Genomic DNA, 57,671 nt, shown 5'->3' on the forward strand with positions numbered 1-57,671 from the left:
GATCTTCGAGGTGGGCCTGTACCTTGGATCCAATACGTCCAGTCGCGTCTTCACCGGCGGCTGTTGCGGCGATGGGGCCATCGCCATCATTCAACACCCTTAAAATAAAACACCCGGGCTACGCACCCGGGTTTTTCGTTTCTTGAGTTCCGTCGTGACTACTTCTGCGCGAACGAGCGGGCGATTTCCACGAAGGTGCGCACGATCGCGCCGGTCGCTCCCTTGGAGGGAGCGTAAGCCAGGCGATTTCCGCAGTGCCATGCGGTTCCGGCGATATCGAAGTGCGCCCAGGGGATGCCGTCACCCACGAACTGCTCCAGGAATGCGGCCGCCGTTGCGGAACCCGCGCCCTTCGAGCTCGAGATGTTCGACAGATCCGCGTAGGTGCCTTTGATGTCGTCGACGTGGAAGTCGGTCAGGGGCATATTCCAAACCCACTCGCCCGAAGCTGCTGCCGCTTTTTCAACGCGGTCGCGGACTTTCGAATCGCGAGTGAAGTAACCCGTGTGCGTGTTACCGAGGGCCATGACCATCGCGCCCGTCAGGGTGGCGGCATCGACCATCAGTTCGGGTTGCAATTCCGTTCCGTACGACAACGCATCCGCCAGGATCAGGCGTCCTTCGGCGTCGGTGTTGTTCACTTCGAAGGTTTTGCCGTTGCGGGCGGTGTGGATGTCGCCGGGTTTGGTCGCGCGGCTACCGGGCATGTTTTCGGTCGAAGCGACCAGGCCGACCGCGTTCACTTTCAGTCCCAGCTTCGCGATCGCGATCAACGCGCCAATGACGTTCGCGCCACCGCACATGTCGTATTTCATTTCTTCCATACCGGCCGAGGGCTTGATGCTGATACCGCCGGTGTCGAAGGTCAGGCCTTTACCTACGAAGACGACGGGCTTTTTCGAAGCGGCCGCGCCTTTGTACTCCATGATGATGAAGCGGGGTTCTTGCGCCGAGCCTTGCGCCACGCCGAGCAGTCCGCCCATGCGCTCTTTCTCGATGCGTTTTTTATCCCAGACGGTCACTTTCAATTTCGTGCCCTTCGCCGCCTCGACGGTGGTGTCGGCGAGGATGGTCGGGGTCATCAGGTTGCCGGGCATATCGCCCAGACGGCGCGAGAAGTTGGTCGTCTCGGCCAAGATGACGGCGGCGTCGAAAGCCGCCTTCACGCCCTTGTCCGCGGCTTTCGCGGTGACGAGGCGAATGTTCAAAGCCTCTTCGGTCTTCGCGTCTTTCTTTTTCGATTTCAATTCGTCGAATTTGTACGAAGTCAGGATGAAGCCTTCGGTCAAACCGCGAACGACGTGAGTCAGATCGCGAGCACCCAGGCCATCGATCATGACGGCGGCGGATTTCGCCTTCGCCGCGCCCAGAGCTTTGCAAGCGGAAGCGGCCGCCGTGCGGAGCGCCTCGGCGTCGGTTTTCGCGCCGACACCGATTACGAGGACATTTTGGAAACCTTCGAAGCCGATTTCGCGGAAGAGGACCGCGTCTTTCAGTTTGCCCGAGATCGCGCCCGCGCTCAGTGAATCCGACAAGCGCTTCGCGACACCGGCGTGAAGAATGCTGGCGGTGGCCGCTGTGGATTTTTTGGCGTCTTTTCCGCCCGCTTTCGCGGCGGACTTCGAAGCCGAGAAAACGACCAGTGTGTCGCGTACGGATTGAGTGGCGGAAGTTTTGGTCAAAGTGAGATTGAGCAAGCTCATGCGTGAGTGTCCCTTCATGATACAAGGCGTTCAGACGCCAATTTGGGGCCCAATTTCCGCGCTGAGCGCGCTCTCAGTCAAAGTGCTTTTGCGGGATCGAAGGGATTGCAGGAAATTGATTTCTCGCGTCATGAAGTGAGACACATTGCCTGCGCGGAAATTGCACTCACATTCAGGTGTGATCGTGGCGAGGCGATTCACGGAGTTTCGAGAGTGTCTCAGAATGAGATTTTCGGACGCCGGACACCTCGACCAAAGAAGGATTGTGGCTCGGGCTTAATTGTCCGATAACCAAAAGCACGATCAGCAAGTGCGGAAACAACAGAGTGAAGGAGAGAACCCCGTGGCCCTAATTCCTTACGTTATCGAGCAGTCTTCTCGCGGCGAACGCAGCTATGATATCTATTCCCGCCTCTTGAAAGATCGCATCGTATTTTTGGGCACGGCCGTGACCGACGAGGTCGCGAACGCGATCATCGCGCAGTTTCTTTTCCTCGAAGTCGATAATCCCGAAAAAGACATTCACCTTTACATCAACAGCCCCGGCGGCAGCGTGTCCGCGGGACTCGCGATCTACGACATGATGCAATTCGTGAAGTGCGACATTGCCACTTACTGCATGGGCATGGCGGCGAGCATGGGTTCGCTTCTGCTCACCGCGGGTGCCGAGGGCAAACGTTACGCCCTTCCGAACAGTCGCGTGATGATTCACCAGCCTTGGGTCCAGGGCGGTATCGGTGGTCAAGTCACCGACATCGAAATCCAAGCGAAAGAGCTGGTCCGTACCAAAGAAAAACTGACCCGCATCTACGAAAAGCACACGGGTCACAGCTACGAGTCCCTCGCTAACAATATGGAACGCGATTATTACTTCAGCGCCGCGGAAGCGAAAGAGTTCAAACTCATCGACCATGTCGTGGAAGCCCGCAAACTTAAAGGAAACGTGAAATGACTATGAGCAAAGATTCCGCTTCTCTTCGTTGCAGTTTCTGCGGCAAAGGCCAAAAGGAAGTCAAAAAGCTGATCGCGGGTCCTGGCGTTTACATCTGCGACGAGTGTATCGAGCTTTGTAACGATATCATCGACGAGGAAAAAGAGCGCGAGACGCAAACGCGTGGCTCGTTCAAAGTTCCGAAGCCGATCGAGATCAAAAATCACCTCGATGATTACGTCATCGGGCAAGAGCGCGCGAAGAAGGCTCTGTCGGTCGCGGTTCACAACCACTATAAGCGTATCAACAGCATCCAAGGCGGTCGTAAATCGCAGGATGTTGAACTCCAGAAGTCGAACATCCTCTTGATCGGTCCGACCGGTTCGGGGAAGACGCTGCTCGCGCAAACGATCGCGAAGGTCTTGAACGTTCCGTTCGCGATGGCGGATGCGACGACTTTGACCGAAGCCGGTTACGTCGGTGAAGACGTCGAGAACGTCGTCCTGAATCTGCTTCAAGCGGCGGACTACGACATCGAGCGCGCACAACGTGGCGTGATCTACGTCGATGAGATCGATAAAATTTCGCGTAAGTCGGAAAACCCCTCGATCACCCGTGACGTTTCGGGTGAAGGCGTGCAGCAGGCCCTTCTGAAAATCCTGGAGGGCACTGTGGCGAATCTCCCTCCCAAGGGCGGTCGTAAGCACCCGCAGCAGGAGTTCATCCAAGTCGATACCACGAACATCCTGTTCATTTGCGGTGGCGCATTCGTCGGACTGGAAAAAGTCGTCGAAGGCCGGACCTCGAACCGGACGATGGGGATCGCGGCGGACATCAAGACCGCCAGCGAGCGCGACGTGAATGAAAATTTATTGCATAAATTAGAGCCCGACGACCTGGTCAAATTCGGACTGATTCCGGAGTTTATCGGACGTCTGCCGGTGACTGCGGTCCTGGACCCGCTCGATGAAGCGGCGCTTATCGACATTTTGACCACACCCCGCAACGCATTGACGAAGCAGTACATGAAACTGTTCAGCTTCGAAGGCGTGAACCTGAAGTTCACCGAAGGTGCGGTTAAAGCAATCGCGCAGCAAGCCCTGAAACGCCGGACCGGCGCCCGCGGACTTCGCAGCGTTATTGAAAATGCGATGCTCGAAATCATGTTTGAAATCCCTAGTAAGTCGAACGTGAAAGAAGTTATTATCAGTGAAGACGTGATCAACGAAGGCGCGAAGCCGACGGTGATCATGAAGTCTGAGGACGAGATCCGCGCCGAGGAAGCCTCTGCGGCCGCAGCAAGCAGCAACAAAGGTTCAGCCGAAAGCGCATAATCTTAACCGCGGTCCCTAAAACCGTTGTCCTTAGACACACTCGGGCTCAATGACGAGCCCGAGTTACGGACAAAGGTCGGGGGGACCTCATGGCCACCACAAAAGAACTGCCTTTATTGCCTTTACGGGATCTGATCATCTTCCCTCATATGATGATGCCCCTGTTCGTCGGCCGCGAAAAGAGCATCAACGCCTTGGAAGAGGCGATGAGCAAGCAGACGGACATCATTCTGGCGGCGCAAAAAGACGCCAAAACCAATAACCCTGACGCGAAAGATATTTTCCAGGTGGGAACCCTGGGAACGATCATTCAGCTGCTCCGTTTGCCCGACGGCACGGTGAAGGTTTTGGTCGAAGGCAAAAAACGCGTTCGCATTAAAACATTTACCAACAACGATTCGTTCTTCACGGTCACCGTGGATGAAATCGTCGAAGAGGTGGCGGCGCCCGTCGAGACACAGGCCCTCATCCGTTCGGTTAAAAATACTTTCGAAACTTACGTGAAGCTGAACAAGCGCATCCCCCCGGAAATCCTGATGCGCGTGTCGACGATCGAAAATGCCGGCGAACTGTCGGACATCATCGTCGCGCAGCTGAACCTGAAGCTTGAAGATAAGCAAAAAGTCCTCGAAATCTTCGATCCGGGCAAACGCCTGGAGCATCTGCTGAATTTGATGACCGGCGAAATCGAGATTCTCGAAGTCGAGAAGAAGATCCGCACGCGCGTGAAGAAGCAGATGGAGCGCTCGCAGAAGGAATACTACCTGAACGAGCAGATGCAGGCGATCCAGAAGGAACTCGGCGAAAAGGACGACTACCAAGCCGAGCTGCAAGAGCTGGAAGAAAAAGCCGCGAAGAAAAAGATGAGCCAAGAGGCGAAAGACAAAGTCAAAAAAGAGATCAAGAAGCTCAAGATGATGTCGCCGATGTCCGCGGAAGCGACCGTCGTGCGCAACTACATCGACTGGGTTCTGTCTTTGCCCTGGTACGACTACGCGGAAGAAAAGCACGATATCAAGTTCGCGGAGGAGGTCTTGGACGAAGACCACTGGGGTCTCGAGAAGGTGAAAGAGCGCGTCCTGGAATACCTGGCCGTTCTGTCGCTGGCGAAAGACCTGAAAGGCCCGATCCTTTGCCTGGTCGGCCCTCCCGGGGTCGGTAAGACCTCGCTGGCGCGCTCGGTGGCGAAGGCCTTGAACCGTCCTTTCGCGCGGATCTCTTTGGGGGGCGTGCGTGACGAAGCGGAAATCCGCGGTCACCGTAAAACCTACGTCGGCGCGATGCCCGGTAAAATCCTGCAGGCGCTTCGTAAGGTCGATAAAGGAAATCCGCTGGTCCTCTTGGATGAAATCGACAAGATGGCCTCCGATTTCCGCGGCGATCCCTCGTCGGCGATGCTCGAGGTTCTGGATCCCGAGCAGAACAGCAATTTCCAGGATCACTACCTGGAGTTGGAATACGACTTGTCGCAGGTCATGTTCATCGCGACCGCGAACTCGCTGCACACGATCCCGCGTCCTTTGCTGGATCGTATGGAGCTCATCAACCTCGAGGGTTACACCGAGAGCGAGAAGTTCCATATCGCGCGCAACTATCTGGTGCCGAAACAAATCGAAGCTCACGGTCTGAAAGACCACAAAGTTTCGATGCAAGACGGCGCTTTGAAAAACGTGATTCGTTTCTTCACCCGTGAAGCCGGCGTCCGGAACTTGGAACGTCAGGTGGCGAACGTCTTCCGTAAGGTCGCACGCGACATCGTTCGCGAAGAGGCGGTGACCGAAATGAAGACGGGCACGAAGGCGAAAGCCGCGAAGAAGGGTGAAAAGGCGTCGAAGTCCGCGAAGGCTTCGGCGGCGAAGAATCCCGGCTACGTGGTCACGCCGAAAAAGCTCCTCGAACTGCTCGGACCCGAAAAATACAAATTCGGCCGCATCGAAGAGTCGAACGAGATCGGGCTGACGAACGGGATGGCGTGGACCGAGGTCGGCGGGGATCTGCTGGCGGTGGAAGCCGCGATCGTCCCCGGCCGCGGGAAGTTCACGGTGACCGGTCAGCTGGGCGACGTGATGAAGGAATCCTGTTCGGCGGCAATGAGTTACGTCCGCTCGCGTGGGCCTTTGTTCGGCCTGGACAAAGAGATCTTCCAGAATACCGACGTCCACATCCATTTGCCCGAAGGTGCCACTCCGAAGGACGGCCCGTCGGCAGGGATCGCGCTCACGACCTCCATCGTGTCGGCGATCATGCGGATCCCGGTTAAACGCACCGTGGCAATGACCGGCGAGGTCAGCCTGCGCGGGAAGGTCCTTGCGATCGGCGGTTTGAAAGAGAAGGTCATGGCGGCTCACCGCGGCGGAATCAAAACGATCATCTGCCCGAAAGAGAACGAAAAAGATTTGAAGGATATCCCCAAAGAAATCCTCAAAGATCTGAAAGTGATCTTGGTGGACCACGTTGATCAGGTTTTGGTGAACGCTTTGGATGTCAAAAACCCGAAAGAGATCTTCAAGTTCCAGAAAGATACTCTGGTCGGCTTGAAGGCGAACTATACGGGGCACAGTTTCCAAGCACCGCACTGATCCTTACACCCTGCATTTTGAAACTGAAAGGGCGGCTTCCGAGCCGCCCTTTTGCTTTTGTAGGCGCCGATTTCAGCTTTTGTACGGAAGCTGAAATTCCCCTGATTTCAACGCTTAGACTCGACGCGATTGGGGAAGTGTTAACTTTACTGCGCGAATCATTGGCAGCCTTGCTGGAGATTTATTTGACCCCCGTTTTAGAATTTGTAAGAACATGGGGCAGCTTTCACTCGAAACATCATTTCGCACGCTAGTAAGGAGACAGTTGGGCACCTCAGTGGATTCCAACTTGAAGGCGGATGGTCTGTTTGAGGTCGGTAAACTCTATACCGATCGGGGTGACTATTTGCTTGCGATCCAAAAGCTCAGCCAAGCCGCTGAAGCCTATCTTGAGACGCGTCACTTCGCACAATATCTGAAATCTCAAAATCTGTTGCTTCGCCTCTACGCGGAAACCGATCGCGGCGACAAAATCGTCGAAGTGAAAGAGAAGCTGCAAGACCTCGTGATCAAAGAAGGTCTCGAGTTGAATGCGAAGACCTACTACACGCTTGCGCTGTGCGCTTCCTATAAGGGCCAGAACGAAACTGCCCAGGACTACCTGACCAAGTCCATGGAACTGGGTCTGGGCGCGGATCAGAAGGCGGATGTCTGTTACGCGCTGGCGGGGCATGCGATGGTTCTGATGACCATGGGCCGTCCCGATGAGGCTCTGCGCGAAATTTCCAAGCTGTACGTCTTTTTGGAAGTTCTGGATCTGCCTGAAGTGAAGATCTCGACGCTCATGGTGCACGCGAAAATTCATCGCATGCGCAAAGAGTACGAGCAGTCGCTGCAGTACCTGTGGAAGGCCTACGAGCTTGTGCGCGTGACGAAGACGATGCAGATGCACGTCTACATCCTGTACATGTTGGGCCGCACATATCTTGAGGCCGGCGACGTCGAACTCGCGCGTCTGTATTTGAATCTTGCGTCCAAGACGGTGGATCCCACGAACATGATCCGCCTGGCGGGCGAAATCCAGGAAGACCTGCAAGCGGTCGGCCTGGGCCAAAAAGCGGGCGTCGATTTGGTTTTCGATTTCGAAAACCATTCGGTGACCGAAAAGAAATTGGGACGGGTTGATTTCAAAAATCAATTCATCCTGCTCGATCTGCTTCGCCTGTTCGTTCAGAACCAGGGGCAGGTCTTTTCCAAAGAATATCTTGTCGAGAACGTGTGGAAGCAGTCTTACGACCCCGCCGTTCACGACAATAAGGTCTACGTCACGATCAAGCGTTTGCGTCGGTTGATTGAACCTGATTTCGATCGGCCGAAATACATCTTCCGGGCCAAGAACGGCTACTTCATGAGCCGCACCGCTAAGATCGTCGTAGAGAATCAAGAGGGGGAGCATCCGGTATGAAACTTCTGACCAAGATCATGATTCCGGTCATGATGTTGATCGCGACGAGCGTGTTTGCGACGTCGGCCTTCGCGGCCACGGCGAATTCATGTCGTTACGACAGCACCATTTCCGGTGGAGATGATAATCCGTGGCCCTGGGGCCGAGAGATTCTTTTCCCCTGGCTGTCGATCCAAGGCGTCTGGGCGCCGACCGACGGAACCTGCAACTCGCTCTTCGTGTTCCGTACGAAGAACAGTCAGACTGAAAATCGCGTCGTGCACATCATGCAGTACGATCCCAATACCTGCGAAAAACTCGCATGGGGCGCGGGCGTGGAAACCGATCGCGTGGTCCGTGCGGCGATGGTGACGAAAGAAGGCAAGTCCTTCGACCTCACCGTGCGTGCGTTCGACGAGAACTCGGTCACGAGCGTCGCGACTCATTCGCCGTTTAACCGCAATGTCGTCGTGCTTTCCATGTACCCGAAAGGGAACTGGGAGCGTCGCATGAGCTACCAAATGGCCAAGGTCACCGACGTACCGGTCATGCTTTGCGATTCGAAGATTCCGGTCTTTGGTGGGCGCAGTGAAAGCTCCCGCTAGGGCGCGTGCACTAAAATCTATTCGATCTGAAAAGAGACCTCGGGCTTCCGGGGTCTTTTTTTTCTTTATGAGACTGGACCACAAATCGGTTGGGGGGGCTCCCCTCGTAAGGAGCTTGGTTTTCGTGCGGTCTAGTCTCTTCCTTCGCATTTTCGTTTTGGTTGGTACGTGCGCGGGCGCGCGGTTCGCTTCCGCTCAGTGCACGTCACCGGCTGGACTCGATGGCGCGCGCAACTACAATACCTCCACGAATCGGATGCAGCTTTGCAGCGGGACGAACTGGTTGAACTTTCCCACGAACGGCACGATGGGCAGTACCTTTACACCGGCGGGGACCGCATCACGAAGTGGTCTTTTTCGGCGGCGACTCCTGCCGTACCGGTGAAGGTTGGTCATAGTGCGACCGCTGCGGCAATGGGGATCGCGCAGGAACTGCGCGATCCCCGGAAATCACGTGTTCGCGATCGGTCAAGGGGGGGCGATCACGTCGTGGAATATCAGTGGGACCACGCCGCTGGTGGCGAGCGGGGCGCAAAGTCACCTCGTCATTTTCGATATCTCCAATCCCGCTTCGATTCCGGTGGCGTTGGGTTCGCTCAACATCACGAGCTCTACGGGAAACCTGGTCCAGAACGTGGAAATCTTCGGCACCACGTTGTTCGCGAATTTTCGGCAGGACGTTTCGGACTACGGCGGGATCGTGGCGATCAACGTTTCGAATCCGGCGAGCCCCTCGCTTGTCGCTTCCGACGGTCATTGTTCGACGAAGGCGAATGGCCCCGGTGCCTTCGTGGTCCGGGGAAGGTACGTTTACACCGCGAACTACAGTGATCACACGATCTCGACGTTCACGATGAGCTGCGATCCGCTGGATGGCGGACCCATGGGAAGCTGCTCCACTGCGGGGCAAATAGACTACAATACGTCGACCCGGACGCTCCTGTATTGCGACGGGGCGAACTGGAAAGTGATGGCGAAATAAGCCTCCGCTTTGCGCTTGACCCGTCCGGCGCCGCTCCGTAAAACCATCATCTCTGACGACAGGGAGTTAGCTCAGTTGGTAGAGCGCCACCCTTACAAGGTGGATGTCGCAGGTTCGAATCCTGTACTCCCTACCACGCTTCATCAGGAATAAAAAAAGGTCGCCAAGGGCGGGGCGCAGCCCCGAAGGCCACACCGCTCCTTAGAAAACTTTCTGCACATGCCCATCGCCCTTCTCCTGCTTGCGTACATCGGTTTCGTATCACTCGGTTTACCCGACGCAGTTCATGGCATCGCGTGGCCGCAAGTCCGTGCCACGTTTGGGCTTTCCCAGTCGGGACTGGGATTCATCCTTGCGAGCGGTGGCGCCGGATATCTTTTGTCCGCTTTTTCGACGGGACGTCTGCTCAATCTCTTCCGCGTGGGGACGCTGCTTGGCCTGAGTACGGGGCTGGTGGCGACGGGACTCTTTGGATATTACGCGACGGAGGCGTGGGCTCTTTTCTTGGTGTGCGCTTTCGTGATTGGCGCGGGATCGGGCGCGATCGATGGGGCGTTGAACGCGTTCGCTTCGAAGAATTTGTCCGCACGGCATATGGCCTGGTTACACGGTTGCTACGGCGTCGGCGCATCGCTCGGTCCCTGGTTGATGACCGAGGCGGTTTTGACCCGGACGTGGCGCATGGGGTTTCTACAACTCGCGGTCACGATGGGGCTATTGACCGTGGCTTTCGTTCTGACACGGAAGATGTGGAGCGCGGGGGACAACTTTTCCGCTGCGGCAACGACGTCCCCGGTGACGTTACGAGAAGCGCTTTCTTCGAAGCCGACTTTGCTTTTGGCGACGACGTTCTTTTTTTATACCGGGTTGGAAGTCACGATGGCGCAGTGGAGCTATACCTTCAACACCGAAGTGCGCGGCATGGACACACGTTTGGCGGGAATGTTGAGTGTCGGCTATTGGGTCAGCTTGACGGCGGGGCGTTTTTTGATGGGCTATGTGGTTGAGAAGTTGGGGACGGGTCGAGTCCTCAATCTCTCATTCGCGGGGGCGATCCTTGCGGCGGCGCTGTTCACCGTACCTTCGGAAACGGCAAGTCTCATGGCGCTCTTGCTCGCGGGGATGAGTCTCGCTTCGGTGTATCCGCTCTTGATGTCCGAGACCCCCCGTCGAGTGGGGGCGCGCCTGGCGGATTCGGCGGTGGGATTTCAAGTCAGCGCGGCGGTCGTCGGCGTCATGGTGATTCCGAGTATCGTGGGACTTGTGTCCGAGAATATGGGGTTGTGGACCATCCCATTTTCCGCGTCGGTGTTGGCGCTCATTCTGGGCGTTTTGCACCTTGCGGGTCGTCTACGTTAATTTTGCTATTCAGAATTTTTATTTGAATCCCGGGCCCGATCCTCTTTAGAACTTGAGCGGGGGAGGGGGCATGTCGGTCTTCAAATCCGCGCTGGTCGCGGGAATGCTGTTGGCGTTTTCCGTCGTCGCGCAGGCGCAACAGAACAAATTTCTGGATATGCTCCCGATCTTCAAAAACGGGAAGATCGTCGACCGCGGTGTTTTTCGCGATAAGGTCCCGACGTTCGAGGAGCTGCGTGCGAATGCCGCCCGCATCCCGAGCTACGAAACCTTCATTGACGAGCTGCTGAGGCAGGCGCCCGCTCTGCGGGAAAATCACATCTTGATCCATCACTCGGAAAGCCAGCAGTTGAGTTCGCTCACGCATCCCCGCGTGATTCTGTTCGGCGGGGGGATGGCCTTTGGATTGGCCGACGATCCCCGGCAAGAAGAGCGACGGGTCGAAATCATGCAGGTCGATCCGAAAACCTACACGATTTCGATGCACGAGATTGTGTTTCATGAGTCGGGTCCGGAGTTTGTGGAAAAACCCACGTCCTGCGCGGCTTGCCACGGTCAGAACCCGAAACCTTTGTGGAACCCTTACGATTTTTGGCCCAATACTTTCGGTAGCGCGATCGGCTTCGTGGGTACGAGCGAAGAGACCCGCGCTTATCAAGAAATCTACGCGCGTCGTGCCGAGTTGCCGTCTTTGCGTGGTTTGAAGCTCGGCGCGAAGATCTCGCAGGATACCGAAAACGTCACCGCGTTCACTCAGTACGCGCATCAGATCAACTTGGGACGTTTCAGCGCGCAGAACCTCGGACCCGCTTCGGGGATCGATGACTTCGCGGATCCGCTCATCGCCGTTTTCAGTTACTGCGCGGCGGATCGCTACCAAAAAGCGAATCACGAAAAATTGCGCGAATTCTTCCACCCGGACGATGCGAAATTGCTTCCGGACCTGCGGCCCATCGAAACCGACATGATCGCGTCGCGCGGACACTTCAAAAATTTCCTCGACCGCATGCAAGAGCGGATCTTTCCATCCGGCGAGGTGAAGTTCAAAGTCGATCATTCGCGGCTGGCCGACGAAACGGGAACGCTGGCGCAGATCCGCTACGTCTTCGAACTCGCGGGCGTCGACGCCACCAACCTGACGACCAGCTTGATCGCAAACGATACGCTCATCAGCGCGCCCAGCAATACGCCCATCGATTTTCTGGGGAGCTTCTACGAAGCGCGCCCGGATCTTTTCAAAAATGTGAAGCTCGTGCCGGTGGACCTGAACGATGGACGTAAAAGCTGGATGCGCGCGGACTGCGAGAGTCTGAAAGCCAAAAGCCGCAAGATCCGTCGGCGCTTCGCGAGCACGCGCGCGTGGACGGAGTTCAAAACCGACGCGCCGATGCGGCCCGTGATCTCCCGCTGCGCGAAATGCCATGTCGAGGGCTTGGGTGACGCATTCAATCCCGCGCCGACGATCCCGTTCGACCAACCAGCGAAGCTCGCGACGCTGCTGCAGGCTCCGCAAAGTCGATTGCGCGAAAAAATTGCGCTCCGCATCCGTGAAGCCCGGGGGACGCAGGCCCAAATGCCGCCCGGACAGGCGCTCCGTGAAGAGGATATCGACTCCCTGCTCGCATTTTTGGATGTTTTAGGGAAACCGCCGTCGCATTGACCCTGGACGGCGCTCGGGCTAGCAATGGACCCTCATTGACGCCGCACTTAGGAGATCGCATGACTTCGCAAGCTTTCGTCCCCCAGCTCCTTCATACTTCAACGCGCGTGAGCGGCTTCGTCGCCGAGGCGCTCAGCTTGGTGACCGGCGTCCTTCTGATTTCCCTCTTGGCGCAGGTCGCGATTCCGCTTCCGTGGACGCCGGTACCGATCACGGGCCAGACTTTGGGAGTCGGTTTGGTCGCGCTGTCTTGGGGCGCACGTCGTGGCTCGTTGATCATGCTGGTTTATTTGCTGCTCGGTTCTTTGGGCGCACCGATCTTCGCGATGGGGAAAAGCGGATTTTTACTCGGTCCGACAATGGGTTATCTGATCGGGATGGGACTGGCCTCGTTCGCCATGGGGGCTTTAGCGGATCGCGGTTACACTCGCGGATTCTGGACGAGCTTGCTCGCGGCCTATGCGGGAAGCGTTTGCACGCTGGGTTTGGGCGTTTTGGTTTTGTCATTTTATTTGCCGTCGGAACAGCTGTTGATGGCGGGTCTTCTTCCCTTCTTGCCCGGTGATTTGATCAAGAACACATTAGCCGCTTTGACGTCGTGGCGTCTGCGGCGCTCGCTTCGTTAAGGCCCGACGGACTCGCCCCGACCCAAGTCCTGTTGCGGTCCCGCGCCCGAGGGCTATCATTAAAGACATGATCACATACGCACGTCTTTTGGTGGTGGCTGCCTTCGCGTCCTTTCTTCTGACGGGGGTGCACGCACGGGCCGCCTTGTCTTGGCCCGCGCCTGCGGTCAAAAGTCTTCAGTTGCGAATCCAGAAAGGACTTTGTTCTTCGACGGAAGAGGACAAGCTCACGCGCGATATCTGCGCGACTTACGGGATCAAAGAAAAATCAAAAGCACCGAAAATCACTTTGTCGAAGCCGAATCCGTCACTCTTGATTTTTGAGCGGAGTGGTCAAGTGACCAAAGTGGAGCGTGGTGAAACCGAAAGCGAGTTCGTGATCAATCGCGTGAAGATTGATGCGGCCTCGGCGAAGACGCAAACCGAGCTGAAGGGATTGATTGAAGGGGCGATGCGGAACAAGACCGCAAAGTTGAATCTTTTCATCGAAGCCGCTTACGCCGCGCCCTTGGATCCCGAAATTCCCGCGCTGATTCAGCAGCTCGTGGCCGAGACCCATCAACTGGCGAATTGTTCGCTGTACACGGATTTCGGTAACAAATGCGTCGAAGGGATGAAGAAGGTCTTCGCCGAAATTGAGAAGAAGAAAAACGAGCGCTCTGCGGCCGCGAAAGATCCCAATGGATTCGTGCAAATGCAGGGACGCGCGTCGGAGTTGACTCAGTTGACGTTTCTGAACGGTCATCTTGCGGAGCTGCAGGACCGTCTGGAGAACACGTTGTTCCCGTCGCTTCAGGGTTATGACACCGTTCGGATGTGCGCGGCGAAGAAAAATCCGCAGGATATCGACAGGACCCAAAAGGACGCCGAGGCGGCTTTGAAAGATTGCCGGCAGAAAGTGGCGGAAGCGGTCGAGAAAACCGGTGGCTCGCGTGAATCGCGCCAAACCGAAAGCACCTTGTCGCGTATGTTCAATCGCCTGATGGGACGCACGACGGCGGCAACGCCATCGACGAATCCCGTGGATGCGGGCGAAGATACTCGTCAGTAATCAAGGATTGAAGATGCACCGGAAGCCGGCGCTCGGATCCACGAGATCCGCATAACCGGAGTGCATCGAGAAGATGCCCCATTCATTGTCGTAAGCTCCGCCACGAATCGAAACCACGTTCGGGGCTTGGCGATAGTGCATATAGCCCATCCCACAGGTGGTGCTGGAATCCGTACCGCAACCGGCCGAGTAGTTGTTCTTCGGTCCCCAAAGATTTTTCGGGGTCCCCGTGGCTTCGTGAGCCGGCACTATGATCAGTCCACCCGCGCCCATGGGGTCCGTCATGGGGATGATCCGCTCATGGACATTGCCGTTGAAGTCCCAGATGAATTCTCCGGTCGAGAGGGTCATACGATCGAGCGGATTGCGGCTTCCGCCAAACTGCGCCGAGCCGGTGAAATAGCTACAGCCTGAAAAAGCGGTTCCGAGATTCCCTTGCTTCAAACAACCCGAGCCGACCGTTCCGCTGGACCAATTCGCGGCGACGAACTCTAAGTTTTGCGCGATCGCCTGATATTGAGCATTGGTCATGATGTCGTGTTTCGCCGAAATGGCCTGGCAGGCGGCGCGCGCATTCGCATTGTTGATATTCACCCAAGGGGTCAATGCCGCCTGTGAGGTGGCGACTCCGCCCACGTCTTTCGCTTCATAAGCCATGACGCAGAAAAGAGTCGTGGTGTTCGTGCCATCGGGCGGAACGCCCACGTAGTTCGGGGGGCAAGCCGTTAGGAGAATGTACGCGGGTTTGTTGGCGATGAACGTGGACCATTCACCTGATGTTCGAGTGGGAACGAAAACATCTTTGGTTCCGGTATTCTGCACCAGTCGACCGACGGAATGTTCGAAAATCCAAACCGACTGTCCCGCATTTACGCGGTAGAAATTCGCGGCGCGGGCCGGACCGGTGAAAATCGACAGTAGGACTAGAAGAAAGAGAAGGCCCTCATTCGGCATGACACCATTATATTCCCAAAAGGGGAGAGGAGGCGATTCAAAATTTCGCCCCGTCTCCCGTGGGTTCGATTTCGCGTTATTGTCCGACGCCCTGCTCACAGACTCCGAGAAGGTGATTCAGTTTGGTCGTCAGGACTTGAGAATCGACGATCACTTGCTGTTGACCGTAGGCGCTGTCCGAGCTGTCGAGAAGGCCTTTGACCGTTTTACCTGCGGAATTCGTCAGCGTCAGGTAGGCGTCGCCGCCATCGACCATGCCGATATCGGTTTTACCGTAGCGCAGTTGTTGTGCGGCCGCCGCGACCTCTTTGAGGTGAGTGGCTTCGATGAAAACGCGGGCGCATCTCAGCTTGCCGTTCGGCTTTTCGCGCGTCAAATCGTAGGCGCTGAATTCCGTGAGCCCGAGGTCCGCGCGGAAATTAAGTTCCATACGAATACCGAAGGGCGCGCCCGGTGCCGGATACCATCCACTGCGCTCGTACACCAAACGCTTCAGCGGTCCGCTTAAGATTCCGGGTTCGAGGGGTCGCTGGGACTTTTCGTCGGTCTCGAGGGAAGCGAGCTGAGTTTCGGCGGCGGTGAGATTGTTTCCGCAAGCGGCGAGAGTCATGGTCAAAGCGACGAGCGAGATTTTCAGAATGGTCTTCATTTGGGTTCTCCTTGATGAGTCCAGGATGCCGCGTTCGCGCGGTGGTTCCGACTGACAAAGGAGGGCGATGTCGTCACGAAATGAGACGTTCAGGCGACGTCGAGTGAATAGGTCGTCCCCGAACCGCGCCCTTGACGTCGTAAACGCTTCTGGGCGACGCCCCATGCGAGAACGCGTTTCATCAGGCTTTCCGATATCCCCAGGCGTGCCGCGGCCTCGGGGCCGGTAAAATAAGGCTCCGTCCCGAAATCCCTTTCAAGGCGTTGTAGCAAACGTCTTTGGTTATCACGAGGCTCGCGTGAGAGCGTCAGGATCAACGCGAATCGGTCCGGTTTGCGCAGGCGAAATTGGCCGCCGGATTCTTCGATCTGTAAAGGCAGATCGTTTTCGCTCAGCCAGCGGCGGGTGCGTCTTAGAATCTGGTGCACGCGCTGGGGCGACGAAAAGATATCGAAGTGTTCGCGTGGAAAAAGACGGCCGAACAATGTGGCCAACCGTTGCGGGCGAAAAAGATCTTGGCTCAGGGCTTCGATCAGTTGCAGGCATTTCGCCGTCGGTGGTCGAACCGTCCGGGTCATGCCGTGAAGTTCGCCCGTCGCGAGATCCAGGGCCGCAGAATCGGGCGCGCCCCAGCGCCAACGCGAGGGCAGCTCCGGTAGGTCGGTCCGGTCGAGACGACTTTGAATACGGGCCCGGTAGCCCGTGAAGGGCGTGCCCACCAAAAGCTCCAGGTAGGCGTCGTGGTCGAAGTGGTCCGTCAGTAAGAACAGGCGTGCTTCGCGCGCGGTTTCCCAGTCGCTTGCTTTTTCGGCGTCCCGCAGGACGATTTTCATCGCGTCGCTTTCCGTTTTTTCCTTCAGGTCGATGACGGCGTTCCACTTGCGCACGAACAGCAAGTCCTCATTCTGGATTCCGCCGAGAATGGCTTGTGCCTGCACCAAGTCTTTACGCGCGTCGGAAAACCGGCCACGACCTAAATGCCATTGCGCGCGCAGTTCGTGAAGGTTGCCGCGTAAACGACCCGCGTTTTCCGCCTCCGCGAAGGCGCGTTCGATTTCGTGTGCGGCGGCTTCCCACTGATGCAGAGTCAGTAGACACGCCACCAGATTCACGCGTGCGATCAAGCGCGGATAATCCGCGAGGGGAAACTCTAGATAGCGGTGAAGCAATGGCAATGCCGCTTCGTAATTCCATTCATTGAAGTGGCAGAAGGCCTGGAACAGCAAGATTTGTGGATCTTTCTGTGGATCCAGCTTTTGCAAGACGCCCAAGGCTTCGGTCACGGCCCCGCTGCGTTGAAGGAGCATCGCGTATTCCGCGCGTTCGGCTTCGCTGGCGATCTCTTCACGAACGAGGGGCGTCAGGATGCGTAGCCCTTGGCTGAGCAAACCGGAACGGCGACAAAGATTCGCGAAATCGCGCTGTAGTGATCGCGGTAGTTTGGAAATCTCCAACTCACGTAAAAGACGGTGGGCCTTTTCATCGCGCCCCTGGCGAATGTGTTCGTCGCATTCGCGAAGGAGCGCCTGGAAAGACATTAAGGATTCAGCTTTCCCGGATTGGCGAAGCAGCTTACGGGCACGTTCGTACGTTCGATGTATTCGACGGGCTCCGTATCCGGAACGGCGATTTTGATGCTCATCGTGCCGCTGCCGCCGCGACGGGCGTTGGCGATCGAAACTTGAACCTGGGTATGGGCGACGCTCACGTCGTAACCAGAGATCTGCACCGGCAACTCATAGATGGCGCGCACACTGGCATCCGAGATTTTGTACAGAACGTTCGCGCGGGGGAACCCATTCAGGTCGGTCAGTGCGAAAACCGGTGCGCTCAAGTCGATCGTCCGGTCGTCTTTGATGACCGCGCAGAATGCTTGCATGGGGACATCCGTCCAAACCGAATAGACTTTGGCGTCGGCGACGACGATGTGCAGATTTAGATCGGAAACCTCAATCGAAGCGTCGGGAAGCACTTCCGCTTCGGTCAGAGGTTCACAGTTGCGCAGGTAAACTTCCCACGAGGAATCGCCCGCCCAGCGAAGACCGGTTTCAAGTTCGCGACCTGATTCACACGCCGATCCATTGTAGGCGAACCGCGCCAGAGGATTCGCGCCTTGGTATCCGTTGCCATTATTTTTTGAGGTGAGACCGAAGACATCCAGTTCGTCAAAGGCCGAGCCGCTGCAATTCTGGAAAGCGACGACGGCGCAAAGTGCCAGCAGCGTGGCTAAGATCGTGGTGATCCGCGACTTCATGATGTCCCCCTTCTTTCATTTTGCCCGTACCGCCGTCCATTCACGAGCGGATTCCGTCATGTTTAGACTAAATCGAAACGGCGGGCGAGGCCGCTGACATTTCGAGGCGAAGTTGTTTCGTGATGAGACGTGATTAGATCCGGTAAGGCCGACGTTTGGGACGAAGGCTTGCGTGGGTCTCGAGGAATCGCTTCAGGCGCGCGAAGGCGTCTTCACGGTCCAAGTCGTTAAAGACCTCGTGCAGTCGTCCGGGAAGTAGGGCCAGCTCATTCGCGGGATTTTTTAGATGGCGGGCGAGTTGACGGATTTCACGGCTATCCACGACGGGGTCGGCTTCACTGCCGATCAAAAGTGTGGGCGCCGTGTAGGCCTGCGCATGAAAGAAAACGCTTTCGATGGCGGACTGCGCGGATTCGAAAAGTCCCGCCGAAATTTTTTGATGGCGGAGCGGATCGCGTTGGTAACGGCGAAGCCTTTCGGGATCGCGGGTCAAAAGCTCGGGAGGAAGCCCCGCATCCAGCGTGAAGCGGGGGGCGACTTGCGAGATGACTCCCGAGGCTTGGCGTTTCCATTCGGGCACGGGTAAGGCCACGCCCAAAAAAGGCGAACTCAAAATCAGCGGGCAGTCTTGAAATTCGCGGAGTCCCAGAAGCGACTTCAGCAGAACCAAGCCCCCCATGGAATGTCCCATGAGCAGCAGCGGTTCCGTCCGTCGATTGAGCTTGAGAACGAAGTTCACGAAAATCTCGAAGTCTTGCGTCAGCTGATAAATATCCGCGATCGCGCCGCGTGCGCCCTGCGAACGCCCGTGGCCACGCAGATCCCAGGCCGAGACCCGCAAGTCATAGTCGGCCAGCTCGTGGACGAAATCGTCATAGCAGTCCGAATGCTCGCCCAGGCCGTGGATGATCACGAGGTGGGCGCGCGGATTCGTGGCGCTCCACTGCTGGTAATAAAGCCGAAGACCGTCGGCGCTTTCGAAAAAGGATTCGGTACGCTGCATAGAGCCTCTATCTTTCACCAGTTTGCGACGGAAGGGGGCTCCGGGGCAAGATCGCGAATTCCGGGTTGACCTTTCGACGGGCAAAGGACAATGGATGAGCATGCGTAGCCTGACTGAACTCGTAAAAACTGCCGATACGTCCCGTGATGCCCTGTGGGAAGACGAATTTCTGACCCGGTTGACGGATGCGAAATTGACGGTCCTTAGTCCCGATCCCCAGACCGGACCTGATCAATGGCCCTACCTGCTCGTTTCGACGGACGAAGGCGAAGAGTCCGCGCAGAAGGTGCTCGCTTGGTTGGCGGAAAAAGGGATCGGCATGGCCGTGAATCCCACGAAGGATTATCCGGATTTCGTGCTGACGTACGGAATGATCTGGAACTTTCGCGAGTCGGGCCGCTTCATCGATCGTCGTCAGGTTCCGCAAGACGGCTCTGTCGAATACGATCCGAAGAATCTGAAGATGTCGGGGCCCCCGACCGAGCAGTATCTTCCGCTCTACGTGCGTCGGATCTTGAAGCAGTTCTGGACGGACCAAGGCGTGCTGAATCCCCGCATCCAGGTTTTAAGCGTGGATGGCGAAAACTTCGATTTCGCATTTTCGTTGGAGTCTTTGGGAAATCCCCCCGCATCTGAACATGCGGGAATCGCCGAGGCGGTCAGTTGGTTCTTGCCGCCCCACTACAGCGTCGTTCTCGTCAGCGAAAAAGGCCTTCCGCCTTTCTCGGGTCTCTAATTGTCTTCGAGTTCGCCCGGAGCGGGCAGCAGGTCCACCAGACATTCGCGCCAGTATTCGGGAGCGTCGTCCGAGTAGTCGATCCCGATTTCAAATCCGGATTTACCGGCGAAGCGGGTGCGGGCCACGCGGCCCGAAATTTCGATATTGAGTTCCGATAAGTGAATCATGACTTTTTCGCCGATCAGTGCATCCAAATTGAGGTTGCGACGGAATTCGACCGGCACCAGCTCATCGCGCTGAACGAGCAGCAAAAATCCCGACGTCGATGCTTCGACGATGGAACCACCTTTGGCGATTTTGGCCAGGTTTTCCATCGACGCGACTGAAGTCACCGTCAGGGGAGTAATGTCTTTGCGAGGTGCGCCCCGGCGGGCGTGGAGCGTTCTGCTCATCCGTACCTTCTTTCCGAATACCAGAGGCTTAACTGTTCTCTGACCCCTTTCTCTTCGGCAAACCTGGACCAAAGTTAAGGGGAAAAATTCGCGAGAAATACGTGCGTTTCCGGCCGTCGAACTTGCTCCTCTTTATGTAGGAGTTCGACAGCCTTTCTCATTGTGAGATGCGGGTGTCCAGAGCGCGAGCGCGTACTGAAACTCGCCGTCGTCCCACAGGTAACCTTGGCCGGAACTCGCGCCGGTGGCGGTGAAGGTGAATTGGAGGATGTCGTGTTCGCGCGTTCGCCAATCCGTCAGCGCAATCTGCGAAACGACCAAGGGTTGGCAGTCCCCTTTGAGCGCTTTGAAAGCCGCTTCACGCGCGCACCAGAGATGCGCGGGGGTCAGGGGACTAAACGAATGATCGCGCGGGCTCGCCACGCGTGCGGCCGCGGCTTCGGTGACGCGCTCAATGTCTTCGAGATCGAAGCCGAGTTGGAGCGCCGAGGGATGCGCTTCGGTCAGACCCACGAATCCACCCCGCATCGGCGCATGGGAAACGCTGGCGTGGACCGCCGCGCTCGCGGCCTTCTTCAGCAGGAGTCGGTGCTGCGCCTCGTTCGCGGCCCAGGCCGAATCGACGGCGCCCAGAAACGGCGGCAGTCCTTGGTCGAACGCGCAGAAAAGAAGGAAGCGTTCGAAATCCATTTTAGAGTGAGTTCTTCACCGCGGGGAACGTCTCGATCGACTTGAGCACGTCCGGGACTTCAAAGCGGGCGGGCCAGGTCGTGGGTTTCCCCGCCGCCAGGTCCATCATGCGATCCAGCGAGATCTGCGCCGCCTGGCGAAGTTTTTCGCTGACTTCGACTTTGGGGCTCAAGGTTTCGAGCGATCTTTTGATCTTCTGGAGCGTATTCAGTTTCATGTACGGACAGTCGTTGCACTGGCAGGACTCGTCTTCGACGGGGGCTTGGATCAGCTCCGCGTCGGGCCGCAGTTTGCGCATCTGGTGAAAGATCCCGGTTTCGGTCGCGATGATGAACTTCTTCGCGGGATTGTTTTTCACTTCCTCCAGAAGGCGCGAAGTCGAGCCCACGACCTGCGAATGCGCGAGGATGTTTTCATCGCACTCGGGGTGCGCGATGACGATCGCGTCGGGATGTTTTTCGATCAGCTCATTCAGTCGGCGCGCCGAGAACAGCACATGCACTTCGCAAGCGCCCGGCCACAGGATCATGTCACGCTTCAGTTCACGCGCCAGGAAGCGGCCCAGGTTGCGGTCGGGACCGAACAGGATGGGGCGATCTTTCGGAATCGCCTCGACGATTTTCTTGGCGTTCGACGACGTGACGATGACGTCCGAGACCGCCTTCACCTCGGCGCTCGAATTGATGTAGGTCACCGCGATACCGTCGGGATGTTTTTGCCGCCATTTGATGTACTCGCCCACGGGGGACCCGGTGACGAGCGAACAGCCGGCGTTCATATCGGGAACCAGAACCGTCTTTTCGGGATTCAGAATTTTCACCGACTCGGCCATGAAGACGACGCCGGCGAGCAGGATGACGGGCTCGGCGACCTGCTGACCTTTCTGCGCCAGGAAAAAGCTGTCGCCGACGTGATCGGCCAGATCCTGGATGTCGCCCTCTTCATAGAAGTGCGCCAGGATGACGGCGTTTTTCTCTTTTTTGAGGCGACGAATGTCGTCGGCGAGGTCGTAACTCATGCGACCTTAATACGCCCGTAAAGACGGGGCCTCAACTGGTTTTCAGTCACTACGGCGAAGGCCGCGGCTAGATGGTATTTCCGCCCTTGAGGACGTTGATGATGGACTTGGAGACGGTCTTCAGCGAGTCGATGACGCCCTTGCCCTCTGACGCGGTCGCTTCAAACTCGGGAGAGTTATAGCGATTCAGCTGGGTGCGGAGCTCTTTCAGCGAGGCCGCATTGGGAAGATCGCGTTTATTGTACTGAATGACGAGCGGGATCTCGCGGATGTCGTAGCCCTGGGATTCCAGATTGCGTTCGAGGTTCCGGAGCGATTCGAGGTTTTCGTCCATCCGCTCGGCCTGCGAGTCGGCGACGAAGACCACGCCGTCCAGACCCTTCAGGATCAGCTTACGGCTCGCATCGTAAACCACTTGGCCGGGAACGGTGTAAAGGTGGAAGCGTGTTTTGTAGCCGCGGATCTCGCCGATGTTCAGTGGCAGGAAATCGAAGAACAAGGTCCGCTCGATATCCGTGTTCAGCGCGACGAGCTTCGACTTCTGCTCCTGCGCCGTATGCTGGTAGACCCATTGCAAATTTGTCGTTTTACCGCCGAGCGAAGGCCCGTAGTAAACGATCTTGCAGTGGATCTCTTTGGCATTGTGGTTAAAGAAGGACAATTACAGCTCCACCCCTATTGGTCAGCTCTTTAGAGCTCGACCCTATTTTCCATCGCGCGGCTCATCGTGCGGTCGTCGATGTAGTCGATATCACTTCCAATGGGAACACCATGGGCGATTCGACTCAAGCGAATTCCTTTATCCTGCAGGGTCTTTGCGATGTACAGCACGGTCGTGTCACCCTCGAGATCGGCATCGAGCGCCAAGATGATCTCGCGGATTTTGGGCTTTTCGCCCAAAAGCCCGGCATTCACGCGCTGAACCAGCTCGTCGATCCGCAGATCCTGCGGGCCGATGCCTTCGAGCGGCGAGAGCGAACCGTGCAGAACGTGGTAACGACCGCGAAAGGCGCCCGAGGATTCGATGCGCTGGATATCGGAAGGCTCTTCCACGATGCAGAGGGTGTCGTCGGCGCGCGAGGGATCGCTGCAGTAGCGGCAAAGCGCGACGTCGGTGAAGTTGAAACATTGGGGACAGGCGTGCACTTCGGATTGCACGCGCTCCAGAGCCTCGCCCAGGCGCCGCGAGTAATCGGCGGGAGCCTTCAGGATGTGGTACGCCAAGCGCTGCGCGGTCTTCGGGCCGATGCCCGGCAGACGCGCCAGCTCTTGAACGAGTTTTTCGAGGGCCTGGATGTGGAGCACTTAGAAGCCCGGGATATTCATGCCGCCGGTGATCTTCTCCATCTCTTTGGAGGAAGTCTCTTTCGCGACTTTGAGGGCGTCGTTGGTTGCGGCCAGGATCAGATCCTGCAGCATTTCGGCATCTTCTTTCGAGATGACGTCGGGATTGATGACGACGGCTTTGACGAGGTTGTCACCGCTCACGGTCACTTTCACGGCTCCGCCGCCGGCGGTTCCTTCGAAAGTGCGCGTCGCGAGTTCTTCCTGCGCCTTTTTCATTTTCATCTGCATTTGGTTCGCCTGACGCATCAGTTGCGCCATTCCGCCTTGCATACCCTTCATCGTTTACTCCTTTGCCTTGTTCGCACTTGCTGCGGGGTTCGGTTTCGCCTGCGGGGCCAGGCCCTGCACACGTCCTTGGAACACCCGGTTGAAAGTGGCGACTTTCGGATCCTTTTCGGCCCGTTCAATTAATTCAGATTCGGCGGCCTGCGCCTTTTGCACGGCCAGGCCTTGTGCCGACGTGCCCGTCGCGTTCGTGTCTTTTGTCACGTGCACGTCCAGGGCGAAGCGTCCGCCCCAGTGCTGCTCGATCAGCGACTCCAGCTGCGTCCGCGTCGCTTTGTCCATCAGCTGGTCGCGCAGAAACGCCATCTTCGAGGGAATGGTGAGTTCGAGTTTTCCGTTCTCGGCGCTGATAAAATAAAGCTGTTCCAGCTTCGCGGACAACAGGGGCTCGGAGCCCTTCAGGCGCTGGACGAATTCGAACCAGCGGTCCTGGGGATTCATCGCACTCGAAATCGGCGAGAAGGTGGGGGCGCCCGGCTGAGGGGCGCCCGGCTGAGGGGCGCCCGGCTGAGGGGCGGGCGCGGCCGGCGGAGGCGCGGCTTGCGAACGTGCGGGCACCGCATTCGGCAGCTCACGCCGCGCGGGCGTCGGTGCGGGAGCCGAGGTGCGGGGCGGGGGCGTGACCGCTTTCGCCTGCGTCGCCACGCGAGCTTCGACGGGAGCCGTGGACGGAGTCGCCGGTGCGACGACACCCGGGGCGGCGGCGGGAACCGAGGCTCCCGACTCCAGCGCTTCGTACAGGCGCGGGAAGTCGACCCAGCGCGGGGCCGAGGCCAAACGCAAAAGCGCCATCTCCATCGCCCACTGCGGTTCCGAGGCACGATTGACGTCCTGCGCGCCTTTCAAGGCCATATCGAACAAGATCTGTAGATCCGCCTCGCTGATCAGAACCGAGAAGTCCTTCAACGCACGTAAATCCGAATCCGGCAGATCGATCATTTGCGCCGAGTCTTGATCGAAGATCTTCACCATCGACAGATGGCGCAGGTCTTCGATCAGCTTTTGCAAAAACAGCGCGGGGTCCGCGGCGACGCGATTCAGTTTCTGGAAGACGGGACCCAGTGCTGTGGGATCGCGGTGAATGATCGCCGAGACGGAGTCTTTCACGAGCTGGTGGTCGGTCAGCCCCAGGATGTCGGTGACGGTCTGCACTTGCAGGTCTTTACCGGCGAAGGTGATGACTTGATCAAGCAGTGACTGACTATCACGCATCGAACCGTCGCCTTGGCGCGAGATCAGCCAGAGCGCGTCTTCAGAGGCCGCGACGCCTTCGTCACGGCAGATGAGCGCCAAACGTTCGGCGATCACGCGCGTGGGAATACGGCGGAAGTCAAAACGCTGCACGCGCGACATGATCGTGGCCGGGATCTTGTGGACCTCGGTCGTCGCGAAAATAAAGATCACGTGTTCGGGCGGCTCTTCCAACGTCTTCAGCAGGGCGTTGAAGGCCGCGGTCGAAAGCATGTGAACTTCGTCGATGATGTAGATCTTGAAGCGACCCGTGGCCGGCATGAAGACGACGGTTTCGCGCAGCTCGCGCACAGCTTCGACACCGTTATTCGAAGCTCCATCGATTTCGATGACATCAACGCTGCGTCCGCCGGTGATCTCCACGCAACTGGGACAAGTGTCGCAAGGAATGAAGTCGACCGCGTTCGGACAACGGATACTTTTGGCAAGGATGCGGGCGCTCGAGGTCTTACCGGTTCCGCGCGGGCCGGTGAAAAGCAAAGCGTGGTGAAGTCGACCGGTGCGCAAAGCATTCCGCAGCGTCAGGGTCACATGATCTTGACCCACCAGCTGTTCGAAGTTTTGCGGACGCCATTTACGGGCGATCACCTGGTACGACAAATCACAGTCCGATCGTGAGCGTGTGGTGGAAATCGAAAAGTGCCGGGCACCCCTTCTCACGGAGACTTCTGGGTACCGTTGCTCCCTTCCGGGCCTAGCGGGGTTATCAGAAGGGTTCCTGGAAGGACCCGGCATCGGAAGTTGTAGGTTCTCGCTCTAGAATTGTCGAGTGCTCTCGATCCTCAACGCGGAGGATTTCCACATTTATGTGACGTAAGGTATTTCGCGTTAAACACTATGCGTCGATGCGCCTCAAAGAGGTGCGAGCGACGTCTAGGAACGAGTCTCGGCTCGGCCGGATATCCCTGTCTGGAGCGTCTCTCCGCCAGCTTTGATGCGCCTAGTTTTAAGGCAATTTTGTTTCAGCGTGAGACGAAAGTGCCAATAATGGGCGTTTGTTGTGCCAAAATTTGTAATTCCGCTTAAATTTCTGACACAATTGTTTCACACGGAGAAAACCCGGAGAGGTGACATGACGACGTCCACTTTTGGAAATTCCATTCTTAGAAGCGTCACACAATGCGGCCAAGGTTTGCTGCTTGTTGTGGCATTGCTGATGGTGCAGGCAACTGCATTTGCGACGACGGAGACGGGCCCCACGCCGGTTCCCACGTCGGTGAAGTGTGACGTGGTGTCCACGTCGACCATCGACGATCCGGGACGTTACAATCTGAAGGATGCCGCGGGCGACGCGCTTCAGATTGGTGTTCCCGTCACCTTCCCCGATATCGTGCTCTTCAAGGCTTACTGTTATGTCAGCGAAGCCGACGTGAAGCTCGATAAGCTGCCCGTGCAGAATCTGATCGATTCGATCAAATTCCCCGCGTGCGGTTCGGATTCGAACGTCTGTACCGTGTACCAGGCGACCGAAAAGAACGTTCAGCTGACCAAAAACCGCACCCTGGTCGCGGAAGTTTTGGTGCAGAACAAAACCGACAAGACTGTCGTCATCAATGAAGGCGAAATCACCGGGCACGTCGAGCAAGTCGATGAAGCTCCGGCGCTTTTCCAGTTCACCCGTGCGAACTGGAAGAACCCCGATACGCCCATCTATCCTCCGCTCCGTAACGGCAAGTGCCGTGTGATCGTTTCGGGTGCGTTGGATCCGATTCCCGAAAACGAAGCGATTCCGGAAGTTCGCGTTTCCAACGGAAAACTCCTCTTCACCGCGAGCGTGACGGGCGTGACCGGTCAGGGCGCGGAAGTCACCTCTATTAAATGGAATGGCGGACCCAATCAGAATGGTCTGTGGGAAAATCCCCCGTTGAACGTCGTCTCGACGGTTTCGGCGAACGTGAAAATCAAAGCGGGCCAAGCGCTCGAATGTAGTATCAAAGTGAAGCCCGTCGGTCAGAACTACTCGATCGGTCTGTCACGTTACGGTGATTGCGGATTCTTCGGTGGTCTGCGCCGGTACTATTTCTGGGATAAGGCCAATAAGGCGCCCCAGACGACAGGTTACAAACCCGAAATCATGTTCCCGGGTAACGAAGCGAAGTACGGAAAAAGCGCTCCCGAGATTCCTTTCCGCGGTGTCTTGAACGCGGCGGCGTCGATCCAGGGCGCGATCGAAGTCGGAACGAACGGCGAAGTCGTTCACCCGACCGTCGAGTACCGCAAATTTGCTAAAGCCGTCATCGTCGCGAAGTCGTTCAATCCCGCGAACAATAAAGTGGGTGACGATCCGATCGCGTGGGGAGAGCTCGACCTTTCGAACTACGCCCTGTCGCAAATGGCACTTCTGCAAAACGTCGGTGAAAACGAAACCGTCGTCTTCCAAGCTTACCTGGCACGTTCCATCATTAAAGACGGTAAGGAATTGCGTGGATCCTCGGATCCCGGTGGATTCCCGCTTTATTCGATGGATCTGGCTGGTGATGATGGAACTCCCGCGGACTACATCGTTCCTTTCGTGAATGCTTCTTGTAGCGTCATGACGATCGGTGTGCCCACGCGTTCCGACAAAGAGATCGGACCCGAGCTCGCGGGCGTGCAGATGTGTACCTTCTCGAAGCCTTACCAGTTGAAAGACTTGGCTTCGGGCCGCGTTTCTTTGGAAATCATGCACTTGGTTCCCGAATATGCGACACACTCGTTCCCGCCGAACCTCGTGAAGTCGATGGCGAAGAACGAAGCGACTTGTAACGCGAACGACCCGGTGAAGAAAGAGTGCTGGGATATCAAGGCGAGCCAGCTTGGTGTTTCGACCGAGAAGCCTTTTGAAACTCACGATCAGTGTCGTGAAGTGAAAACCGTGACCAAGAATACGACCGTCTGTAATAAGTACGGTTGCCAAACGGTTTCGGTTCCCACCACGATGGAAGTCTACAAACCCGGTTGTAACATCGTCGAGCAGGCAGAGTGCGGCCCCACCATGGCGGTTCGTTTCTCGGGTTACAATCAGATGATGCTCGGCGCGCTCGGTTGCGCGGCGAAATATCAACGTGCGGGTGAGAACGTCACCGCGACCCTGGAGAACGAAGGGATCATCCCTTACACCAGCTTCGGTGGTGATTCGCCCAAGCACTACACCAAGTATAAGCCGGCCTTCGGTCAGACCAACGGTTACGCTTGTATTCCTTGCCGTTTCGCGGGTGATGCGACCAAGGCGGGTACGGACCTGAAGTCGACGACCAAGCCGATTCCCGTGGATGACGATCCGTCGAATCCTCGTCTGCCGATCTACTCGTTCAAAAAGTCGACGGCGCCCAGAGATTGCGTGAAAGACGTGACCTTCACGGTTCGTTACTTCGGATCGGGTGTCTGCGATGGCGTGAACGCGCCTCCGGGACACTTCTGTAGCTCGAACAATATCAGCCAGCAGAACTGTACGACGAGCGACACGGCCATGACCGCGAGCAACCCCACTTCGGGTGGCGGCAATATCGCAGGTCAGTTCCGTATCCCGGTTTGCCCTGGTTCAGGCCTGGATTACAACGAGGTCGCGGTCTCTTGGTCGCCGATCATCGTCGACATCGCAGGGAACGGGATCACCGTCTCGCGGAGCTTCGATCTGGCTCGTCAGTTCGATATCCGTGGCGATGGCCGTGCCCGCGTCCTGGATTGGCCGATCAACAATGACGAAGTCGCGTTCCTGGTCCGTCCGGACAAAAAAGGAAACGTAACTTCGATCAAGGAACTGTTCGGGGACTACAAAGCGAAAAACGGATTCCTTTCGCTGGCGAAACTGGACTCGAACAAGGACGGCAAGATCAACCGCAAAGACAAGGCCTTCAAAGAGCTGGGACTTTGGTTCGATCGCAACCGGAACGCGAAAGTCGATCCGGGTGAAATCGAAGCCCTCGAAATCCACGGTGTCTTTGAGCTGCCTTTGCAGTACACTAACTACGCTCGGAAGGGCGCGGAAGGTAAGACGCTTACGTCCTCGTACTTCAACCACAAGCATAAACGCTACATGAACGTCGAGGATCACTACTTCTATGAGTACATCTCGTCCGGTCAAAAGATGTCGCAGAAGTGAGCTCGGGCTCTCGATCGTTGAACTAGTCATCGTTACGTTCATCATGGGGCTGCTGGCCGTACTGGTCGCAGCCCCGATTCAGATGACGAATCAGCTCGCGAAGACCAGCCTTGATCGGCTGGTCGAATCCGCGGAATCTCCTACGACCATTCGAATGTTCAACCAGCACTTCACGTCGGCGCAGATCGTGCGTTCGCCGCTGTTGTCGTGCACGGGTGACTCGAAAATCTTTAAGACCGAATCGATTCGGGCCGTTGACGGTCATATTCGCGTTATGCCGGTCACCGAAACCACCGATCCGGATGCGTCGAGGGGATTTTCCTTACCCTTCGTGAGCTCGACCGCGCTGGGGGCGATCGACGACTCCACGAGTGACGGATTGACCTTGTCCGACGTCAGCATGTTTAGCAAAGGTGACCTCGTCGTGATCGCGAACGCCGAAAACTCTTCGGTTTCGGGACTTTTCACGATTCGTGAGGTCGACGCGTTGGCGGGCCGAATCCGCATCGCGGATGCGGTCTTGGCGCCCGATGCGGGCGACTGCAAAATCAACTCGTCGGGCAGCACTTCGTTTTCGCAGATGAAGGCCATGGCTTCCGCTAAGGGCATGAAAAACGTCGTCGTGATGCGCTTCCATATCGCGAACTACGTCGTGGAAAAAGACGCGATCTTCGTACGGATCTATCCGCAGACTCAAGGGGACCAGTATACGGCGAAGTTCGTCGAGAAGTTCGAATATTTCGATTTGACGATCCAATATCAAAAGCGCCAAGAGGTCGGCAGTACGCTGACCGCCGAAGACTTTGAAGAGATCGAAGGAACGACTTGGGCGACTTTAGATTTGATGGCTTTGAGCCCCGCCGCGGAATTCCAGCGAAATCAGAAAGGCTGTCCTAAAGATTTCGTGGATACGCCCCGGCTGCGTTGCGTGGACGGTCAGATGTACGATCGTCGTCAGATCAAAAACACCATGCGCTTCGTCTTGGCGTCGACCAAAACCCTGAATCGTTTCGTGCAGACGACTTTCGTCAGTCGGCAGAACGTTTTCCCCACGTGCTATATCCAGGCCCAGGAAGTGGGTTTTGTGTTGAATGTTCCGGAATCGAAGAAGAACTGTATCGGACCATCCGGAACACCACCGATCACGATTCCCCTGCGCAAGCTGTATCGTGTTTCGGGAGCCGTCAGCGAGGTCGCTTTGGGTAACATCCGGTTGGACATTGCCCCGAAGCTAAAGGATGACGCGAAGATCTGCTGTATGAACGCGGGAGAGGTCGAAGGACTCGCCAGAGGGATGAACCCGAACGATATCGTCACTTCTTCGGACGCGCTGAAGCTTCAAGGGACGCCGTCCAATCTGTCGGAACTGCTTTGTCACGTTTCGGGCGGTGTGGAATTGGCCGCGGAGCTGTCTTTCTTCGATCCCGGAACGCTCCAGAATCGAAAGATTTCGTGCCAGGACACCATCGGTATCTTCGTCGGTGATAGCACGACCGTTTTCGATCTCGAGGTCGGTGAAAAAATTCGTTGTCAGCCAAGTGGGGCCTGCTCTTACCCCAAACATATTGTGAATACGAAAACCGGAGAAATCATTCCGCACAACTTCCCGGTCGAATGCGAGTGGAGCGACAAACAAGCTCGGGCGTGCTGCGAGGAGTTGCCGCCGGATCCATCGGTCGTTTTGACGAGCGTCAGCTTGAAGCCCCCGGCGCCGTACAAAATGAAAGACCCCCTCAAGCTTACGGTGAGTTGCAAATGACGAAGCGATCCAGTCAGTCCGGTTCGGTGATGGTTCTGATGTTGGTGGTTGCCGCGGTGATCGGGATCATCGCGTACGTCGTTTCGAACCTGGTTTCGCAGGTTTTGAACTCCTTGAGCGACGAGGACATCCAGCTCGAGGCGCAGATGTTGGCGAGCGACTTGCGTGAGCATACGAAGTATATGCTTTCGTACGACAAGGTGACTTTCATCAATGCGCCTCTGCAGATCGATAGCTCACGCCGCGACAGTATCCTTCAGCTTTGGAAGGATTCTCCGTCGCAATCGAATTTCGCGAACGTCATGAACGTGACGAACGTTTGCGGTGGGTACGATACCTTGGCCAATTTTCTTGGGACTTTAAGCATCAATGGCGAGCCGGTGTTCTGTCCGGTGATGGTCCGTCAACCTCAAATGACCACGAAATTGATCCAAGACATGTACCTGAAGCAGTGGTCGCGCGCGGATCGGAACGCGCAAATTTGGAATATCGATCAGTTTAAAAAAGAGACGATGGCCGACGTTTTCGTGACGAACGATGCCGATGGTAATCCGTTGCCGCCGGGAATGTTCCGCATGGTCTACAAATACTCGAAGAAAGCGAGCGGCGGCGGCGAGGATCTCGATTGGTTCATCAATCCGCAGAATTCGATTCCCATCTATCTGGGACAACGCTTGTTGGAGCTTGGCCAAGATCGTAATTCGGGTTTTGAAATCAAGGCTTCGGTGACCGTCGATTTCTTCACGGACGATATGGGATTTGTCGGTAAGCTGAGCGAACGTTTTTACAAAATTCGCTCGGAAGTCGAACTGAAAAAGGGGGCGGAATCGAAGCGTTTCGTAGATACGGAAAGTTTCGCTCTCCGTACGCCGACGCAAAAAGATTTCAGCCTTTTTGTCCTGTTCCCGGTCGACAACTCAACCCCGGCGCAGCCGACGGATAGCTTCAAAAAGTCGATGCGAATCCATCCTTCGTCAAACATTCGCGGTCGCGTTTACTTCAACGGAAATATCGACGTGGATTCTTTGTCGGATCTGCCGAATTTCCACGATACGGTTTTCATCTCCGGAAGCATCCTGACCAAGTTCACGAACAATGACCTGCAGCTTTTCCGCACGAAGTTTCGGCGTGGACTTGTTACGAACCTTTCGGCGGGAAGATACCTTTTTGATGGGACGTGTTTGAGCGTGCGTAAGCCGGACCCGTTCGATCAATTGATCACGAATGGCACGATGATTCAGTGTAAGAATATGTCCACCGGCGAGTTTGGCATCGAGGCCTATCCCGCCTATGTTGGTGATCCTTGCCGTTGCTTCCCGCGAATCAAGAAACAAGCCGGAACGGTCAACAATTTCAATTGGCAATACGGACCCAAACCCGCGGCTTCGACCTGTCCCACGGCGGAAACTCCCGAAAACTGCAATAATATGATCCGCAACAACCAGGGATTCTTTCAGATTCACGCGGCCGAAGAACTTGAGGTTTCGCAACAGGTTCTTTCTTCGAAGAACGCCAATGATTTTCTGCTCGGTGCTTACAAAAAGATGATCATCAAAGATAGCCCCTTCATCTATGGTTCAATGCTTGTGAGTCACATCGAAGCCCTGCAGCCGTTTGACATGTTCGCGCTTCAGGAAGCGAAGGCCGGAAGCCGCGGTATTGGTTCCGCACAAGATCTGACGGATATGTCAGGAGAGGCGAATGGCAATGCGTTCGGCGTTCAAGCTCCATTGATGAATATGCCTTTGATTCAGTTGGCGAAGGATACGTTTAAATGAGGAATCTGCGGAGTCAGAAGGGATTCACCATCGTTGAAGTCATGATCGCCATGCTGATCTTGGGTATGGTGCTTCTGGCCTGGATGAGTTTGGAAAGTTTCACCGCGCAGACGGTGAGAAGGGTTTCTGACTTTTCGGCCGGGCAAAAGGTCATGCTGACGATCATGAACGATGTCTTGTCTTCGGAAAAAGGTTTGCCCGCATTCGAGCCGCGTCCGGAGTTCTTCAAAACGAATCTGACTCGCGCCGAGTTGAAAGACGCCTTCGACAAAACGACGGGTCGCAAGTCCCTGTGCTACGACCGCAACGCCATGCTGACGACGGATCCGATTGCCTGTTACTACCGGGTCAGCTATTTCAAGATCCGCGTGCGCGACAATACCTACGTCGGTTCGGAGCTTTCGAATATTCCGATGGCCCGGGTGATCGTGCAAATCAGCTATCAGGACAAGAACGACGCCGAAAATAACGACGCCGATCCCGACAATAACGTCACCAAGACGCGGTTCCTGACAAGGCTCGTCTCGAATGTCGCCGACTATTAGAAATCGACTTCACCTTACCTCGATCCTTCTTTTCATTATGCTGATCGCCGCGGGACTTGCGGCGCGGTTAACGGAACTGCGTGACGTCCCGTACGGAATCGATTCGGATCAAACCCGCGTTTTGTTGGTGGGGCGGCAGGCGCTCGCGACCGGGCAGTTCCGAGTTTACGCCGATGAAAGCACGCGATTCGAGGCGATGTCGTCGTATCTTTTCGCTTTGTCCGAGAAGTTCTTCGGCGATGCGCGTGTTCTGAGTTTCATCTTTTCTTTCGCGGATTTAGTTTTACTGGGATGGCTGTTGCGTCGTCGCGGGACCTCTTGGGAATTCACGCTGGGGGGCGTGGCGCTTCTGGCCGCCAGTCCATTCGCCATTTATTACGGTCGCATTTCGGGCCCGTGCGTGGGAGCTTCGACGATCTTGCTCGCCTTCTTTCTGGCGCGCGCGCGTTGGTCGCGAACCTTATGGCTGACGCTCGGTCTTTTCTATTACTCGATCCTGCGTTTGCTTTGGATTTATGAACTTGCGGCCGGCGTCTATCGGCGCGACTGGAAGCGGGCGGGGGCCGGTGTGGCCGCCTTGGTCATTTTGCTTTCGGTGTCGGCCTTGGTGTCGGATTTGGGGACGGACACGCAGCTCCGTGGGGGATACAACTTCCATCTTTCCCCGGAGGAACTGGGCGCGCGGGTCGTGGACGGAATCAGAATTTGGATGGGGCCTCCGTCGGCGCGGATGTGGGAATCGAACGACTCGCTGGTCACCGATCCGGTCAGCAGCGGTTTTGCGTGGGTTCTCGGCTCGGCTCCCGCGATGGGCGTGGGATTCGCGCTTCTTTTCCTGTTGGCTTGGATTCAGTTTGGCCAAGATCTCTTCACGCGGACGCGCGCGATTGGCTTGCGTGAGGCGGTGACCGAGCTTCCCTCCGAGACGAAATTCTTTCTGATTTCGTTCTTCGCCCTGATGTTGAGCCCGACGTACTCGCACGCTTTGTTTTTAGCGCCGTTGGCGGTGTATTTCGTGATCTTGGCCTTTGTCCGCGTCGCCGATTCTCATTTTGGCGTTAGGGTGGTCGTGATGATCGCCTTGGTGATTTCGTCCTGGTCCGGTCTCGTGCAGTCGGGGCGCATGTGGGATCATTTGCGGCAACCCGGTCAGTTCGACGAGACCTTCGCGGATCGAGTGCGGGGCATTTTCGAAGAGCACATCTTGAAAGAAGAGTTACGGGTCACCTACTACACTCCCCAGCATTATGACGTGGCCCGTTTCTGGGCGGCGAAAAGCGACGGGCGTGTGACCGCGCTTCCCCCTTTTGACCCCGCCGTCGCCGTTCGCAGTCTTGAATTGACGGCTGCGGGCAACAGTCAGGTCGTTTATTTCGACGTACAAAAACTCAATACGCCATGGCTCGATCATCCCGAGGCTCAAGCGGCGTTCACGATGCAAGACGAGATCGAACAGCGAATGAAACGCGCGGCCGAGGTCGTTGACCGTTCCGAAATCAAAGTCTTCGGTCAGGTTGTCGCGCGCCGGTATGTGATTCGCTTTCGGTGAGGAGCCTGACCGAAAGTCGGGGTTCCTGACGAGCCAAACGTTTTGACTTTTAGAAGGGGCGCGCTTCAAATATTTGCAAGCCTCAGCATTGGAGTGTTCATGTCGCAAGAGCCTGCTAAAGAAGTCAATCGCCGCGGCCAGATTTGGATCAGCCCCAGAGTGCAGAGCTATATGTTGATCCACGGGATCATCTTCGGCGCGTACTTTCTGATTATCTTCGGTATCGCCGAGTTCTTTTTCTTCGAGAAATTCAAAACCGGCTTAGAGGCTTCGGGCCTTCCCGCGAATCACGAGCTGGTTCGTTATTTCTACGACTACCAATGGGTGAAGGTTCTTTTCATCGTGGGCTGCTCGATGGTCGTTTTGCTCGTTTCGACGCTGCAGATGCTGTACGTATCGCACCGGATTTGCGGCCCGATCTACAAAATGACCAAGATCATGGACGAAATGGCCAGCAAACCCGACAAGCAGGGTGAAATTCGTTTCCGCGAACGCGACTTCTTTGAAGAGCTTGCCGACGCCGCCAATCGTTTGTTCTCGAAGTACAAACTTGTTCCGAAAGACGAACCGAAATCATGAAGTTCCTGCGTGCCGTGATCGCGGTCATGGTTCTGGGGGCGCTGCCGGCGTGGGGATCCTTCACGCTAGTCGACGATACCTCGGGCAAACGTTACCGCTGCAGTGAGGTGGGCGGCTTGGGTGCCGCGGATCCCTCCTGCATCGAAAAAGTTCGAACCTATTGCCGCTCGAACAGCAGTTACTCTCCGAATGAGTGCTTCGATAAGGCGACCAAGGCCTGTGGTTTGGGCGCGAACATGAAGGACTGCGTTCCGAAAAGCCACGCCACTTGCCGCTCGACGACCTCGTTCGATTCGAAGGCGTGTTTTGACCGCGCCCTTACCGGTTGCGGCGGCCTTTAAAAATCGACACGGCCGCGTAGAATCGCCTCGAGCGCTTCGGTTTCCTCGGCCCAGTAGCGGTAAGTTCCAAATTCCGGGAAGATTTTAGGGAACGAAGGATCGTCCCAACGCCGCGCGATCCAGCCCGCGTAGTTCAAGATACGCAGTCCCCGCAGCACGGGAATCCACGCCATCTGCTCATCGGGAAATTCGCGCAAATCTTCGTAGCCGCGGATCAGGGATTCGCGGTCTTCTTCCGTCAGACTTTGCAGGATCATCCAGAAATCCTGAATGATGGGCCCGTGCATGCAGTCATCGAAATCGACGAGCAAAAATCCGTCACGATTGGAGAGTAGGTTTCCGCGATGGAAATCGCCGTGGATGCGTTGATAAGAGTCGGGATCGATTTCGTCTTCGAAACGAATGATGAGGTCTTCCGCGGCGTCGCGGTAACGCGGCCACATTTCGGGTGAAACGAAACGCTCGAGGTGCATCAGCACGTCTTCCGGAGTGTAGGGGGAAAAACCGAGCTCGGGGCGATGCTCGAAGTCACGTTCCGCACCGATCATATGCATTTGCGCGAGCAGGCGTCCCACGGACTCGGTTTCGCGCGGCAAAATCTCGTCGGGCATGCGGCCGTAGGCTTTGGGGAAAACCGTGTACAGAAGGCCGGCGTGGGTATGAAGGGTCTTGTTTTGTAGACGCTCCGGCGGAACGACGGGGACGTCGGCCTCCCAGAGTTCCCACAGGAAGTCGTGCTCGTCCTGAATGGTTTCGGCGCTCCAGCGACCGGGACGGTAAAATTTCACGACCTTGCGGTCGCCGTCCTCCAAAAGCACCTCAAAGACGCGGTTTTCGTAACTATTCAATTGTCGCAACTCCCCCGTGGGGCGCAGTTTCTGCGACTCGATTGCCTCGAGGATGATTTCGGGCTCTAATCCGTAAAATGAGGTTTTGGTCTCTGACACGCGCGATCTCCCAATCCGATAAGGCCGTTGCGCCTGTGCCCGAAACTCTGGAGATCGGCGGCTTTCAAGTCAAAGTGATTCGCCGCTCGGGCCTGAAAAACATGACGTTGCGGGCGCAATCGGCGGGCGAATTTCGTCTGAGCGTCCCGCTGCGGCTGGCGCGTCGGCATATCGTGGATTTTCTGGAAAGCCGCAAAGACTGGATGCTTTTGCAACATCAGAAGTACGAAGGCTTGCGCACATGGACGGATCGTGACGGTTCCCTCGGCGAAAAGTTCTGGTATCTGGGCGAGCTGCTGACGTTGAAAGAGGGCGTCACCTTTCTGAAGAAACCGATCGTCGACTTTCAAGCGCCCCATCTGTGGTATCTGTGGCCCGAAAAGAAATTCGCCCAGCGCGAATCCGCCGAGGGGCGTGACGAAGTGCTGAAAACGGTCCGTGCGTACTTCCACAAAAAAGCGGCGGCTTTGATCTTGGAGCGGGTCGAACATTTCGCGAGCGAGATGGGCGTGCGCCCGAAAGACGTGCGTTTTCGCAATCAACGTTCGCGTTGGGGCAGCTGCAGTTCGCGCGGCAATTTGAACTTCAATCTAAAGTTGATCGGCGCGCCGCTCGACGTGATTGATTCGGTCGTCGTGCATGAGCTGGCGCACCTGGTTCATCTGAACCACTCGCCGGCGTTTTGGAATTTGGTCGAAAAATTCTCGCCCCATCATGAACGCGCGGATCGCTGGCTGAACGAACACCAAATGGAGCTCTTCGCATGACGAACGAAAAAATCGTGATTGAAGTGTGGTCGGATATCGTGTGCCCCTTCTGTTGGATGGGGAAACGTCGGTTGGAACGTGCGCTGGATGCGACCGGTTTGACCTCGCAGTTCGTGGTGGTCCACCGTCCTTATCGTTTGAGCCCCGGCGGTCCGAAGATCCCGATCCTCGAGATGATGCGCACGAAGTATGGTTTGACCGAAGAGCGAGCGCAGCGGAATTTCGACGGTATCAAACAGCAGGGACAAGCCGACGGAATCGACTTCAATATTCCGGGGACTTTCTTGGGCGACTCGCTGGACGCGCATCGATTGGCGCTTTGGGCGGGGACGTTTCATCGCGCGAACGAGATGGTCGAGCGTCTGCACCGCGCCTATTTCACCGAGGGACGAGACATCTTCGACCGCGCGGTTTTGATCGAGCTGGCGATCGAACTGGGCCTAGAGGCCCAAGGGGCGAAAGACGCCTTGAACTCGGACCGCTTCGAAAAGCAGGTCCACGAAAGCGAGGCCGAGGCCCGCTCCATCGGCGTCCGGGGCGTTCCTTTCTTCGTCTTCAAAGGTGAGCACGCCATCAGCGGCGCGCAACCCCGCGAAGTCTTCGAAGGGCTTCTCCGCGAGCTGGCCGTCTCAAACTGAGACGTTTTTGAAGCGCTTACGGGGCCCGCTGTCGAACAATTTTCCGTTTCCGGGGGGCGGTGGCCCTCACGGAAACCCGAATTTCCGAGTGATCCCGCGTACAAATCGGCGGAATAGGAATTGCTGATACCTCTGTTTGGCGAGGTATTTATGAAAAAGCATACGACTCCGTTTCTCATCACTCTTTTGGCATTCACCGCCACCGGATATCTGACGGCTTGTCAGAAAAAGGGCAGCGGCGGAACCTCGCAAATCACCGGTGTGCAGTCGCGGCCCGCGCAGCCCGCGAAAACCACCACTTCAGATGCTCAGCCCCAACTCCAGAACGGAGATAAGGACAAAGCGAAAAACCTGCCCGAGCAGACCGATCCGCAAGCCGTGAAACCCGGTGGGACCGTGGCGGTGGCGACACCTCCCGCGGCGAAGGCGGCGACGGACTCTTCGGAGTGCGTGTGGGGCGATGAGCCCGCGTGCGATAAGCTGGATGACGACGCTCCCGCGGAAGTCGCGCCGAGCGGCGTGATTGCCCCTTCGGGCGTCGTTGATAAAGCCCCCGTGGCGCCCGCGACCGACGAGGCGGGAACGCCGCTTCCTTCGCCCGGAGAGCAGACCGCCCCGGCGCCCGGCGCGGACGCGCGCTTCCTGTCGCGCGAGTACACCGGCGCGGCCGAGGACGGCTACCGTCATCACCTCATGTCCGTGATGGCCGATCGCATGAAGAACTCTGAAAACAAGTCGGCGTACTACAAAACGGCCGAAGCGATCACGCGCGTGAAAGCGTACCTGCAAGACGGCGTTCTGCAGGTGACCATCAATCACAAAGAGTCCGGTAAAGACAAAGTCACGATCCTGGGTGGCCCCTTGACCGCGGAAAGCGGCGCGGCCCGTTTGGTCGTGATGAACGGTTCGGTTCGTCGCGGGAACGACGTGGATAAAGGCGTCTTCGGAAAAACGGCGATGTCGGGTGTGGCCGTTTGCGCGGACACTTCGAGCGGCCGTTGCCACGTGATGGTGATCCGTCTGGAAATCGGCGCGAAGAAAATCCCCGTTTGGGTTCTGCACCGCACGACCAACGCGGACATCAGCATGGCGGACAAAAAAGAATTCCACGGCAGCGACGCGCTTCGCACGTTCTACGGATATTTCGCGAAGACCAACTCGGCCGTGCTCGAGAGCGTGAAAACCGTGATCGTCGATTCGTTCGAAGTCATCCATGGCGCTTCGGGAATGAAAATCACCGCGCTGATGAATGACAACCAAGTGGTTTCGGCTCGCGGTCCTTTGCTGGCGCCGAAAGAGTCGATCCTGACGAATGTGGAATGGCGTCGCGATCTCGAAATCCAGGATCTTTACGACCAAGACGCACGCAGCGGCTTCAAATCTTCGCTGCAACAGTCTTTGAAGTCGGTGCACTTGTTGACCAACGACGGCCGTCGTGAATTCACCCTGAACTACGGTTTCTCGGGTGGCGCGCAGACCGACCTTGACGTGACTTACATCCGGATCCCGCACACCGTGCGCGACGTTCTGGAAATCCGCACCATCTTGAATGAGATGCGGGTTCGCTCTGAACTTTAATCCCCCCCGGTGGCCTCGTCGCTCGTAAGAGCGGCGGGGTCATCACTTTTTACAGCGCCAACTCCAAGATCAAATCCCGTTGGGGATCGTTGCCGAGCACGAAGGTGTGTTCGCCGACCTCTTTGAACCCGTGCTTCGCGTAGTAGGCGAGGGCGCGGCGGTTGTGCTCCCAGACGCCCAGCCATAACGAATCGCAACCGCGCTCGCGCGTTCGCCGTAAGACCTGCTCCATCAACTTCTGCGCGATTCCTTGCCCGTGAAAACGGGCGTCGACGTAAATACGTTGCAGCTCTAAAGTCCGCTCACCGGTGACGCCTTGCTCGCGCGTACCTTCGGTCAACATGAAGTAGGCGATCAGCTCACCCGCTTTTTCGGTGACCCAGATTTCACGGCGGGGATCGGCGATTTCGGCGGCTTGGATCTCGGGCGTGTAGTGGGTTCGGCAATAAAGATCGAGGTCTTCGGGCGCGTTGTCGGCCGCGAAGGTCGCGCGAAAGGTCTGTTCCGCCAAGCGGGCGAGGGCGGGGGCATCAGTCGAAACAGCGGGACGGAGTGTGTCAGTCATATTCTGCTCTTATATGACGGGGATGGTGCACCAGGAAATCCTTACCCAGAGCGGCATTCGTGACACCTGGCCTAGCCGTTGCTATGACCACCACGCATTGCCAGAGTAGGCGCAAAACGCCTCTCTTAATTCGAATACGGGGGATTACATGAAAAAGTCGGCCCTTTTGGCCCTGATTTTCGCCTTGGCGCTGGTGTCACAAGCTCACGCCACAAGCAATTCGACACCGGACGATGATTGTCCTGGTGCCCACTTCTGCGATCCGGACGGTCGAGACAACACCGGTCCCGATAGCGACTGGGATGGCGAACGCGAAGAAGATCGTGAGCCGGGTCCCGACGACGTATTCGACGAATTCGGTGGCAATAGCGAGGGCGGTTCCGAAACTTTCTTGAACGGTATGATCGACGGGCGCATCGAGCGCGGTGGTTATCGCCCTGGCCGGCCGGGTCGTCCCGGTCGTGACATCTGCGATCGCAACCGCTGGCATCCCGACTGTCGGCCGGGCCGTCCCGATCGCCCCGGTCGTCCTGGTCACGGGGGCCCGCACCCCGGCCCCGGTCCGGGCTATCCTCCTCCGGGACACGGTCCCGGTTACCCGCCTCCGGGTCCCGGCCACGGTTATCCCGATGTTTCGGTGACCGAGCGTCTGATCATCAACCGTCCCGTGCGTTTCGAAAGCCTGGAGATCAACTTGATGCTCGGCCGGATGATCGAACGTCTGCGCGGTTATGAGCTGACCGGAATGCAGGTCGTCGTCGTCGACGGCCGTACTTACCGTCCCGGTTCGGCTTCGGATCTGGCGTTGGTCGTCAACGGTCGCGTGGAAGACAGCGTCCGCGTCTTCGACTCGGGCCGTCCCGGTTACGCAAGCGCCTACAGCCTGCGTCCCTACCGTGGGGCCGACATGGGTTTCCGCGGCGAGCGGATCCAATTGGCTGTCCAAGGTGAGGTTTTTATCGGCGAAATCCAGCTGACTTTCCGTCGTCTGCGCTGAGTCAATAGCGGGGCGAAAGCGAAAGCTTGAGCCTCGCTCCATTCAGGGGTGAAATACGATGCGAATCGTATCTCGCTCTTGAACGGACTCGGGGGGGACAAATGGAAAAGAAAACGGAACAACCGTCGAAATCGGTGTTCGCGGTCAATGCGACGGCGAGCCTGAACTTCAAAGACGGATCAATCGAAGAGCAGGTTCGACCCCTTACGGAAGAAGAAGCTCGCGCGCAAATGTTGAAGCGCAATGAACAGCGCCAACAGCAGACGAGTCAGGGCGAAAAGTCCTTGAGCGTTTCTCAGGCCTCGAGCGAGGCTCTCCGCATTCTCGAAAATCAAGGTTTTGGACGCACCATCAACGCCGCCGCGCAAAGTCTGCTGGCGAATGGATTTTTGAGTCCGGCTTCACCTTTGGTGGGTGGAGGCGTCGCCGAAACGTCCACCTCCACGAAGAAGACTTTGGTTAAAACCACTCCGACGGCGTCGAAGCCCATCAGTGAGCCCGGCACCGCGATGCCGATGGTGGCGGACTACATGGACTACCGCCGGTTCCTGCAGGATTTTTACCTGTTCCGCCGCGAGCAGACCAAAAAGAGTCTGCGTCCCTATTCGTATTCGACTTTCGCGGCCGCCGCGAACATCAAATCGCCGAATTATCTGAAGATGATCATCGAAGGTAAGCGTAACCTGTCCGTCGAAATGATCGGACGTTTCGCGAAAGCGACGGGTCTGTCGAAAGCCGACGCGGATCAGTTCCGCATGCTGGTGAATTTCAACCAAAGCGCGGACCCTTCCGAGCGGAACTTGCTCTTGAAGGACCTGTCCGACATGCGCGTCGAACGCCAGCTGAAGGCTGGCGAAATCGATCGCAAAGCTTGGGATAAGCTCCCCAGCTGGGTCGCGTGGGTTTTGTACGCGGTGATGGATCAGGCGGGCGTCGATTTCAAAATCGAAAATCTGCGCGAACTTCTGCGCGGGAAAGCGAAATCGGACGAAATCGAAGCGGCGATCAAATCCTTGGTCGACAGCGGCGAGGTCCTTTTCGACGAAGCGACCGGCATCTACACCAAATCTAAAAATCGCGGTGACGGGCTGGAAGAGATTCCCGTCGCGTTGATCCGTAAGTTGCAAGCGCAGCTGATGCTGCTCGGTTTGGAGAGCTTGTATCAAGATTCTCCCACCGAGCGGGAATTCGGAACGCTCACGCTGGCGTTGACGCAAAACGAGTTCGAAGAGCTGCGTTTCAAACTTCGTCAGATGCGCAAACAGGTTCACAAGGACATCTCGACTCAGCGGATGCAGACACCCGGTGAGCGCGTGTACCAATTGAATCTGCAACTTTTCCCCGTGACGGATAAAGCTACGACCTGACATTCGCGCGCGAAAGACATAGCGTGGGACCTTCCAACGGAGGCCCACCATGTTGCGCATTCTACTTGCCGGAATTTGGCTATTTCTTTTGAGCTGCTCCACGTCCTCTATTGGTGGGGACGCGCGCCTGCGTGGCGTAGGCCAAGGCTCGGATCTGCTGTGGACCGAAGCGCAATCACGTAAAGCCCGTTTGGATAACGTCGCCTACACATTGAAGGTTGATCTGACTCCCGAAGGCGACGAGTTTTTGGGAAGCGCCACTTTGAATTTCGATCTGAAGGACCCTGCGCAGGCCTTGCGCGTGGATTTTTTCGAAGGACGGGTGACCCGGATCGAAATCAACGGCCAGGCGCAGCCGCTGACGATCAAGAAAGACTACTGGGTGGAATTGCCGGCGGCCGCGCTGAAAGCGGGGGCGAACACGGTGGCGATCGATTACGCGCAAAAGTATTCGCGGACGGGACAGGGACTTCACCGCTTTAAGGATCCGGAAGACGGGCAGTTCTATCTGCACACCCAATTTCAGCCCTTCGACGCCAATCGCTTCATGCCTTGCTTCGATCAGCCGGATTTGCGCGCGACCTTGAAGCTTCAGGTCACCGCGCCGATGAAGTGGCAGGTCGTCACCGCGACGATGGAGACCTCGAAAAAAGCTTCGGGTTCGCACCAAGTGTGGGATTTCCCGCCGACGCCGAAAATCGCGACCTACCTGTTTTCGCTGCATGCGGGTCCTTACCAGATGATGCGCGATCAGTACGGTGACGTGCCGTTGCGGATTTTCGTGCGCCCGGCGCTGGCGAAATACTTGAACTCGAACGACTGGTTCATGATCACGAAGCAGGGATTTCGCTTCTTCGAAAACTATTTCGGCGTGAAGTACCCGTTCAAAAAGTACGATCAACTGATCGTTCCGGAGTTTTCCTTCGGTGGCATGGAAAACGTCGCCGCCGTCACTTACACCGAAAGCTCGGTGACGCGCTCAAACCCCACGCGCCGTCAACGTCGTGGCGTCGCGGGTCTGATGCTGCACGAAATGGCGCACATGTGGTTCGGCGATCTGGTCACGATGGCGTGGTGGAACGATCTGTGGCTGAACGAAAGTTTCGCGACCCTGATGTCTTCGATCGCGGTGGCGCAGTCGACCGAATTCAAAGAGGAGTGGCAGGGCTTCGCCGCGAATCTGAAGCGTTGGGCGTATATGCAGGACGCGATGGAAACGACCCACCCCATCGAGGCCCAGGTCAGCCGCGTGAAAGAGGCGCTCGCGAATTTCGACGGCATCACCTACAACAAGGGCGCCGCGGTGATGAAGCAGCTGCGCTACTACATGACCGAAACGGCCTTTCGCAAAGGGATTCAGGATTATATGAAGACCTATGCGTACAAAAACACGACGCTGCCGGATTTCATCGGCTCGCTGCAGGCGCATACGCAAAAAGACCTGACCTTGTGGGCGGATAGTTGGTTGCGGCAAAGTGGGACCGATCAGGTCGCCACAAATTGGGCGTGCGAAGGCGATAAACTGAAAGCGATCACGCTGACCATGACGCCCTCGAAAGGGGCACAGTTCCGCCCGCAGGCCTTGGAGGTCGGTCTTTTCGGATTGAAGGGCGATCGCGTCGTTGCGTTGAAGCAGGTCCGTGCCGAGCTGAACGGTCCCGCGCCGCTGACGCTGAAGGGCGATTGGGCGTGCCCGGACTTCGTTTACCCGAACAACGGCGATCACGCTTACGTGAACGTGAAGCTCGACCCGAACAGCCTGAAACTTCTGGAAACCCGTCTGTCCGATATCCAGGACTTGTTGGTGCGGTCGCTCGTATGGAACGACCTGTGGCGGATGGTGCGCGAAAGCGAACTGCCTTTGAAAAACTACGTCGCCATCGTCGAACGGAATTTCCAACGTGAAACGGACGAGATCATCCTGCAGCAGGTGGTCGGCACGGTGGGCGGGGGCTCGTCGGTTCTGACCTACTGGCCCGTCGATTCGGATGAGCAGCGTGCGGCGCGGACGGAGTTCGTGCGTAAGTTCGAAACCGATTTCCTCGCGCGGTTGAAGCTGACGAGTTCAGGTTCGGACGGGGAGAAATTCTGGGTCGACAACTTGATCCGCTTCAGCGAGACGCCCACCGGGCTGGACGCGATGGCGGGATGGTTGAAGGCGAATCGGGTGTCGACGCGGATGCCGCTGGATCCCGATCGGAAGTGGGGGATCGTGCGTCAGCTGGTGCGTTTCAATCACGCGAGTGCGAACGAAGCCTTCGAACGCCTGAAGGCCGAAGACCGTTCCGACCGGGGCGCGAAGTCCGCGTTGGCGGTCGAGGCGATCACGCCTGCGGCGGAGGTCAAATCGAAATGGGTGAATGAGATCACCAGCAAAACGGCCAGCCGCCCGCTGGAAGAGCTGCAGGTCGTGGCGTACTCGCTGTTTCCGCAAGAGCAGGACGCGCTGAAAATCAAATACGAGCCCGCGTTCTTCGACTATCTCGCAAAAAACAAAAATTCCGAGGACGAGGCGCGCAGCCGCACCGTCATCCAAGGGCTTCTGCCTTTGCGTTGCGAGACGAAAGCGTCCGTGAAGCTGAAAGAAACCATCGAGAAAGATCGCGATATCAACCCGATGGTTCTGAAAAGCATCAAGATGTCCTTGGAAGAAGACGAGCGCTGCCAACGTATCCGTCGCTCTTTTTAGGGAATCAGTCGTATTTGCGTTGGAATTTGTAAACGGTCTTTTTCGTACCGACGATCTCGGTGACCTTCAGGTCCACGATGACTGAACTCGAGTTGACTTGCGAAACGCAGCCATCGGTCACCGAGGTCGATCCACCCGAAAGACGACCGGTGACGGTCGGACAAACGGGAAAGCCGCTCTGATTTTTGATCGAGATCTCGTAGTCGAAGACACCAGTGGCCCCATCCGCGCGACCCATCACCGCGATGAAGGCCACGTCTTCGAATTTACGCGTGGTCGGTTTGGACACGAACTGCACCTGCCCGAAAACTTTCGGTGCTGAGGTGTAAGAGTAGTTGAAGATCTCTTCGAACGTTTGGCGCACGATGCGGGGATCGTCGACGATGAGCGATGCGCTTTCGTCCAAGCGTCCGCAATTCTGAAACACCAAAGAAACCAACAGCAGCGAAACGAGAATAAGTTTGTTTTTCAGCGTTCTCATGGCCACACCGACCCGTCCGTGATGGAGCGAAGGTATTTCAGCACCAAGGCCGACTCTTCGCGGGTGAGATTGGGCACGTCTTTCATCAGCGTTTTACTATTCAAGTTCATGAGCGTCGCGGTCGTCGCTTTCGTGCGCAGGCCATAGGTGTCCGGAGTCGTATGACAATTCATGCACGAGAAAAACGGCGAAACGGTTTGTGTTTTCTTGTTCAAGATCTCGCGGCCTTTGGCGAGATCCGGATCGGGTTGGGTCGGGTCGGTGGGTTTCACGGGTTCGACGTATCCCGGTTTCAATGGTGCGATCGCCAAGGGTCCGTACGTGATCGTTTGCAATCGCGAACCTTCGATGATGTCGATTTGGACATTGAACTTTCCCTGCTCGGTGCATTTCAGAAGGAAGTGCGTGCGCAGGAACTTATCCACGGCGATTTCGCATTTCGCGGCGGCCGCGACGCTGGCGGCATCGGCGGACTGGACGCGCAGCCCGGTGATTTTTGCCTCGGGTGCGGATTTCATGGTTTCGACCATAAAAGGTAACGTCAGTCCCGTGCGGAAAGAGGCGTTGTCGTAAAGTGCGGTCACGGGTGACGCCGCGTGCGCGCTGAAGGACAAGAGCATGCTGGTGACGAGCACTCCGTATTTCATCACAGCACCTGCCAGCCCGGTGAAACGCAAAGGGTGAAGAGCACCGGCGTCCAAGCGGCGGCGTCCACGTCTTCGCGACCCAGCATGACCTGCATGGACTGCAGGACAGAGTCGGGGGGAAGGGGGGCGCTACGATAGAAAAGGCGGAAGGCCTTCAGGACGTTTGCTTTATTTCCGGCGGGCTTTCCATCCGAAGCGATTTTTCGAAGGGCGAAGGTGCGCGACGTCGTGTCGGAGCTTAAAGCGCGGCACAGGTGCTCCATGACCCCTTGTCGCGAGGTCGAAGTTTCCGCGTAAAGCGAAGCCTTCATGGACGCCGCACTGTTCGTCACCGCGCAAGTCCGAAATCCCGAGTTGGCAATCGCGTTCTTCGCGTTTTTGTAGTTGTACTGCTCGTAGGGCGAACAGGGGGAAGCGAAATTTCGCATGTCGGTCGCGACGTTGTCTTTGTCCAAAGCGGTGACGCGAGCACCGAAGACCGAAGTCAGGTGGTTGACTAAAAGGACGCGGTCGTAGATCAAGTCTTTCGCGTTCACTTCGATTTTGTCTTCGCGGAACGGCGTGGGGTCGTGATCGCGGTCTTCGTGTTCGACGTCGATGCTTTGCGTGGTCAGGACCTCCGACGCGAAGTCGGCCTGCTCCAAGCCGGGAGCGCAATTCTGGAACATCATCACGGTGCAGACGCCCAGTAGGGCCAGCGTCAAGGTGCGCTTAGACATTCTTCAGCTCCTTGACGTTGGGTTCGTAGTTACGGCTTGGGTTCAGCAAGAGGATACCGTTTTCCGAAACGGCGCTCACGCCCAGCATATTGCAGATCGTGTTGGCGATATCCTGCACGAAGATGGCGCGGCGGAAATCGCCGAAGTTCGCGGCGCGACCCCAGGTACCGGTGTACTGGTCGGACGACGTTCTTTCGCCTTTTTTGTGGATGTTGCCGATCAAGCCGAATTTCGAGATCTTGCCCGAAATGATCGTCGAACTTGCTCCGTAGAAGCCGTGGTCCGAGCCGCTGCCGTTGGCGCGTGGCGTGCGGCTGAATTCCGATCCGATGTGGATGACGGTTTCGTCGAAGACTTTGGCTTTTTTCAGCTGACCGACGAGTTCTTGCAGGCAGTTGACCATCGCGCGGTAGTACGTGCTGGTGATCATCACCGAGGGAACGGCGCCGAAGCCGTGCTGGTCGTGGGTGACCTGCACCGCGCGGCCGTCGGCGCTCAGGCCCGAGATCGGTCCCAAGGGCATGACGACCGACGAGGTGATGTTTTCGGTGACCATGATTTCCGCCAGCGCGAAAGCGTCCGCGAAACCGTTGATGGCGGGCGATCCCGCGAACAGGTTGCGCAGGTCCCGCGAGTTGGCTTTTACGCCACGGCTTGAAATTCCGAATTTATCCGATCCGTCGGCGCGCACGGCTTCCGTGAACATGCGTTGAATGGAAGCCATCGCGAGGGCCTCGCTGACGGCGTCTTGATAACGTTTGTGGGTCGCCGACCAGCTCTTGAAAACATCGAATTTTCCACTGGTGATCAGGTCGATGGCCTTGTCGTAAGCATTGGTCATCGCGGTCGGGCGTACGCCGATATCGTAAGCGTAGTTGTCGAGTTCGCCCAAGGCGTCGGCCATCGCGCGTTGCCAGTTGGCGTCGTTCAAATCCGATTTTTCGCGGGGGCGGAAAGGACGCATCAAAGCCTGCAGCGGGTTCGCACCTTTATCCAGGATGGCCGGGGCCGCGGCGGGGGAGCGGAGCGAGCGGTACGCGTCGCCCGCGGGATTGCCAACGCCGCGGGTGGCGGCAACGACCGAGGAAAGCGGCAGGGACGAAGCGTCGGCCATGCGGCCAGTGATCGAATAACCGCCGATGACCGGTGCGACTTGTCGCTTATTCGAAAGCGCGTGGTTGTTGATCTGCATGTCGACGCCGCGGAACATTTGCGTGTGCTGAAGAAGATCCACGGCTTTGTCACCGGAGCGGGGGTAGGCCCAAACGGGGGGCAGGTAGTAGGTTTTACCGCCATTGGTGAACTTGAAATTCTTGTGGATCGCGGTCGCGACTCCCGAACCGCCTTGGATGAAGTTGCCGAAGCCACCCTTGATGTAGTCAGAGGTCACGCCATGGGGATTCTGGACTTGGTCGAAATACCAGCGCGGCGGTCCACCGGGCATCGTGAAGTGGATGTAGAACGATTTCGCTCCGGTCGCGGCGTACGCGCGATTGTAAATGCTGCCGATGAGGATTTCCGCGATCGACGCGCTCATGCCGGCGGCGCCCATGCTGGTCGCGGCCAATTTCAGAAATTCGCGGCGTGCGGCGTTGTGGCGGGAACTCATTTGGCCTCCACGGCGGACTGGAAGTCGCGCGACTTGAACTGTGACGATGAAACGATGCTGTTCACCAGACCGCGCAGGTTTTGATTCGATTGCAGATTCTTCGCGAGCTGCAATACGAACGCTTGATGTTTGCGGTCCATGGCGAGCTTCGCTTTGACCTCGGCGGTGGCGTTTTTCGGATTCGCCGGGATCGATTGCAAAGGAACGTCGATGCCGGTGAAGAACTGGTAGTAACGTTTCGCCGCGCACTCGTAGAGATCTTTCGAACCCGACAAAGCCTGGCCGATTTGCGCGACCGAGGTCACCCGGGTCGTCGTGACTTTATCTGAGCGGAAGGGACGGTAACGAACGTAACCTTCGGGAGCGGTCTCGGCGTAGGCTTTCGCGCCCGCGGTCGCCGGGAAGCGGGTGACCGCGTAGGTGGCCAGGCCCACTTGTTGGCTGCCCTCTTCCTCGAGCCGTGCGGCCGATGCGCCCACGTAGAAGTTGCGGTACACGGAAGCCATCGGGTCGATTTGCGCGTGACAGACCATACATGTCTTCTGGCGGTGGAAGGCGTGCGGCGAATTCGCGATCAACATGTCCTTCACATCTTGTTCCGTCAGCGTGGGTAGCTGGTGGCAAAGCAGGTCCTCGTAAACGCGTGAAGTGAGCACGCGATTGGTTTGGTACAGTTCGTCGGTGGGCGCGGTCGCTTTGTACCCCGGCGGCAAGTTTGCGTTCGTGATGATGAATGAGGGGCTGCCGACGATACCGCCGCCGAAGCTTTCGTTCAGGGCGACTTTGGTTGAAGCGGCCGCGCGCGCTTCGGCCGAGATGTCCGGCGAACCGATGGCGGTCGTGCGGCCGGGGACCGCGATCGAATCCAGCGTGAAGATCGGCATTTCTTTGATACCGACGAGCTCACCGACGGTGATGATACGACCGTCGGGAACGATTTCGCGGTCGGTATTTGCGCCGGCGCGATAAGCGATTCGCAGTTCGTTCACGTTGGTAAAGGCGGTGAGTTCCGTGGGGTACGCGACCAAACGTTGCGCGCGGAAGATCGACGCATTTTTTTTGTCATTCGGACGGACGCGCACGCCGTGCAGGGACGTTTTTTCGGTGACGATGCTGCGATAGGCTTTACCGGCGAAAAGCGCGCGCGTGACGAAGAGCTGCGGTTCTTCCAGGTCGTTGATCAAACCAAAGGTACGGATTTGTTGCGTTTGACCGTTTTCACTCACACGCTGCTGGAACCACGAACCGTGGAAGTCGTTGAAGGTACGCAAGATGGCGCGGGCTTGAACGTCGTTCACGCTCGCGATGCGGCCACTCGATCCGATCTTCGCTTTATCGAAGAGCTGCATGCAGGCGACGGCGCCTTTCAGCTCGCCTTTTTGGACTTTCACCCAAAGGGCATCGTTGGATTCGGGAATGTTGCGGACCATACGTTTGAAACAACGCTCAAAAATTTCTAATTCGCTTAGGTTTCCGGCGAAAGCATGCGAACCCAGCGAAATCAGGCTGAGTAAGGTGATTAACTTTGTTGCAAGTGTGTTTCGCATTTCGTCCCTCTGAAACCAGATTAGGCAATGCGAGGGGGGAACTGGACTGATGAATCCTGGCGGGTCGTCCCGGGTTGAGACAAAGCGCCGAGTCCTGCGATATAAGAGGGTTCGCACCGTTCGCGTCTCGAATTTATCGGCGCGAACGGCGTTTCTTTGAAGTCCGTCTCAACTTTTGATCAAGACTTTCCAGAACTGAGACGCGATTTAGTCGGCGCAATTCACGATGATTTTCGTATCACGCTCGATGTGGGTATCCGAATATTCGAAGAACACGTTGATCTTCGGATCGTTCTGCTCGTCGGGGGTGACGACGTTGCCAGTCGCTTTGTCGATCATCACGCCATTGATGCAAGGGCGTTCCGCATCTTCATCGAAACCCGCGTCGACGAAGAAATAGGTACGATCCGACTCTTGATCGAGTTCGGCGTTGTCCGTGTTTAGAGCTTTCGAGGCGATTTCGTAAGCTTGGTCGTCGGTGATCGCCGCAAGGGCGGGAAGGGCGAAGATGAAAGCGGCGGAAAGGGTGGCGATGAGCAGTTGGCGCATGGGTCCTCCAAAGGATGATAGGTGGCCGCGTTTTGTCCGGGGTCGAGACAAAATCCAAGTGAGGATTCGGAAAGTTATCATGCAGTTCACGCACAGATGCGGCGCGCATTGCTAGATGTATAGGCAGATCGGCGTTGTTAGAAGAGGTGTCAGAAGGATCCCGAATCAACGCCAAACATCATCAGGGTTTTGTTGGGTTGACATTAGCATTTGCTGAAAAGCAGCGCAGAATGTGGATAAGTCTGTGGAGCGCGTTGATAAGTCGGCCGTCAAAGCCATATCCATCAATGCGTTGGTGACAAATCGTCCCTGGACCAAAGCTTAAGGTGCCTTAAGAAGCGACATTTTTGGACGTCGAAAAAGCTCAGAGGTTCGGCTTGGCCCCGGGTTTCAGAAGGGTGGCGACCGCACGAAATTCGGAGCCGATCGCGCTGATGATGTCCGGTGCGGACGGACCGCTGGACGTTGCGAGCGCCGCGGCTTCAAGATCTTGGCAGAGCTTCCCCAGTCGGAGCGCGCCGATCGCGAGGGCGTTGTTCTTCCATTTGTGGGCGAGGTCCCGAAGGGCACCGGCCCGTGCGCTTCCAAGATTTTCGCGGAGCTGAGACATCAGTCGTTCGGATTCATCGATGAAAAGTTCGGTTAGCTTCAAGTAGAGATCCGCCTCGCCGGGAATCTGGAGTTCGCGGATACGGTCACGGGCCGCGGGGTCAAGGCGGACGAACTCATCCCGCACGGGCGGCCTCCAGGTGCAGTGCTTTGAGTATCTTCTGGCGTAAGATGTCCATCGTGACCGGTTTGACGACGAAGCCGTTGACGCCAATTTCGATCAAACGACTGGCGCCTTCCATATCTGAGGTGCCCGAGGTGACGATGACAAGTTGGCGCGCGCCTTCTTTTGACTTACGGATCCACTTCAACAGTGCCTGACCATCGCGACCGGGCATTTGCGCATCCATGAAGATGAGATCGAAGCTCGCGCGCATGTCCGTCGCATTTTGAATCTTGCGGGTGGCGATGGCGCCGTCTTCCGCGTGCTGGATGTTTTGGAATGATAGTTTGCGAAGCGTCGCCTCTAGCAGTTCGCGATCGAACGCCGAATCGTCGACGATCAGGACTCTCATGAGTGAAAGACGAATACTTTGGGTGGAGTTAAGGCCGTTTTCTCCGACGGATTCCTGCATAAGAATTTTTTCGGACAACCGGGAACGGACCTTTAGCGGGGATCTGCCGAATCCGACCAGTAGACAGGATCTGGAAGAGGACTTCTTCCGGTTGTCCCGAAAGAGGACGCTCATGCTTCACGCGAAACAAATGATGAATGTGAAGTCGGACCGCCGCTTGTGGATTGGGTTCGTTATTGCGGTTGCGGGTTTGGTCTTCTTGGGTCTCTATCTTCAACGTGAAGTCGCGGGGATTCGGTCGTCCGCGAACCATCGGGCAGCCGCACGGATGACGGGCTATCGACTTCGAGAATTGCAAATTTTGATCGTGAACGCGGAAACCGCACAGCGGGGTTTCCTGTTGACGAAAGACGATAGTTTTCTGCCGCCATTTGAAGAGGCGGTCGCCGCAATTCCATCGGTTTCCCGCGATCTGGAAATTCGTTTGAAGGATCAGCCAGACCAGCTCGAAAGATTAAGTCGGGTCAAAACGTTGATTCAAATGAAGTCGGAGCATGCGGTTGCCACGATTCAATTGGCTCGAAATGGTCAACGTTCCTTAGCGATTGATCGTGTTCGGGAGGGAACCGGCCAGCGCCACATCGAAGCCATGCGCGATATTTTCAACGAAATGGATGTCGAGCAGAAGCGTCTGGTCGATCTGCGGAACGCGCGGATGGAGCAGATCCTGAGTGATTCTTCACGAGCGATGCCCATGGGTTCAGCTTTGGCCATTCTGCTGATGGCCGGGATGCTGTATTTGCTCGACCGCAATCAGCGTGGGCGGGTGGCGGTGACCCGCTCGCTCGAAACGTCGGTCCTCGATTTAAAACGTGAGCAGGATCTTTTCGCGAATGTCATTCAAACCCAGGATCAGCTGACGACCGTGGCCCTCGATTCGAATACGGTTATGGATACCGCGACCCGCTTGGCGATGGAGCTGACGGGCGCCGATGGATCGATCATCGAGCTCGTTGAAGGCGATGAAATGGTTTACTGCTTCACGGCGGGCCGTGCGTCGGCATTCAAGGGTTTTCGCGTGAAGCGCGCAACGAGCTTAAGCGGAGCCGCATTGGCCCAATGCCGGACGCTCGTCTGTGAGGACGTCATGACGGACGACCGAGTGGATCGCGAAGCTTGTTTGAAAGCGAATTTGCGTTCGATGATCGTCGTACCGCTGATGCACGGTGATCGCATGATCGGCGTGTTGAAGAACTTCTCTTCCGAGCCGCATTTCTTCGATGAACGTTCCGTGCGCGCGATGACGATGATCACCGGACAGCTGTCCGCGGCGTTGGGACGCGCGCAGGAATTTGCCGAAAAAACTTCGGTCATCGCGGATCTCGAGAGTGCGAAAGTTCAACTGACGGAATCTCGGGATCAAGCTCAGTCGGCGACGCAAGCGAAGTCTCGCTTCGTCGCGAATATGTCCCATGAGATCCGTACGCCTTTGAACGGGATCTTGGGCATGGCGGGACTGCTGCTCGACGGGGAAGTCCTTTCCGCCGAGGCTCGTAGTTACGCCCAGGCCATCAAAAGCTCCGGTGAAGATTTGTTGCGGCTTGTGAACGACGTTCTGGATTTTTCGAAAGCCGAGTCGGGGCGTATGGTCTTCGAGACGGTCGACTTCGATCTGGTGAGTTTACTGCAAGATCATGTCAAATCGGCGCGGCTCGGCGCACGTCAGAAGGGAATTCAGCTGCGGTTGGAAACCGATCCGCGAATCCCGTCCGTGATGCGCGGGGATCCGGGACGTCTGCGCCAGGTCGTGGCGAATCTGGCCGGGAACGCGATCAAATTCACGAACCAGGGCGCCGTCAGCGTGACGGTCACAAGGGTGGATGCTGGCGGCGAAGTTGCGGAGCTTCGATTTGAAGTGGCCGATACCGGGATCGGAATTTCCGCCTCGGCGATTCCGCAGTTGTTCCAAGAATTCGTGCAGGCGGACGTTTCGACGACCCGTCAGTACGGTGGTACGGGATTGGGGCTTTCCATTTCTAAACAGCTCGTTGAAAAAATGGGCGGCGAAATCCAGGTCGAGTCCGCGCTGGGGGAAGGATCAAAGTTTTCGTTTACGCTGAAGCTGCCGATCGGGGCGACCTTGAGCTGCGGTCCGACCCCGAGCGATTCGCGCGGTTTACCGACGGGTGATCGTTCATGGCGGATTCTGGTCGCCGAAGACAATCAGATCAACCAGATCATCGTGGTGCGTATGCTCGAACGATTGGGCGCACAAGTGGACATCGTGATGAACGGGCAAGAGGCCGTCGATCAGATCGGACAAAAGAACTACGATCTTATTTTGATGGATTGTCAGATGCCGGTCATGGATGGCTACGATGCGACCCGAAAAATTCGGTCCACGGGTCGCGCAATTCCCATCGTGGCCATGACCGCCAATGCACTGGCCGGTGACCGGGAGAAAGCTCTGGAAGCCGGGATGAACGATTACATCACCAAACCTCTCGACAAAGAGATCATGCGTGAGGTTTTGACCCGCTGGCTGTCGTCGTCTTCATCTTCACGGGCCGCGTAGCCCATTCCGGGAGTGGGCCGGTTCGGAAAAGGGCGCACGGACCGCCCTCCGTGGGACTCTTCGCGGACTGGACTTGCGGCGCCTTGCGAATCGGGTTTTTATGCCGATCATTCACCCCACGGGAGGCATGATGATCGTCAGAAAAGCCATCGTCTTCGGGTTTTTGGCGTGGGCCGCGGCTTTCGCGACTACGCCCTCATCCAGCGCTTTGGCCCAAGCGGGTCTCAATGAAACTCCAGAGGAAATTGATCAGCGTTTGGGGCCTTGGCTTGATCTGCGGGGCGGGGGAATTTCGATCGGTCGACCGCAAGGTGTCGTCACCACGAATCCCGACGGTACGACGACCGGAGCTTACGGCGCGCTCGCGAATGCGGAGGCCTTGCCCCGGCGGGGCGAAGGCTTTCGTAGCGTAAGTTCCGAGGACGAGAGCGCGGGTGCCGGTCATCTGGTTTCGCTTCTCGTGAACTCGGCGGCGTACATCCATGAGCTTTATCCGGACGTCGAGCTGCATATCGGCGATCTTTCGCGGACGGATGGGGGCTATTTCTATCCTCCACACAAAAGTCACCAGAACGGTCTGGACGTGGATCTGCTTTTCGTCGGCGAAACGCGCTGGCGCTCGGTCTTGGATGGAGAGGTCGTGAGCCCGCGCTTCAACTTCGAAAAGAACTGGGAGTATTGGCGCGCCATCGTGGGGCAGCGCGTGCGCGTGAAGGGACGCGATGAATCCGTCGTGAGTATGATCCTGGTCGATCCGATCATCAAAACGGCGGTTTGCGAATGGGCCGCTCGCGAAGGCCTCGACAAAACCTTAGAGGGCGAAGAGATTTTGCGCCGCCTGCGCCCGACGGCGGGGCATGACGACCACTTCCATATTCGGATTCGCTGCTCACCTTACCATTCGCAATGCGAGGGGGACTTCTCGCCGCCGAAGGTGACGGGCTGTTAAAGCATCGGGGACAACAAGTTCACGGCCCGCGAGCGGATCTGACGAAGCAGCCCGCGCGCCCGGAAGTCTTCGTAACGCAGTTTCTTGGCGCGCGCGAAATCGAAATCCAGCATCCGCTCCACCGCCGCGACGAGCTCCGGATCGTGCGCGATCGCGGTCGCTTCGAAGTTGATGAAGAAAGAACGGGAGTCCAGATTCACCGAACCGACGGCGACCGCGCGATCATCGATAAGGACGACTTTCTCGTGTAAGAAACCGGGCTGGTAGGAACGCAGATCCAGCTTCGCCGCGAGCGCGCGTTCTTGTGACGTCTCGGAAGCGTAGCTGATCCACTTGTTGTCCGTGTAGGAAGGGACCAAGATCCGCACGTCCACGCCACGTAGGACCGCCAGCTCCAAAGCGTGCAGTAAAGATTCCGGGGGGACGAAGTAGGGATTCGCGATCCAGACGCGTTTCTGCGCATTGCGAATCAGATCCAGATGCGCAAGCAAGCAGGGTTCGTTGTCGTCGGCGGGACCCGTCGCGAGCAGCAGGGCGCGGCAGTTTTTGGCGGAAGGTCGGGGCGTCCAATCCAGATCGGGAAGCGCCTCCATGGCCCAGTACCAGTCCTTCACGAAGCACAATTGCGCGGAGAGCGCGGCGGGACCTTCCAAGCGCAGGTGCGTGTCCCGCCAGGGACCGATATGCGGGTATTCACCCAAGTAGTCGTCGCCGACGTTGAAGCCGCCGGTGAACGCGATTCGTCCGTCGACGACGACGATTTTGCGGTGATTGCGGAAGTTTACTTGCACGCGCGAGGTCCAACGTTTCATGCCGCGGAATTCGGCGTAGCTCACGCCCGCGGCCTCGAACTTTTTTAAAAACGCGGTCGAAAGCTTCGTTCCCACGCCGTCGTAAAGAAAGTAGACCTTCACGCCTTCGCGGGCTTTTTTGCGCAGCAGCTCCGCGAATTTTCCGCCCAGTTTGTCGTCACGGAAGATGTAGAATTGAAACAGCACCGAATGTTTGGCGTTTTCGATGGCTTCGAAGATGGCGGCGAAAGTTTCTTCGCCGTCGATGAGCAGCCGCAGACTATTGCCGTCGGTGTAGCCGGGTTGTTTGGTCAGGCCCGCGATGCGGTGAAGGGCCTCGAAGCCGGGTTCAGGGGCAACGACGGCCTCTTGGATTTTGCGGACCTCGTCAAGCTCACGTTGGGCTTCGGCATCCAGGTGCCGGCGACTTTTCACGTAGCCGTAGAATTTGTTGCGTCCCAGGAAAAGGAAAAAGGGCACGGTGAAAAACGGAATGGTCAACAGCGCGACGACCCACGCCGCCGCCCCTTGGGGCGTGCGCGAGCGCCATAAAGCGAAGATCGCGCACAGAACGCCGACGACGTAGGCGCAGAAAATCAGTGCGGAATAAGTGCGTAAAGCAAGGTCGGGAAGCCAATCCGGCATTTTTCGATCATTTCAGATATTTCAAAAAAAGTAACCCGAAGTTCTAGGCATCGAACTTCGGGTCATCTGGTGGATCTCGTAAGATCGACCTCTTGTGACTTCTGCTAGAAAGCTGAATACGCAATTCAAACTTCACAGTCGTCGGCGTGGTGTTGCTTTTCGAAAGAGGTTTTCCGATTTACTTTTTCTTCTTCGGAGCTTTCGCTCGTCAGATTTTTTATGAATCGTTCCACTTTTCTTTCGTGATTTGCCTTCGCAACCTCACGCCTGTTGATGAGAGCAACGCGGGTGCCACGTCCCGCGGGAAGGGTTTGGGACAAGGGACGGGTAAAACTCCCGGAGGGTCGGGTAGGGCCTGGGGCGAATTGGCGGTCTTAGACTGAGATACGCGGGTAAAGCTTCTCTTTAGAAAATGCGGTCTTTGCTTCAGAAAAAAACCCGAAGTTCACGGGGAACTTCGGGTCAGTTGGCCTTCTTGTTCTGAAGGAACAGAGTTCTTAAAGAACAAGACGACCTGTGACTTTTACGATGAAGCGAAGCCTCATACGTCATGGATTGTCACAATGAACTCACCGGAAGCAAGTTCACGGACAGACACCTGAGCAAGTCGAGTGCCATGGGTTCGCGTGGCGATTTCGGACATAGGTAGCCGCTTACTTCTTGAAACGCGCCGCGAAACTTCTCCGTCGTTATCTACGGAACATCGATGGCGTGGATTTGCGCGCGCGCTTCTGACGGGGCTTCTTCTTCCAGCCAAACTCCTCGATGTCGATGGAGCCATCTTTGGCGACGAGGACGCCTTCCTTCTCGAGCATGCGCTTCTGCAGCCGAAAGTGCGTGGAGCCCTTACGAAAAGCGATCTCCCCACTGGCGCGCAGCACCCGGTGCCACGGCAGCTCATACTCCTCCGAAGACGAGTTCAAAATCCAAACCACGCCACGACTGGCGCCCGGCCTCCCAGCCAACTCCGCGACCTGCGAATAACTCGCAATCTTCCCTTTCGGAATTGCCCGAATCACTTTCACGACGGCCTTGGTAAATTCAGTCAAAAGGTACCTT

General features: G+C 56.9%; 51 protein-coding genes, 1 tRNA gene and 1 other RNA gene. 27 read left to right on the plus strand and 26 right to left on the minus strand.

Going from position 1 to position 57,671, the window contains the following annotated elements:
- Positions 1-158: 158 nt before the first annotated feature.
- On the minus strand, positions 159-1,703 hold the full coding sequence (locus KF767_00005) for a leucyl aminopeptidase (protein MBX3016241.1): 1,545 nt from the start codon (positions 1,701-1,703) through the stop codon (positions 159-161).
- 343 nt (positions 1,704-2,046) lie between these two features.
- On the opposite strand from KF767_00005, the gene KF767_00010 reads away from it, so the two are divergent.
- The 11 genes from KF767_00010 to KF767_00060 all read left to right on the plus strand — a co-directional run bounded on the left by KF767_00010 (position 2,047) and on the right by KF767_00060 (position 14,214).
- Positions 2,047-2,655 (plus strand): ATP-dependent Clp protease proteolytic subunit, encoded by a 609-nt coding sequence (locus KF767_00010; GenBank protein MBX3016242.1) that lies wholly within the window; start codon positions 2,047-2,049, stop codon positions 2,653-2,655.
- Between the two features lie 2 nt (positions 2,656-2,657).
- Positions 2,658-3,968 carry an ATP-dependent Clp protease ATP-binding subunit ClpX gene (gene clpX / locus KF767_00015; protein MBX3016243.1) on the plus strand — a complete coding sequence of 437 codons (1,311 nt, stop codon included), beginning with the start codon at positions 2,658-2,660 and terminating at the stop codon, positions 3,966-3,968.
- A gap of 89 nt (positions 3,969-4,057) precedes the next feature.
- On the plus strand, positions 4,058-6,547 hold the full coding sequence (gene lon / locus KF767_00020) for an endopeptidase La (GenBank protein ID MBX3016244.1): 2,490 nt from the start codon (positions 4,058-4,060) through the stop codon (positions 6,545-6,547).
- Between the two features lie 214 nt (positions 6,548-6,761).
- Positions 6,762-7,952 carry a winged helix-turn-helix domain-containing protein gene (locus KF767_00025; protein ID MBX3016245.1) on the plus strand — a complete coding sequence of 397 codons (1,191 nt, stop codon included), beginning with the start codon at positions 6,762-6,764 and terminating at the stop codon, positions 7,950-7,952.
- Positions 7,949-8,536, plus strand: a complete 588-nt coding sequence (locus tag KF767_00030) for a hypothetical protein (protein ID MBX3016246.1) — start codon at positions 7,949-7,951, stop codon at positions 8,534-8,536. The genes KF767_00025 and KF767_00030 overlap by 4 nt, the downstream gene beginning before the upstream one ends.
- Before the next feature lie 454 nt (positions 8,537-8,990).
- Positions 8,991-9,518, plus strand: a complete 528-nt coding sequence (locus KF767_00035) for a hypothetical protein (protein MBX3016247.1) — start codon at positions 8,991-8,993, stop codon at positions 9,516-9,518.
- 60 nt (positions 9,519-9,578) lie between these two features.
- A tRNA-Val gene (locus KF767_00040) sits at positions 9,579-9,654 on the plus strand.
- Positions 9,655-9,737: 83 nt separating this feature from the next.
- Entirely contained in the window at positions 9,738-10,877 is a 1,140-nt protein-coding gene (locus tag KF767_00045) for an MFS transporter (GenBank protein MBX3016248.1), read from the plus strand.
- 70 nt (positions 10,878-10,947) lie between these two features.
- Positions 10,948-12,537, plus strand: a complete 1,590-nt coding sequence (locus KF767_00050; GenBank protein ID MBX3016249.1) for a hypothetical protein — start codon at positions 10,948-10,950, stop codon at positions 12,535-12,537.
- A 59-nt stretch (positions 12,538-12,596) separates the two neighbouring features.
- Entirely contained in the window at positions 12,597-13,163 is a 567-nt protein-coding gene (locus KF767_00055; GenBank protein ID MBX3016250.1) for a biotin transporter BioY, read from the plus strand.
- Between the two features lie 67 nt (positions 13,164-13,230).
- A complete protein-coding gene (locus tag KF767_00060; protein MBX3016251.1) occupies positions 13,231-14,214 on the plus strand; it encodes a hypothetical protein in 984 nt (327 codons plus the stop codon).
- On the opposite strand, the gene KF767_00065 is transcribed toward KF767_00060, so the two are convergent.
- From KF767_00065 to KF767_00085, 5 genes are all read right to left on the minus strand, one after another.
- The gene (locus KF767_00065) at positions 14,215-15,168 is read right to left on the minus strand and encodes a hypothetical protein (protein ID MBX3016252.1); all 954 of its coding nucleotides are present in this window, start codon (positions 15,166-15,168) and stop codon (positions 14,215-14,217) included. It abuts the gene before it with no gap.
- Positions 15,169-15,244: 76 nt separating this feature from the next.
- Positions 15,245-15,817 (minus strand): hypothetical protein, encoded by a 573-nt coding sequence (locus KF767_00070; protein ID MBX3016253.1) that lies wholly within the window; start codon positions 15,815-15,817, stop codon positions 15,245-15,247.
- An 89-nt stretch (positions 15,818-15,906) separates the two neighbouring features.
- Positions 15,907-17,355: a hypothetical protein gene (locus KF767_00075; protein MBX3016254.1), complete on the minus strand. Its 1,449-nt coding sequence runs from the start codon at positions 17,353-17,355 to the stop codon at positions 15,907-15,909.
- A complete protein-coding gene (locus KF767_00080) occupies positions 17,355-18,071 on the minus strand; it encodes a hypothetical protein (protein MBX3016255.1) in 717 nt (238 codons plus the stop codon). Before KF767_00080 ends, KF767_00075 begins: the two co-directional genes overlap by 1 nt.
- Positions 18,072-18,204: 133 nt before the next feature.
- On the minus strand, positions 18,205-19,074 hold the full coding sequence (locus KF767_00085; GenBank protein MBX3016256.1) for a lysophospholipase: 870 nt from the start codon (positions 19,072-19,074) through the stop codon (positions 18,205-18,207).
- Positions 19,075-19,174: 100 nt separating this feature from the next.
- Between KF767_00085 and KF767_00090 the strand changes: the two genes are divergently transcribed.
- On the plus strand, positions 19,175-19,810 hold the full coding sequence (locus tag KF767_00090) for a hypothetical protein (GenBank protein MBX3016257.1): 636 nt from the start codon (positions 19,175-19,177) through the stop codon (positions 19,808-19,810).
- Here KF767_00090 and KF767_00095 read toward each other — a convergent pair.
- From KF767_00095 to ffs, 8 genes are all read right to left on the minus strand, one after another.
- Positions 19,807-20,205, minus strand: coding sequence for a hypothetical protein (locus KF767_00095; protein MBX3016258.1), 399 nt, complete (start codon positions 20,203-20,205; stop codon positions 19,807-19,809). The two genes, KF767_00090 and KF767_00095, sit on opposite strands and share 4 nt — an antisense overlap.
- A 132-nt stretch (positions 20,206-20,337) precedes the next feature.
- Positions 20,338-20,895, minus strand: coding sequence for a 4'-phosphopantetheinyl transferase superfamily protein (locus tag KF767_00100; GenBank protein MBX3016259.1), 558 nt, complete (start codon positions 20,893-20,895; stop codon positions 20,338-20,340).
- A 1-nt stretch (position 20,896) separates the two neighbouring features.
- Positions 20,897-21,913, minus strand: coding sequence for a quinolinate synthase NadA (nadA, locus tag KF767_00105; GenBank protein MBX3016260.1), 1,017 nt, complete (start codon positions 21,911-21,913; stop codon positions 20,897-20,899).
- Positions 21,914-21,980: 67 nt separating this feature from the next.
- Positions 21,981-22,574, minus strand: coding sequence for a gliding-motility protein MglA (locus KF767_00110; GenBank protein MBX3016261.1), 594 nt, complete (start codon positions 22,572-22,574; stop codon positions 21,981-21,983).
- A 29-nt stretch (positions 22,575-22,603) separates the two neighbouring features.
- Positions 22,604-23,218 (minus strand): recombination mediator RecR, encoded by a 615-nt coding sequence (gene recR, locus KF767_00115; protein ID MBX3016262.1) that lies wholly within the window; start codon positions 23,216-23,218, stop codon positions 22,604-22,606.
- On the minus strand, positions 23,219-23,539 hold the full coding sequence (locus tag KF767_00120; protein MBX3016263.1) for a YbaB/EbfC family nucleoid-associated protein: 321 nt from the start codon (positions 23,537-23,539) through the stop codon (positions 23,219-23,221).
- A gap of 3 nt (positions 23,540-23,542) precedes the next feature.
- Positions 23,543-25,396 carry a DNA polymerase III subunit gamma/tau gene (dnaX, locus tag KF767_00125; protein ID MBX3016264.1) on the minus strand — a complete coding sequence of 618 codons (1,854 nt, stop codon included), beginning with the start codon at positions 25,394-25,396 and terminating at the stop codon, positions 23,543-23,545.
- Positions 25,397-25,433: 37 nt separating this feature from the next.
- Positions 25,434-25,530: signal recognition particle sRNA small type (ffs, locus tag KF767_00130), an RNA gene on the minus strand.
- A gap of 410 nt (positions 25,531-25,940) precedes the next feature.
- Here ffs and KF767_00135 point away from each other — a divergent pair.
- The 7 genes from KF767_00135 to KF767_00165 all read left to right on the plus strand — a co-directional run bounded on the left by KF767_00135 (position 25,941) and on the right by KF767_00165 (position 35,428).
- Positions 25,941-28,877, plus strand: a complete 2,937-nt coding sequence (locus KF767_00135) for a hypothetical protein (protein ID MBX3016265.1) — start codon at positions 25,941-25,943, stop codon at positions 28,875-28,877.
- Positions 28,837-30,636 carry a hypothetical protein gene (locus KF767_00140; GenBank protein MBX3016266.1) on the plus strand — a complete coding sequence of 600 codons (1,800 nt, stop codon included), beginning with the start codon at positions 28,837-28,839 and terminating at the stop codon, positions 30,634-30,636. Before KF767_00135 ends, KF767_00140 begins: the two co-directional genes overlap by 41 nt.
- Entirely contained in the window at positions 30,633-32,414 is a 1,782-nt protein-coding gene (locus KF767_00145; GenBank protein MBX3016267.1) for a hypothetical protein, read from the plus strand. Before KF767_00140 ends, KF767_00145 begins: the two co-directional genes overlap by 4 nt.
- Positions 32,411-32,959, plus strand: coding sequence for a prepilin-type N-terminal cleavage/methylation domain-containing protein (locus KF767_00150; GenBank protein MBX3016268.1), 549 nt, complete (start codon positions 32,411-32,413; stop codon positions 32,957-32,959). The genes KF767_00145 and KF767_00150 overlap by 4 nt, the downstream gene beginning before the upstream one ends.
- A 37-nt stretch (positions 32,960-32,996) precedes the next feature.
- Positions 32,997-34,508, plus strand: coding sequence for a hypothetical protein (locus KF767_00155; protein MBX3016269.1), 1,512 nt, complete (start codon positions 32,997-32,999; stop codon positions 34,506-34,508).
- Positions 34,509-34,607: 99 nt separating this feature from the next.
- Positions 34,608-35,087 carry a hypothetical protein gene (locus KF767_00160; protein MBX3016270.1) on the plus strand — a complete coding sequence of 160 codons (480 nt, stop codon included), beginning with the start codon at positions 34,608-34,610 and terminating at the stop codon, positions 35,085-35,087.
- Positions 35,084-35,428, plus strand: a complete 345-nt coding sequence (locus tag KF767_00165) for a hypothetical protein (GenBank protein MBX3016271.1) — start codon at positions 35,084-35,086, stop codon at positions 35,426-35,428. Before KF767_00160 ends, KF767_00165 begins: the two co-directional genes overlap by 4 nt.
- Here KF767_00165 and KF767_00170 read toward each other — a convergent pair.
- Entirely contained in the window at positions 35,425-36,375 is a 951-nt protein-coding gene (locus tag KF767_00170; GenBank protein ID MBX3016272.1) for a serine/threonine protein kinase, read from the minus strand. The genes KF767_00165 and KF767_00170 overlap by 4 nt on opposite strands.
- Before the next feature lie 35 nt (positions 36,376-36,410).
- Here KF767_00170 and KF767_00175 point away from each other — a divergent pair, with 35 nt between their 5' ends.
- The 3 genes from KF767_00175 to KF767_00185 all read left to right on the plus strand — a co-directional run bounded on the left by KF767_00175 (position 36,411) and on the right by KF767_00185 (position 39,358).
- A complete protein-coding gene (locus tag KF767_00175; GenBank protein MBX3016273.1) occupies positions 36,411-37,142 on the plus strand; it encodes a M48 family metallopeptidase in 732 nt (243 codons plus the stop codon).
- Entirely contained in the window at positions 37,139-37,780 is a 642-nt protein-coding gene (locus KF767_00180) for a DsbA family oxidoreductase (GenBank protein ID MBX3016274.1), read from the plus strand. The genes KF767_00175 and KF767_00180 overlap by 4 nt, the downstream gene beginning before the upstream one ends.
- A 150-nt stretch (positions 37,781-37,930) precedes the next feature.
- Positions 37,931-39,358 (plus strand): hypothetical protein, encoded by a 1,428-nt coding sequence (locus KF767_00185; protein ID MBX3016275.1) that lies wholly within the window; start codon positions 37,931-37,933, stop codon positions 39,356-39,358.
- Between the two features lie 49 nt (positions 39,359-39,407).
- Here the strand turns inward: KF767_00185 and KF767_00190 are convergent, their stop codons facing one another.
- Positions 39,408-39,923: a GNAT family N-acetyltransferase gene (locus KF767_00190; protein ID MBX3016276.1), complete on the minus strand. Its 516-nt coding sequence runs from the start codon at positions 39,921-39,923 to the stop codon at positions 39,408-39,410.
- A gap of 148 nt (positions 39,924-40,071) precedes the next feature.
- Between KF767_00190 and KF767_00195 the strand changes: the two genes are divergently transcribed.
- From KF767_00195 to pepN, 3 genes are all read left to right on the plus strand, one after another.
- A complete protein-coding gene (locus KF767_00195; protein ID MBX3016277.1) occupies positions 40,072-40,920 on the plus strand; it encodes a hypothetical protein in 849 nt (282 codons plus the stop codon).
- 509 nt (positions 40,921-41,429) lie between these two features.
- On the plus strand, positions 41,430-42,287 hold the full coding sequence (locus KF767_00200) for a TIGR02147 family protein (protein MBX3016278.1): 858 nt from the start codon (positions 41,430-41,432) through the stop codon (positions 42,285-42,287).
- 49 nt (positions 42,288-42,336) lie between these two features.
- Positions 42,337-44,976, plus strand: a complete 2,640-nt coding sequence (gene pepN / locus KF767_00205; protein ID MBX3016279.1) for an aminopeptidase N — start codon at positions 42,337-42,339, stop codon at positions 44,974-44,976.
- Positions 44,977-44,980: 4 nt separating this feature from the next.
- On the opposite strand, the gene KF767_00210 is transcribed toward pepN, so the two are convergent.
- From KF767_00210 to KF767_00245, 8 genes are all read right to left on the minus strand, one after another.
- Complete coding sequence (locus tag KF767_00210; GenBank protein MBX3016280.1) at positions 44,981-45,457, minus strand: hypothetical protein; 477 nt, start codon at positions 45,455-45,457, stop codon at positions 44,981-44,983.
- Positions 45,454-46,104 (minus strand): hypothetical protein, encoded by a 651-nt coding sequence (locus KF767_00215; GenBank protein ID MBX3016281.1) that lies wholly within the window; start codon positions 46,102-46,104, stop codon positions 45,454-45,456. Before KF767_00215 ends, KF767_00210 begins: the two co-directional genes overlap by 4 nt.
- Positions 46,104-46,823 (minus strand): hypothetical protein, encoded by a 720-nt coding sequence (locus KF767_00220; protein MBX3016282.1) that lies wholly within the window; start codon positions 46,821-46,823, stop codon positions 46,104-46,106. Before KF767_00220 ends, KF767_00215 begins: the two co-directional genes overlap by 1 nt.
- On the minus strand, positions 46,816-48,432 hold the full coding sequence (locus KF767_00225) for a DUF1501 domain-containing protein (protein MBX3016283.1): 1,617 nt from the start codon (positions 48,430-48,432) through the stop codon (positions 46,816-46,818). Before KF767_00225 ends, KF767_00220 begins: the two co-directional genes overlap by 8 nt.
- Positions 48,429-49,979 carry a hypothetical protein gene (locus KF767_00230; protein ID MBX3016284.1) on the minus strand — a complete coding sequence of 517 codons (1,551 nt, stop codon included), beginning with the start codon at positions 49,977-49,979 and terminating at the stop codon, positions 48,429-48,431. Before KF767_00230 ends, KF767_00225 begins: the two co-directional genes overlap by 4 nt.
- Positions 49,980-50,186: 207 nt before the next feature.
- The gene (locus tag KF767_00235; GenBank protein MBX3016285.1) at positions 50,187-50,528 is read right to left on the minus strand and encodes a hypothetical protein; all 342 of its coding nucleotides are present in this window, start codon (positions 50,526-50,528) and stop codon (positions 50,187-50,189) included.
- Positions 50,529-50,892: 364 nt separating this feature from the next.
- The gene (locus KF767_00240; protein ID MBX3016286.1) at positions 50,893-51,264 is read right to left on the minus strand and encodes an Hpt domain-containing protein; all 372 of its coding nucleotides are present in this window, start codon (positions 51,262-51,264) and stop codon (positions 50,893-50,895) included.
- A complete protein-coding gene (locus KF767_00245; GenBank protein MBX3016287.1) occupies positions 51,254-51,652 on the minus strand; it encodes a response regulator in 399 nt (132 codons plus the stop codon). Before KF767_00245 ends, KF767_00240 begins: the two co-directional genes overlap by 11 nt.
- Positions 51,653-51,824: 172 nt before the next feature.
- Here KF767_00245 and KF767_00250 point away from each other — a divergent pair, with 172 nt between their 5' ends.
- Together KF767_00250 and KF767_00255 are read left to right on the plus strand one after the other, a co-directional pair.
- Entirely contained in the window at positions 51,825-54,227 is a 2,403-nt protein-coding gene (locus KF767_00250) for a response regulator (GenBank protein ID MBX3016288.1), read from the plus strand.
- Between the two features lie 127 nt (positions 54,228-54,354).
- Positions 54,355-55,176 (plus strand): penicillin-insensitive murein endopeptidase, encoded by an 822-nt coding sequence (locus KF767_00255; GenBank protein MBX3016289.1) that lies wholly within the window; start codon positions 54,355-54,357, stop codon positions 55,174-55,176.
- On the opposite strand, the gene cls is transcribed toward KF767_00255, so the two are convergent.
- The gene (gene cls / locus KF767_00260; GenBank protein MBX3016290.1) at positions 55,173-56,612 is read right to left on the minus strand and encodes a cardiolipin synthase; all 1,440 of its coding nucleotides are present in this window, start codon (positions 56,610-56,612) and stop codon (positions 55,173-55,175) included. The two genes, KF767_00255 and cls, sit on opposite strands and share 4 nt — an antisense overlap.
- Positions 56,613-57,301: 689 nt before the next feature.
- On the minus strand, positions 57,302-57,661 hold the full coding sequence (locus tag KF767_00265) for an MGMT family protein (protein ID MBX3016291.1): 360 nt from the start codon (positions 57,659-57,661) through the stop codon (positions 57,302-57,304).
- Between the last annotated feature and the right edge of the window lie 10 nt (positions 57,662-57,671).

The organism is Pseudobdellovibrionaceae bacterium (assembly GCA_019637875.1).
GTDB lineage: Bacteria > Bdellovibrionota > Bdellovibrionia > Bdellovibrionales > Bdellovibrionaceae > JAHBUW01.

Excerpts from the sequence above, each read along its gene's own strand:
- KF767_00005 (MBX3016241.1), bottom strand. The coding sequence starts at position 1,703 with ATGAGCTTGCTCAATCTCACTTTGACCAAAACTTCCGCCACTCAATCC.
- clpX (MBX3016243.1), top strand. The coding sequence starts at position 2,658 with ATGAGCAAAGATTCCGCTTCTCTTCGTTGCAGTTTCTGCGGCAAAGGC.
- lon (MBX3016244.1), top strand. The coding sequence starts at position 4,058 with ATGGCCACCACAAAAGAACTGCCTTTATTGCCTTTACGGGATCTGATC.
- KF767_00025 (MBX3016245.1), top strand. The coding sequence starts at position 6,762 with ATGGGGCAGCTTTCACTCGAAACATCATTTCGCACGCTAGTAAGGAGA.
- KF767_00030 (MBX3016246.1), top strand. The coding sequence starts at position 7,949 with ATGAAACTTCTGACCAAGATCATGATTCCGGTCATGATGTTGATCGCG.
- KF767_00045 (MBX3016248.1), top strand. The coding sequence starts at position 9,738 with ATGCCCATCGCCCTTCTCCTGCTTGCGTACATCGGTTTCGTATCACTC.
- KF767_00050 (MBX3016249.1), top strand. The coding sequence starts at position 10,948 with ATGTCGGTCTTCAAATCCGCGCTGGTCGCGGGAATGCTGTTGGCGTTT.
- KF767_00055 (MBX3016250.1), top strand. The coding sequence starts at position 12,597 with ATGACTTCGCAAGCTTTCGTCCCCCAGCTCCTTCATACTTCAACGCGC.
- KF767_00060 (MBX3016251.1), top strand. The coding sequence starts at position 13,231 with ATGATCACATACGCACGTCTTTTGGTGGTGGCTGCCTTCGCGTCCTTT.
- KF767_00065 (MBX3016252.1), bottom strand. The coding sequence starts at position 15,168 with ATGCCGAATGAGGGCCTTCTCTTTCTTCTAGTCCTACTGTCGATTTTC.
- KF767_00070 (MBX3016253.1), bottom strand. The coding sequence starts at position 15,817 with ATGAAGACCATTCTGAAAATCTCGCTCGTCGCTTTGACCATGACTCTC.
- KF767_00075 (MBX3016254.1), bottom strand. The coding sequence starts at position 17,355 with ATGTCTTTCCAGGCGCTCCTTCGCGAATGCGACGAACACATTCGCCAG.
- KF767_00080 (MBX3016255.1), bottom strand. The coding sequence starts at position 18,071 with ATGAAGTCGCGGATCACCACGATCTTAGCCACGCTGCTGGCACTTTGC.
- KF767_00085 (MBX3016256.1), bottom strand. The coding sequence starts at position 19,074 with ATGCAGCGTACCGAATCCTTTTTCGAAAGCGCCGACGGTCTTCGGCTT.
- KF767_00090 (MBX3016257.1), top strand. The coding sequence starts at position 19,175 with ATGCGTAGCCTGACTGAACTCGTAAAAACTGCCGATACGTCCCGTGAT.
- KF767_00095 (MBX3016258.1), bottom strand. The coding sequence starts at position 20,205 with ATGAGCAGAACGCTCCACGCCCGCCGGGGCGCACCTCGCAAAGACATT.
- KF767_00100 (MBX3016259.1), bottom strand. The coding sequence starts at position 20,895 with ATGGATTTCGAACGCTTCCTTCTTTTCTGCGCGTTCGACCAAGGACTG.
- nadA (MBX3016260.1), bottom strand. The coding sequence starts at position 21,913 with ATGAGTTACGACCTCGCCGACGACATTCGTCGCCTCAAAAAAGAGAAA.
- KF767_00120 (MBX3016263.1), bottom strand. The coding sequence starts at position 23,539 with ATGAAGGGTATGCAAGGCGGAATGGCGCAACTGATGCGTCAGGCGAAC.
- KF767_00140 (MBX3016266.1), top strand. The coding sequence starts at position 28,837 with ATGAGTACATCTCGTCCGGTCAAAAGATGTCGCAGAAGTGAGCTCGGG.
- KF767_00145 (MBX3016267.1), top strand. The coding sequence starts at position 30,633 with ATGACGAAGCGATCCAGTCAGTCCGGTTCGGTGATGGTTCTGATGTTG.
- KF767_00150 (MBX3016268.1), top strand. The coding sequence starts at position 32,411 with ATGAGGAATCTGCGGAGTCAGAAGGGATTCACCATCGTTGAAGTCATG.
- KF767_00155 (MBX3016269.1), top strand. The coding sequence starts at position 32,997 with ATGCTGATCGCCGCGGGACTTGCGGCGCGGTTAACGGAACTGCGTGAC.
- KF767_00160 (MBX3016270.1), top strand. The coding sequence starts at position 34,608 with ATGTCGCAAGAGCCTGCTAAAGAAGTCAATCGCCGCGGCCAGATTTGG.
- KF767_00165 (MBX3016271.1), top strand. The coding sequence starts at position 35,084 with ATGAAGTTCCTGCGTGCCGTGATCGCGGTCATGGTTCTGGGGGCGCTG.
- KF767_00180 (MBX3016274.1), top strand. The coding sequence starts at position 37,139 with ATGACGAACGAAAAAATCGTGATTGAAGTGTGGTCGGATATCGTGTGC.
- KF767_00185 (MBX3016275.1), top strand. The coding sequence starts at position 37,931 with ATGAAAAAGCATACGACTCCGTTTCTCATCACTCTTTTGGCATTCACC.
- KF767_00190 (MBX3016276.1), bottom strand. The coding sequence starts at position 39,923 with ATGACTGACACACTCCGTCCCGCTGTTTCGACTGATGCCCCCGCCCTC.
- KF767_00195 (MBX3016277.1), top strand. The coding sequence starts at position 40,072 with ATGAAAAAGTCGGCCCTTTTGGCCCTGATTTTCGCCTTGGCGCTGGTG.
- KF767_00200 (MBX3016278.1), top strand. The coding sequence starts at position 41,430 with ATGCCGATGGTGGCGGACTACATGGACTACCGCCGGTTCCTGCAGGAT.
- pepN (MBX3016279.1), top strand. The coding sequence starts at position 42,337 with ATGTTGCGCATTCTACTTGCCGGAATTTGGCTATTTCTTTTGAGCTGC.
- KF767_00210 (MBX3016280.1), bottom strand. The coding sequence starts at position 45,457 with ATGAGAACGCTGAAAAACAAACTTATTCTCGTTTCGCTGCTGTTGGTT.
- KF767_00215 (MBX3016281.1), bottom strand. The coding sequence starts at position 46,104 with ATGAAATACGGAGTGCTCGTCACCAGCATGCTCTTGTCCTTCAGCGCG.
- KF767_00220 (MBX3016282.1), bottom strand. The coding sequence starts at position 46,823 with ATGTCTAAGCGCACCTTGACGCTGGCCCTACTGGGCGTCTGCACCGTG.
- KF767_00225 (MBX3016283.1), bottom strand. The coding sequence starts at position 48,432 with ATGAGTTCCCGCCACAACGCCGCACGCCGCGAATTTCTGAAATTGGCC.
- KF767_00230 (MBX3016284.1), bottom strand. The coding sequence starts at position 49,979 with ATGCGAAACACACTTGCAACAAAGTTAATCACCTTACTCAGCCTGATT.
- KF767_00235 (MBX3016285.1), bottom strand. The coding sequence starts at position 50,528 with ATGCGCCAACTGCTCATCGCCACCCTTTCCGCCGCTTTCATCTTCGCC.
- KF767_00245 (MBX3016287.1), bottom strand. The coding sequence starts at position 51,652 with ATGAGAGTCCTGATCGTCGACGATTCGGCGTTCGATCGCGAACTGCTA.
- KF767_00250 (MBX3016288.1), top strand. The coding sequence starts at position 51,825 with ATGCTTCACGCGAAACAAATGATGAATGTGAAGTCGGACCGCCGCTTG.
- KF767_00255 (MBX3016289.1), top strand. The coding sequence starts at position 54,355 with ATGATGATCGTCAGAAAAGCCATCGTCTTCGGGTTTTTGGCGTGGGCC.
- cls (MBX3016290.1), bottom strand. The coding sequence starts at position 56,612 with ATGCCGGATTGGCTTCCCGACCTTGCTTTACGCACTTATTCCGCACTG.